The organism is Micromonospora sp. NPDC049004 (assembly GCF_040649315.1).
Taxonomy (GTDB): Bacteria; Actinomycetota; Actinomycetes; order Mycobacteriales; family Micromonosporaceae; genus Micromonospora.
The window spans coordinates 1-55,935 of the sequence record NZ_JBEZFG010000015.1; the positions used below are offsets into that span (position 1 = coordinate 1).

Consider the following 55,935-nt stretch of genomic DNA (forward strand, 5'->3'; position numbering starts at 1 on the left):
CCGGAAGCTAAGCCCTCCAGCGCCGATGGTACTGCACTCGTGAGGGTGTGGGAGAGTAGGACACCGCCGGACAATCTTCCAGAAAAGGCCACCCCAATGGGGTGGCCTTTTCTGCATTCCCCGATCCGGTGTCGGCCGCCGGTGAACGGGTGCCTGGCCGACAACTCCAACGTCAATTGGCCTCGGCGTGGACGCGGCTGGGGCGGATCGCGGTGCGATACGTGGTGACGGTGCAGTTGTGGACCGGACCCGACATCATGAGGAGCGTGGACTCTTCCCTCGGCACCCTGCCCAAGATCGGTGCACCAGCGACGCGGGCCTTGAACAACGTTGGTTACACGGCTCTGAGTGAGCTTGCCGGGGTGCCGCGTACTGAGCTGGCCAAGCTACATGGCATGGGGCCGAAAGCCCTCGAGATCATCCAGAGTGCGCTTGAGGAGCACAACCTGAGTCTGGGTTAGCAGTCCACCGTCACCTGGCTCCGGCGTCGGGCGTGGTGTGGGCGTGCAGACGGCCACTAGGCTCGGTCGCGTGGATGACCTCCTGATCCTCCTGGTCTTCGCCTGCTGCGTTGCCGCGGTACTGGGTGCGTTGGCGTGGCTGGGCGTCCGTGGTCGTCGCCGCGGTGTCGGTGGCGAGGTCATGGGGCCGTTCGAGGAGATGTGGCACCCGGCCGCGACCCGGTACCGGGCCGAGATCCGAGTACAGGAAGAGCGCTTGGTCCCGCTGCCGTCCGCCGATGCGAAGGGTCAGACCGCGTGACCGGAGATGTCGATGCGGGGACGCCCCCGAAGCGACCGATGCCCACTCAGGACGACGTGCTCGGATACTTCGACACGCTGTCGAACTGGGGACGGTGGGGTGACGACGACGAACTCGGCACCCTGAACCACATCACCGACGACGTCCGGCTGGCAGCGGCGCGGGCCGTACGCCATGGCCGGAGCGTGTCCTGCGCGTGGGAGGTCGCCGTACCGGAGGAGATGGAGCGGGCGACGATGTCGTGCCCGTGCGCCGCCGACATGCCGGGCGCGGAGAACATGCCGGTCGCCGCCTTCCACGCCGACCGGCGGTGGGGCTTCTCGTCCGAGCGACTCGGCATGACCTTCCACGGCAACACCATCACCCACCTCGACTCGCCGTGCCACCTCTTCTGGGACGGCACGATGTACAACGGTCGTTCGCACTCGCTGGTCGACGCCGCGACGGGATCGGCGTGGGCGGCCGTCACCGCCGCGGCGGACGGGATCGTCACGCGTGGCGTGCTGCTGGACGTCGCGGGGGCCCGCGGTGTGCGGTGGTTGGAGCCGGGCCAGGGCGTCGTTCCCGAGGACCTGGAGGAGGCCGAGCGCCGCCAGGGTGTCCAGGTGCGTCCCGGCGATGCGGTACTCCTGCGGACCGGCTACGGCCGCTTCCGGCACGAATCCGGTGCGGCCGGCGGTTTCACCCAGGCCGGCTGGCACGCGTCCTGTCTGCCGTGGCTGCACGAACGGCAGGTCGCGCTGATCGGCGCCGACAGTCCGCAGGACGTTCAGCCGTCGGGGTACGACGACGTGCTGATGCCGGTGCACGCCGTGAGTCTTGTCGCGATGGGTCTGTGGCTGCTCGACAACTGCGACCTTGAGGCGTGCACGGCGACGGCCGCCGAGCTGGGCCAGTGGGACTTCCAGCTCGCCGTCGCGCCGGTCCGCTTCGCCGGCACATCCGGCAGCCCGGTCAACCCGATCGCCACATTCTGACCACGGGGTGCGGACGGCCGCCCAGGCTCAGGAGGGCTTGGGACCGCAGACGTAGCGGGGCTCCGCGTCGTAGCGCCAGGTGAACTTCTCCCGCTTGACGACCACGCCGCCCTTCTTGATGACCCGGAAGGCGTCCTGGGCGAAACCGTTGATGCCGTTGCTCGGAATGCACGTCGGGCCGGGTTCGAGGTGGATGACCATCGGCGTGGTGATGTTGCGCCGAGGGCCGTACTCGGTCTTGACGCTGTCGTAGATCTTCGTGCTCCAGATCGAGACGGTCACCGAACTCGACGTGTACGAGGTGTCGATGAGCAGGCCGTACTCGGTGTTGTTGCGGAACTTGAAGTCCAGACTGGGCCAGAAGATTGTCGACTCGATGACGGCCGGGTACCTGTCGAACCAGTACGAGTGCGGCTTGTGCTCGACGTCCTCCAGGCCCGCGTAGTAGGTGGCGTTGAACAGGGTGGTGGTGAACTGCGAGGTGCCGCCGCCGACGCCCGGCACCAGCTTGCCGTCCAGGATGACCGGCGCGTCCCGGTAGCCCTGCTCGTAGCCGCGTTCGCCGGTGTGCCCGTTCAGGGAGAACGTCTTGCCCGGCAGCACGACAGTGCCGTCCACCTCCTTGGCGATGGTGGCGATGTTCTGGCTGCGGGACGACGCCATGCCGCCGGTGAACCGCGTGGTGAAGGTGGAGACCCGCTCCTTGATGCCCAGGCCGGCCAGCTTCTCCGCGGTCAGCTCCGGCGGGGTGGCCTTCAGCTCGCCGGTCACCTCGCGTCCGTTTGACTTCGGCAGCACTGCCAACAGGTCACGGCCCAGGGCCGCGCTGTCGAGCTGCTGGCCGGGACGACCGTCGGTGGCCTTGGGGCGGCCACCGGAGATGGTCATCGACGCGTTCTTCGGCGGCACCTCGATCGCGAGCAGGTCGTCGCCGAGGGCTGCGCGCAGCCGCTTGACGTCGACCGCCGGGGTGAGCTTGCCGGCCTTGTCGGCGGTGAACCGGAGGCTCTTCGCGATGGCCGCCGGTGGCACCCGCACGGAGCCCTTGCCGGTGCGCAGGGTGACCGGCGCGGCGACCGCCGGCCTGGCCAGCTCGGCGACGAGCCGGTCCAGCTCCTCGGCGGTGGTCGCCGGCTGGCTCTCCACGAGCGGCACGGTGACCGGGGTGCCGGCCAGCCATCCGGTGCGGACGGCGTCGGCGGAGCGCTGCGGGTCGAACGCCAGGCCCGGCTTGGGGCGTACGACCTTCGGGGTGGTGCCCTGGTAGGTGATCGCCGGCATCGTCATCGGGCGGACCTGGTCGCCGAGCACCTTGCGCAGGGCCGCGTCCAGCCGGGCGGTGTCGATGGTGACCACCGGGTCGACGGTTCGGGAGCCGACCAGCCGGCTGACCGGGTGCGCGTCGGCCTCGGCCGCTGCGGCCACGCTGGCCGCCACGTCGACGCCCAGCCCCACATCGGCCGGGTTGATCTCGGCGGTGCGCTCCCCGACGGTGACCCGCAGTGGCGCGGCGAGGGCTGCCGCCCGCCGGGCCAGCTCGGCCCGCAGCTCCCGGTCGGCGGCGCTGCGGCTGCGGCCGCCCAGCTCGGCGCCGAGCACGCTGGTGCCCCGGGGCACGTCCCCGGCGTACGCCCAGGCGCCGGCGCCCGCCACGGCGGCGAGGACGCCGCCGGTGACGCCGGCCGCGAGCAGCATCCGCACCCGGCGCGGACGGCGTCCACCGGTGTCCGGCTCGCCGGTGACCGTGGGCGGTGTGACCGCCTCCGGTCCGTCGTCCGGCCAGGTGACCGCGGTGACCTGCACGGTGGGTCGGTCGTCGGCGGGTGGACGTTTGTCGCCGTACAGCGTCACTGCAACCTCGATCGCCAGGTGCCACGGGAGGTCCCCCCTCCCGGAGGACACCACGGTAACCAATGCTCGGCCGTCCGTGCCGGCTGCGCCCGCTCTGCGCTGCCACCGCGTGTCGATCGGCGTGTCGCGTGGGTCGGGAGGGACCCGGAGCCGGGGTCGGTGCCGACGCCGGGTCGCCGCCGTGGCACGGTGGCGGGGTGGACGCTGCGGAGCGGGTGTTGGCGTACGGCGGCGGTTGGTTGGACCGGGCGGGCGCGGTGCGCACCGACGCGGCTCGACTGGACGCGTTGCTGACCGATCCGACGACTGTGGTGCTGCCGCTGTGGCGCGACCGCTGCCTGGTCGACGGGGTCGGGCCGGTCCGGTTGACGGCCGAGCGCGCGTCGCTCGTCCGGTCGGCCGCCGCCGAGACCGTCTTCCTGGGGCTCGACAACGACGTCGCGGTGTTCGCCGTGGACCTCTCCGGGCTCAGCGAGCCCGCCGCCGTCGAGATGGCCGGCGCGACGCGGGCGGTCGACGTACGGGCCCTGGTCGGGCGGCTCGACCCGGCCGGCGCGGCGGTCCAGGCGTACGCCCGGGGGTTGCTGCACTGGCACCGGCAGCAGCGGTACTGCGGCACCTGCGGCGCGGCGGCCGTCGCCGGCGGTGGCGGGCATGTGCGGACCTGTTCCGGCGCGGATTGTGGTCGGCTGCTGTTTCCCCGGATCGAGCCGGCGATCATCGTGCTGGTCGAGGCGCCCGGCTCGCCGGAGCGCTGCCTGCTGGCCCGGCACGCGGGCGCTGCCCAGGACTCCTACTCGACGCTGGCGGGCTTCGTCGAGGTCGGCGAGAGCCTGGAGGACGCGGTCCGCCGGGAGATGGCCGAGGAGGCCGGGATCACCGTCACGGACGTGACCTACCAGGGGTCGCAGGCATGGCCGTTCCCCGCCGGGCTGATGGTGGGCTTCCGGGCCACCGCGACGTCCGACGAGGTGCGCGTGGACGGCGTGGAGTTGCTGGAGGCGCGCTGGTTCACGCGGGCGGAGCTGCGGGAGCGGGTCGCGGCAGGTCGTCGGCTCGGCCGGGTGGACTCGATCGATCACCACCTGCTGGGCCGGTGGCTGACGGCAGGCTGAGGATCATCACCAGCGCCGTCGCCGCGGCGGTGCCGAGAGCGCACCACATGATCCCCTGGAACGTGCGGGGTGCGACGGCCATGGTCAGGACGGCCAGGACGACCGCCGCGACCCACAGTGGCGCGGACGGCCACCGCGCACCGGCCGCGATCTTCGCGTTGACGACCGCGAAGACCAGCGCGTAGAGCGCGCCGGTGGCGGCGAAGAACGGGGCGTACTCGCCCAGGGAGGCGTAGTTCTCGCCGCCCACCAGGCGGAACGCGAGGCCGCCGGCCAGGGCCGAGGCGGCGACGAGCACGGCGCCGCAGGCCGCGACGATCGCGAGCACAGCCGTGCGGACGCGGTTGTCCCCGACGGCCAGGCGGGGAAGGGCGAGCACCACGATCACCTGCGGCGCCCAGAGAGCCCCCTTGGTGAGCACGGTGCCGACGGCGTACGCGCCGGAGTCGGCCGGCGACAGCAGTTGGCGCGCGAAGATCAGGTCCGCGTACGACACCGCGAGCATCGCGAGCGCGGCCGTGCCGGCGCTGGTCACCTGCCGGATCCGTAGGGCGGCACCGATGGCGGCGGCCCCGTCCGGGCCGGCGGGGCGGGCCGGTCGGGCGATCCAGACCAGCGCGGGCAGCACCAGGTATGCGGTCACCATGCCGGCGACCAGGGTGTCGACGACATCGGCACCGAGGACCAGCGCGACGATCATGCCGCCGTACCGCCCGGCGGCGACCACGCCCATCGCCCACGCGAGACGGAGGAAGCGCTGCTCCCCCTGCAACTCGCCGAGCCACCGGGCGGACAGGACGACCGCGACCGTGGTGCCGGCGACCAGCGCCACGACCGTCAGCGACAGCCGCAGGGCGGTCATCATCAGCGGCGCGGCCACGACGACTGCGCCCGCGGCGACGGCGGTCGTGACGAGGGTGACCCGGTTGGTCGGTGCGCCGGGATGCCGGGCCCGGTGCACCGCGACCGCCATCTGCAGGCCGACACCCGCGACGCCGGCGATCGCGACGAGGGCCGCGACCGTGGCCAGGACGCTCAGGCCCTCGGCCGCCAGGTGCCGGGCACCGAGCATCGGGAGCAGGTAGGCCAGCCCGTTCGTCACCATCGCGGCACCGGCCACCGCCGCGCCCGCCGCGGAAAGGCGGCCCGCGCCGGGGCCGGCCGTCGTCTCTGTCATCGCGCCTCATGTCGGTTCCGCCGGGGACCGGTGCACGCCCCGAGCTTCGCGTCGTCGTCACGGAGTCGCGCGTCGACGTAGTCAGGCAAGCTACCGTCCGCGCCTGCCTGTGCCTAGAGTGCTGTCCGGAGCCCCGGGAGCGACGTCGGGCCCGCTTCCCGTCCAGGTCTGTGGGGGTCCGTGTGCGCCGAGGATCACCGGAGTTCCGTCCGGCGCCGCCACGGGCCGGGGTCGTGCTGCGTCGGTGGTGGCCGGAGGTGGCGCTCGGCGTCGGGGTGGTCCTCGCGATCCTCGCGCCGGTGCTGGGCCGGGGTTACGTGCTGCGGTACGACCTGGTGTTCGTGCCGGACCCGCCGTTCGGCGCGATGGTCTGGGGCAGCGGCACGGAGCTGCCCCGGGCGGTGCCCAGCGAACTGCTCGCGGTCGGTCTGGCCCAGCTGCTGCCCGCCGACGTGGCGGAGAAGGTGCTGCTGGCCGGTTGCCTGGCCCTGGCCGCGGTGGGCGCGGCCCGGCTGGCGCCCGTCAGCCACCCGTTGGCGCGGGTCGCGGCCGGGCTCGCGTACGTCTGGAATCCCTGGGTGTACGGGCGGCTGCATCTCGGTCAGTGGGCGGTGATCGCCGGGTACGCGGCCCTGCCGTGGGCGTACGCCTGGGTGCTCGGGGTGCTGCGGCCGCCGGGTGGCGGCATCGGTCCGGGTCGGCGGTGGTCCGTCGCCGGTGGGCTGGCGGTGGTGCTGGGCGGTCCGGCGCTGGTGCTGGCGGCGGTGGTCTCCTGCGCTCCGGCGTTGGCCCTGGCGCGGCGGTGGCGGGCGTTGGTCGCGGGGGCGGCGACGCTCGCCGGCCTCACCGCGCCGTGGCTGGTGGCGTTGACGAACCGGGGTGGTGTCGTCGATCTCGACGAGCGGGGCGTCGCCGCTTTCGCCGTCCGCGCGGACACACCGCTCGGTGTGCTCGGCAGCGTCGCCACCCTCGGTGGGGTCTGGAGCCGCCATGCCGCAGCCATCGGGCGGGACCGGTGGCCGGTCGCCCTGCTCGCGCTGGTGCTGGCCGCGGCGGCGGTCTGGGGGTACGCGCTGGTCCGTCGCCGGTGGCCGTCGGCCGCGTGGTGGGGCCTGCTCGTCGGAGCGGCCGTGGGCACCGCGATCGCCGTTCTGCCGGCCTGGCCGGTGAGCGCCCAGTGGATGGTCGCGCTGGTCGAGCACGTTCCGCTGGCCGGCGCCGTCCGGGACGGTGCCCGACTGCTCGCCCCGCTGGCGCTGGTGCAGGCGGTCGGCCTCGGCATGCTGGTGGAGTCGCTCGTGGCGGCTGGTGCCCGGCCGCTGGCCCCGCTGGTGATGATCGCTCCGGTGGCGTTGCTGCCCGGCCTGGCCTGGGGGCTCGGCGGCCAGCTCGACACGGTCCGGTACCCCGCCGAGTGGTCGGACGTCCGCGAGGTGGTGAACACCGATCCGGCCGGCGGCAGCCTGGTCTCACTGCCGTGGGCGTCGTTCCGCGCCTACCGCTGGGCGGGCAACGTCCCGATGCTCGACCCGGCGCCGCGGGCGTTCCGCCGGCCGGTCATCGGGGACCAGGACGTGCTGGTCGGCCGCGACCGGATCCGTGGGGAGAGCCGGGACGCCGACCGGGTGGCGCAGGCGCTGGCGGTGCCCGGTGACCCGGTCCCGGGCCTGCGTCGGCTCGGCGTGCGGTACGTCCTCATCCAGACCGATCAGCCCGGCGCGGCCGAGGTCGAGGGGCGTTTCGCAGGTGCCGAGGTGGTCCAGCGGGACGGGACGCTGATCCTGCTTCGCCTGCCTGGTGCCGGTTCTACCGGCTCGACGGGGAGTGTCGGTATTGGTCCGGCGTTGGGGTATTCGATACTCGGGGCCACCCTGTTGATCACCCTTTCGCACACGGCCGCACGCCGACGACGCATGTTACTGTGCGGTCACTTAAGACGAAGGGACCGTCAATGAAGGCAACCTTCAATCCCCTCCTGATCGCGGTCGTCGCCGCGGCGGTGGGTGCCGTGCTGGGCATTGCGGCCGTCTCGATCGGGACGTCCACCATTGCCAACACCAACACCAAGCCGGCGAACGTCGAACAGCCCATCATCGTGTACGGCGAGCGCTGACGGCCTTTCATGGAGGTCCTCCCTCCTGACGTGTCGTCAGATGCGGTAGTACTCGACGTCGTGGTGCCCGCGTACAACGAGGCACTGCGGCTGCCCGAAACCCTGGTCCTGCTCCGGGCGGCGCTGGCCGACCTCGGTGTGCCCTGCCGGGTCACCGTTGTCGACAACGCCAGCACCGACGGAACCGCCGAGGTGGTGACGGGCGCCCCTTGCGGCCCGGTCCCCGTCCGGCTGCTCTGGTGCGCGGAACCGGGCAAGGGCTTCGCGGTACGTACCGGTGTGCTGGCGAGCGACGCGCGCTTCGTCGGCTTCTGTGACGCGGACCTGGCCACCGCGCCGGACACCCTCGGCCAGGTGCTCAGCCTCCTGGTCGAGGGCGCCGACGCGGTGGTCGGTTCGCGGGCGCACCCCGAGTCGGTGGTGCAGGAGCGGCACAGCCTGCTCCGGCGCTGGGGAGCGGTGGCGTTCCGCGGTGCCGTGCGGCAGGTGGTGCGCGGCGTGGGCGAGACGCAGTGCGGGTTCAAGTTCTTCCGCAACGACGTCGCGCGGCGGTCGTTCGCACCCCTGCGGTGCGGCGGCTTCGCGTTCGACGTGGAGGTGCTGGGCCGTGCCGAGCGGGCGGGCGCCCGGTTGGTGGAGATCCCCGTCAACTGGGTGGACGTGCCCGGCTCGCGCTTCTCCCCGGCCCGCCACGGCTGGCAGAGCTTCGTGGACGTCGCGAAGATCAGTTGGCGGCTGCGCCGGGCGGAGGTCGCACCCGCGATGCCGCTGCCGGTCGTCGCCCTGCCGGTCGGCACGGACGTGACCGGGGGCGCTGCCGTTGGATTGCGGCCGTGAGTGTCGGACACTCTCCGGCGGCTGCGGCTCCCACCACCGACGCGGTGGTCGCGGGTCGACGGATCGCGGTGCTCAACTGGAAGGACCCGTGGCATCCGGACGCCGGCGGCGCCGAGGTCTACGCCTGGCAGGTCGCCCGCGACCTGGTGACCGCCGGCGCGGAGGTCACCTTCGTCACCGCGCGCCCGGACGGCCAGCCCGGCGACGAGACCCGCGACGGCATCCGGATCGTCCGGGTCGGTGGGCGGTGGAGCATCTACCCCCGGGTGCTGGGCTGGCTCGCGCGACGCCGCCGTCAGTTCGACGCCGTCGTGGACTGCCAGAACGGCATACCGTTCTTCAGCCCGGCGGTCCTGCCGGCTGACGTGCCGGTCGTCTGCGTGATCCACCACGTGCACGACCGCCAGTTCCGGCTCTACTTCGGCCCGCTCGTCGGTCGCTTCGGGGCGTGGTTGGAGGGGCCGGTCGCCCGACGGGTCTACCGCCGGGGGGTGACGCTCGCCGTCTCACCGTCGACGGCAGTGGCCGTACGGGACCGGCTCCGCTGGGCCGGCCCGGTGGTGGTCGTACCCAACGGCGCGGACGCGGCGACACCGCCGGTCGTCGGCAGTGGCGTTCGCGACCCGCGACCCCGGGTCGTCTGCGTCGGCCGGGTGACCCGGCACAAGCGGGTGGATCTGGTGCTCGACGCCGTCGACCAGCTCCGGGCGCAGCGGCCCGACCTGCGCCTGGACGTCGTCGGTGGCGGGCCGGACGTGGCGACGATCCGTCGGCAGGTCGCCGAGCGTGGGCTCGCCGACGTCGTCACGGTGCACGGTCACCTGCCCTCCACCGAGCGGGACGCGCTGCTGGCCAGCGCGTGGTTGCACGTCTCGGCCTCGTGGGGTGAGGGCTGGGGTCTGGTGGTCGTGGAGGCGGCCGCCGCCGGACTGCCCACCGTCGCGTTCGACGTCGACGGGCTGCGCGACGCCGTACGGCCGGGCCGGACCGGATGGCTGGTCGGTGAGGGCGACGACCGGGCGGGCAACCTCGCCGTCGGCCTCGACGAGGCGTTGGACTCCCTCGCGGCTCCGGGCGAGGCCGAGCGGATGGCCGCCGAGTGTCGACAGTGGAGCGGGGCGTTCCGCTGGGCGGACACCGGGCGGCGGGTCCGCGCGGTCCTCGGCGACCTGCTCGCGCCGCGCCGAATGCCGTGGGCGGCGCGCAGCGCGTCCCTCCTGGTCCGGACGGACGAGCCGGAGAGCCTCCTGGCCCGGGTGTCCCCCCTCCTTCCGTACACCCGACACGTGGCGACCGACGAGCACGGCCTGTGGATCCTGGTGCCGGCCGCCGCTCCGGCGGCGGTCCGACGGGTGCTGGTCGAGGCGGGCGTCGCGCCCGAGCACATCAGCGAGCGGGACGCCAGCGGCGACGAACTGCTCACCGGAGTTCCGGTACGGCAGTGCTGACCGCCTGGTCGACCGCTCGCCGCACCGCCGGTATACCGTCCGCGACGGTGTCCCTGGCGGTGTGGCGCCTCCGTGAGCTGCTGGTCTGCCTCGCGCTGATCGGTCTGTGCGTCACCCAGGAACCCGGGCTCATCGTGCCGGACACGAAGCTGGACATGGCCCTGGACCCGGGCGGCTTCCTCGCGCGGGCGGCGCACCTCTGGACGGCGGACTGGCAGTTCGGCACGCTCCAGAACCAGGCGGTCGGCTACTTCTTTCCGATGGGGCCGTTCTTTCTCCTCGGCGAGGCGATGGGCCTGCCGGCCTGGCTCGTGCAGCGGCTCTGGATGGCCACCCTGCTCTGCGTGGCGCTCACCGGTGTGGTGCGCCTGGCGCGGGCCCTGGACCTGGGCGGTCCGGCGTCACGGCTGATGGCCGGCGTGGTGTTCGCGCTCTCGCCCCGCGCGCTGTCCCTGGTCGGCACGGTCTCGCTGGAGCTGCTGCCGTACTGCGTCGCGCCGTGGGTGCTGCTGCCTCTGGTCAAGGGGGCGGCGGGTGGCTCGCTGCGGCGGGCGGCGGCGCTCAGCGGGCTGGCCGTGCTCTGCATGGGCGGGGCGAACGGGGCGGCCGCCGCGTGCGCCGTGCTGCCGGCGTTCCTCTTCGTGGTGACGCGTGCGCCCGGCTGGCGACGGATCCGCCTGCTGGCCGCGTGGACTGTCGCGGTGGTCGCGGCCACCTTCTGGTGGCTGGTGCCGTTGCTGCTCCTGCAGCGCTACGGGTTCCCGTTCCTGCCGTACACCGAGAGCGCGGCGGTCACGACGAGCGTGACGTCGCTCCCCTCGGCCGTGCGCGGCGCGACCCACTGGGTGGCTTACCTGGCCGTCGACGGTGTGCCCTGGTGGCGCTCCGGGTGGGCGCTGGTCACGACGTCCTGGATGGTCGTGCTCACCGGCCTGATCGCCTGCCTCGGGTTGGCCGGGCTGGCCCGTCGGGACCTGCCGGAGCGTCGCTTCCTGCTCGTCGGCGCACTGGTCGGGCTGCTGACCCTGACCGCCGGGAACCTGTCCGACGGCGGCGCGGCCTTCGCCACGACGGTCCGGGAGGCCCTCGACGGCCCGCTCGCCGCGCTGCGCAACCTGCACAAGTTCGACGTCGTGCTCCGCCTGCCGCTGGCCCTGGCCACCGCGCACATGCTGGACACCGTCGGCCGGATCGCGATCATCCGTCGGTTCACGCGACCCACCAACATGGCACCCCGGCGGGTGGCGCTGGGCGCCACCGCCGTCGCGCTCCTCGCGGTCACCAGCGGCGCGGCAAGCGCGGGCCTCCCGGCCGGTGGCGGCTTCTGGGGGTTGCCCGAGCACTGGCGGCAGGCGACCGGTTGGCTCGACCGGCACGCCGGGCCCGGCACGACGTTGCTCGTGCCCGGCAGCAACTTCGCCGAGTACGACTGGGGGCGCTCGCTGGACGAGCCGGTCCAGCCTCTGCTGGACTCGCCGTGGGCGGTGCGGTCACTGGTGCCGGCCGGATCGGCGGGCAACGCCCGTCTGCTCTCCGCGATCGACGAGCGGCTCGCCGCCGGTACCGCCTCCCCCGGGTTGGCGGACGTGCTCGGTCGGCTCGGTGTGCGGTACCTGCTCGTCCGCAACGACCTCCGCCAGCCGGTCGGAGGCTTCGCCTGGCCGGTCCTCGTCCACCGGACGCTGAACAGCGCCCCCGGACTGTTCCGGGTCGCCGCGTTCGGCCCGAGCAGCGGCGTGCGGCCGGACCTCGCCGGGGCGTGGGACTACGGGCTGCACGAGCCGTACCGGGCGGTGGAGATCTACCAGGTGGACCGGCCGACCCCCAGGGCCACGCTCGCCGACGCGGCGCAGCCGCTCAACCTGGTCGGCGCACCGGAGACCCTGCTGGACCTCAGCGACGCCGGCGTGCTCGGCGACCGGCCGGTGATCCTCGACGGGGACGCTCCGGAGGCCGAGACCGGAGGCACGGTCCTCGCCGACAGCCTGCGCAACCGGGAGGTCGACTTCGGGCTGGTCCGGGGCAACACCTCGCGGACGTTGACCACCGAGGAACGACCGGCCTCGGCCCGGACGGCCCACGACATCCTCGACCCGGCATGGCGCTCGGCGATCACCTCGTCGGGCTACGCCGGGATCGCCGACGTCCGGGCGTCCACAAGCGCGGCGGACGTCACCGGCCCGGCCGGGCTGCGCGACCCCTCCGCCACGCCGTTCGCGGCAGTGGACGGCGACAGCGGCACCTTCTGGCTCTCCGACGGCGCGCGCAAACCCGTGGGCCAGTGGATGGAGGTCCGCTTCGCCGAGAGGATCCAAGCCGGGTCGGTGGAGGTGCAGGTGGTCGACGACGAGGTCGTGGGCGCCCCGGTCACCAGGATCCAGGTCAGCACCGCGGGCGGGACGTACGTGCACTCGGTGGTCGACGCCGGGCGGACGCCGCTGCGGTTGGCGCTGCCGTCGGGGCGTACCAGCTGGGTTCGGGTGACCATCGACGGCGTCGCGGGTTTCGACGTTCCGGGACGCCGCGCGGGCATCCGGGAGTTGCGCGTGCCCGGGGTGAGTCCCCAGCGGTACCTGCGGCTGCCGGCGCTGCCCGACGCCACCGCGACCCCGGAGGTCGTCGCCCTCGCCCGCAAGGCCGTGGACCGGCCGGCCTGCGTCGTCGTCGACGACCACTACCTGTGCGCTCCCGACCTGATCCGTCAGGGCGAGGAGACCGGCCTGGTGCCCCGCCGCTTCGACCTGCCGGCCGCCTCCGCCCCCCGCCTCACCGGCCTGGCGCGCGCCACGCCCGCCACCGCACTCGCCGTGTACGACGAGACGGTGGGCGGCGAAACGGTCAGCACGTCGAGTTCGTGGTTCGCCGACCCGGTCGCCTCGTCGAGGGCGCTGTCGGATGGGAACGACGGCACGGCCTGGTGGGCGGACCCGAACGACCCGCAGCCCACGATACGACTGCGCTGGCCCGAGGTGCGGAACGTGAGCTGGGTGCGGCTGCGGTTCGCGCCGAGCCTCGTCGCGGCGCCACCCAGGACGGTCCGGATCACCGGCGACAACGGCATCCGGGAGGTGACTGTCGGCCTGGACGGCGTCGCCCGCTTCCCCGCCCTGCGGACCCGCAGCCTCGTCGTGGCCGTGACCTTGACGGTGCCGCGGGTCAGCCGGTCGACGGCGATGTTCGAGCCGCAGCCGCTGCCCGTCGGCCTCAGCGGGGTGGACGTGGAGGGTGGGCCCGAGGTCAACCAGCCGCGTGACCTCTCCCAGACGGTGACGTTGCCCTGCGGTGCGGGACCGAGGATCGTGATCAACGGCGCGACGGTGCCGACGACGGCCACCGGCACGTTGCGGGATCTGCGGGATCTGCGGCCGCTGCGCTACCGCGCCTGCGTCCCCGCCCCGAAGCCCGGGGCGAAGACCACGGCGAGGGCGGACGAGGACCGCGTCGCTCTGCGCGCCGGCCCGAACGAGGTCTCGGCTCCGTTGGACCGGTTCGTCGTCGACAGCGTGATCCTGACCGGTGAGCCGCCGCAGCGCCCCGCCGCCGCCGAGCCGCCCCGCCGGGCCCTGACCGTGCTCGGTTGGAACGACCAGCGCCGGTCGGTGGAGGTCGGGGCGGGCGGCGGCAGTTACCTGGTCGTACCGGAGAACGCCAACCCGGGCTGGCGGGCCACCCTCGACGGGGTCCGGCTCGTACCGACCCGGCTGGACGGGTGGAAGCAGGCGTGGTTCGTGCCGGCCGGCGCGGCTGGCCGGGTGGAGCTGGACTTCACCCCCGGGGAGCGGTACGCCCTCGTCCTGCGCGTCGGCGGGGGACTGCTGCTGCTGTTGGTCGTCGCAGCCCTGCTCCCCGCGCGTCGCCACCGACAGTCGTACCCGATCGTCCCGGCGACGATGCCTACCGCTCCGGTGCTCGCACTGGGGGTGCCGGCGCTGCTGGGGGGCCTGGTCGGGTTCTGCTGCGCCGCAGTGGTCGTGGTGCTGCACCGCCGCCGGATGCCCAGCCCCAGCTGGATCTGGGTGCCGGCAGCGGTGGGGCTGGCGGCCTACGGGACCCAGCGCTGGTGGCAGCCCCGGATCTCCTCGGACCGGCTGGCCGACCTACTGGTCACGGTTCCGACCGGCCTGCTCCTCGTCGCGATCGCCGCCCTGGTGCTGCGCTTCCGCCGGGTCCGCGGGCGCTACGAGTCGCGCCGGGAGGGCCGGGCGCTCGGCTGGACCCGCCGCCTGCAACGCCGGCACCGGCGTCTGGAGCGGGGTGTCGGCCGCGACGATTCCGGGCCTGCGTCGGTTGTGCCGCCGCGCAAGGAATCTGCGCAGGCGCTGCGTCGGCCGCTCGATGAGGTAGTAGGTGGCCGCCGCGGCGGGGATGGTGAGGGCCAGCGTGAGCACGAGGAGCACCCAGAACGAGCTGTTCATCCGGGTGAGCCCGATCAGGCGGAAGCAGACCTCGAGGGCGAGGAGGTGCCAGAGGAAGATGCCGTAGGAGATCCGACCGACGAACCTGATCACCGGCTGGTCGAGGAACGCCCGCGGCACCCCGCCCGCGCCCGGGCCGACGAGGGGGGCGATCAGGAACCAGGCGACGAGCAGGAACACCAGGTGCTCGATGGTCGACTCGATCGGCCTGGTGGGCTCGACCCCGCGTGGGCCGGCGATCGGCGTACTGGCGATCCACAGCAGCGCGCCGGCGATGAGCCACGACGTACCCGGGGCGAACGTGAAGACGCGCAGCCCGCGAGGCGTGGCGGACCACAGGTCCTCGTCGCCTCGCCCGGGCCCGCTCCCGGTCAGTCCGGCAAGGAGCACCGGGGAGGTCGTGCTCGGGGGCCAGGAGGCGAGCACGGCCAGCATGATGCCGATGCCGAACCAGTCGAGGAAGGCGGGTAGCCAGAGCACCGCGAGCCCCGGCAGTGGCGAGTCGGGGTTGTGCGCGTACGCGTTCCAGGTGAGGCCGGCGAGGACGAGCACGGCGCCGAGCGCCAGTTGGCGTCGGGCTCGCTGAAGCGGGGTCCGACCGCCCATTCGGCGACCGAGCACCGCTATCACCGGCAGCGCCAGGTAAAAAGTCGCCTCCGTAGCCAGGCTCCAGGTCTGTTCCATCCCGACCGGAAGTCGCAATGGCTGATAAATCTGTGCCAGAAGGAGGGGAACTGCCCAGTCCCAGACCGACCTGAGGTAATCGATGTTGAGCCACAGCAGTGCGACAACCGCCATTGCCCAGTAGCCGGGCAAAATACGCAGCGCGCGATGCCAGAGGTATCGCCGAACTGGCGGGTGCGCCTGCGAATGAATGGCGGCGTGCGCGAATGGCCGGTAGAGGAGGAAGCCGGACAGCGCGAAGAAGATCGCCACCCCGACATCCAGTCTGGCCAGCACACCTCCGAGGCGGGCGAACGAGTTGGTCAACCCGCTGAGAAAAGAGACGTGGTGGATGACGACGCACAGTACCGCTACCGCGCGAAGTCCTTCCAATGCCGGCAACCAACCATCCGAACGGACGGCATTTGACGCGGACTCGCCTACCTGTCCGTTGCTCGCGTCGGGTCTGACGGGTTGGCTCACAGTTCCTCAACATCCCATTTGGTGGGGTGGCCCCACGGCCACGTGCCACCGGAGTCGGTACGTCTTCCGAAGGCCGCGTCGGACCATATCCGAAATCGGCCCCGTCATGTACTGTCAGCCGCCAGTCGAGTCTTTACAAGGGGAGGAGTTACATGCGACCTACGTCGGGTGCCGTCTTGGTGGCGGCGGGCGCGTTCCTGATCGCCGGGGCGGTGGCGACGCCGTTGACCGTCGCGCCCGCTCTCGTCAAGGTGCCCCTTGATCAGAGTTCGGTGACGGTGTCGAAGGCCGAGAACGCGACAGTCTTCGACTTCCCCACCCTGTCGGAGCGCAGCGGGGTCAACCTCACAGCCCACCGCGCGGTGCGGGGCGATGTCGGGGCCGGCAACGATGACCGCGCGGTCTTCAACGTCGGCGTCCGGGTGATCGACGACGCCAGCAAGGCCGAGATCACTGTCAACACGGACCGGGTTGCCGTCGACCGGCGGACCGCCGAGGCGGTGGCCTGCTGCGCCGAGGACATCAACGGAACAGCCTTCAAGCACGAGGGGCTGACCTACACCTTCCCGTTCGGCACCGAGAAGAAGACCTACCAGTACTTCGACAACACCGCGCGCAAGGCGTACCCCGCCAAGTACGTGAGCACCGAGAAGTTGCAGGGCCTGACCGTCTACAAGTTCGAGATGACGGCCGAGCCGATCCAGATCAAGCAGATCGATGTCCCGGGCCGGCTGGTCGGCTCGACCGAGCCCACCGTGACCGCCGGTCTCTTCTACACCAACACCCGCACCCTGTGGGTGGAGCCGGCGAGCGGCGTCATCGTCAAGGGCCAGGAGAAGCAGGCCCAGACCCTGCGGGACGCGGCCGGCGCGGACAAGGTCAAGATGATCGACGCGACCCTCGCCTTCACCGAGGACACCCAGAAGCAGCAGGCCAAGGTTGCCAAGGATGCGCGTGACCAGATCAACCTGCTGACCACTGTGGTGCCGATCGTCCTCGGACTCGTCGGCCTCGCCCTGGTCCTGCTCGGTCTGTTCATCATCATCCGGGCTACCCGCCGCAGGTCCGACGCGTCGCCGGTGGCCGCCGACGACCGACCGACGACCGACCTGCCGGCGCAGGCGTCCTCGGAGCCGGTCGAGGAGACCACGGCGCCGACCGGGGGCCGGCACGCCGTGGAGCGCAGCGAGCCGTAACAACCACACCACCGCACCACCGCACGCCGACCTGAAGGGCCGGCCGACCTCCGGGTCGGCCGGCCCTCGCGTCTCAGGCCTGCTGGTCGCGCCGCACGGCGTAGCGGGTGCACACCCAGTCTTCGGTGTACGGCAGGTCGGGGCGCTGCCCGACGATGTGCCCACCGTGCGCCGCCACCAGCCGCACCATGTCGGCGTCCGGCACGGCGGTCATGCTCATCGGCGCCGGATAGCCCAGCAGCCGGCGCTGCGCCCAGCTGATCAGCCGGAACGGCACGACCTGCCAGATGAGGGCCTTGGCCGTACGCGCCGGCTCCGTCGGCAGCCCCACGACGGCGATCCCTCCGGGTCGCAGGACGCGCAGGAACTCGGCGAGGTAGCTGTCGATGGCGGGCCGCGGCAGGTGTTGCAGGACCAGGGCGCTGTAGACGAGATCGAAGTGGCCGTCGGGGAACTGGCTCAGGTCCGGTGCGTCGTTGAGGACGAAGCGGATGTTCCCGGCACTCCGGTCCAGTTGTCGGGCGGTCTCCAGCATGGGTGGCGCGATGTCGACGCCGACGACCTCGTCGGCGTGCGGGGCGAGCCCCTGCGACAGCCGCCCGGCGCCGCAGCCGAAGTCGAGTACCCGTTCCCAGCGGGTGGGCAGCCCGAGCTGGCCGAGCCAGGTGGCCGTCTCCTCGACGTCGGCGCGACCCGTGGCCAGGAACTCGTCCACGTCCCACCGGCCGCCCCGCTTGCCGGGTTGAACGAGCACGGCCCAGAGCGGATCCTCGGCGCCCAGCTTGGTCCAGTCGCGTCGTACGTCGTTCAGATTCACGCCGAAACCCTAGGGCATCCGGGCGTCCTGTCGGCGGGGATGTTCGGACCGGGAGGCCCCAGCCGAACGGCTCGCCTGACCTGGGAACTTTACATCCGTTACCTGATTGTAATCCGTCGATGCATTGCTCACTCTGGGTCGCGCTGACTAGTCCTTATGCGACATCTGACAGGCTTGTGGATATTTTGCGACGCCCTCGACGAGAACGCTTCGTGACATCGCTCTACCTCTGGGTCGCCCTCGTGTTACCACCGAGTAATCGGGGGGTTGTGAGCTGTGCCGCGCCGGGTGCACGATCAAGCTCGATCGTTACCCGCCGGTAATAGATGGCGGGCGCTGCGTGGGCCGCCGCGAACGGCCGCCGCGCCCATCCACCCGCAGGAGGAACCCGTGCAGGATCGGTTAGACAACCAGGGTCGTGTCCGGTGGCGTCGATTCGCCGCCATGATGGTGCCCGCCACGGCCGCTGCCGGAGCCATCCTCTTCGGCATGTCGACAGGCGCGATCGCGTCCGACATCACGGTCTCGGGTCAGACCTTCAAGATCGGCGCCGAGCGGCTGGAGGGCGACGGCTTCAAGCAGTACGGCGGCATCGTCCGGGAGAAGGGCGAGGACGGAAAGGCCGGCCAGGTCCGCCCCGTCGCCCTCTCCGAGATCAGCAGCGCCGAGCTGTACAAGCTCTGCCAGTCCGTCCGCGCCGACCTCCCCGGTCTGCCGGTGGTGCTCACCATCAACGCCGGCGACGGCAAGGAGCCCGCCCGGGCGAAGGACCTGCTCATCGCGATGGACTCGCTGGGCGGCAACGCAACCTTCACCAACATCAAGATCGGCCGGGACGCGACAGACCTGAACCCGACGGCGCAGGCCGGATCGTTCGGTCAGAACTCCGATCACGTCACCATCACCAACCTTGAGCAGGTGTCCCGCTACACCACGGCGGCCACCTTCAACCTGGTGGGGCTGAAGCTGAAGGTCAACGTGGGCGACGACGCCAAGGGCAAAGAGTGCTTCTGAGGTGAGGCCCGCGGTGGTCGACCACCGCGGGCCAGCCCGTGTCCCCGTCCCCGCTCCGCCAGGAGGAGTACGTGACAACCACCAACCCGGCTCACGCCCGGCCCGGCGGTACGACGGCTCAGGTCTGGCGGAGCTTTCGCCGCTGGCAACGGAGTCGCCCGTTCTGGGGTGGCCTTCTCACCGCCCTGGCCGGGGTGGAGATGTTCGCCTCCACCCGGATGACGCTCAACGGGCTGAGCTTTCACAGTGGCGCCACCGGTCTGCTCTCCCTGCTCATCCCGGTCATCCTGGTGGCCTGTGGTCTGCTGCTCTGGTTCACTCCGGCGCAGCGGCTGTTCTACTCGATCGTCGCGGCGGTCACCGCGGTCTACTCGCTGATCGGGCTCAACCTCGGCGGCTTCTTCGTCGGCCTGCTGCTCGGCATCGTCGGTAGCGCGCTGGCCTTCGCCTGGACGCCGACCAGCCCGCCCCCGCCGGCGACGGCCGTAAAAGACGAGCCCACCGCCGAGCAGGTCGATGCAGAGCAGGACGTCCCCGAGCAGGACGTCCCCGAGCCGGTCACTTCTGAGCCCGTCGCTTCCGAGCGCGCCGTCCCCGAGCAGGTCGCTCCTGAACAGGTCGTCCCCGAGCGGGTCGTCCGGGAGCGGCAGCCCATTCCGGAGAGGGGGTTGGCCGACGCGGGCCCGCCCCCGAAGTGGCCGGGACGGTCGACCGATCCGCGGGCGCTCGGCATCATCCTGGTGGTGCTGGGCCTCGCCGCCGTCGGTCTGGCCGTCCAGCCTCGAGCGGTGCAGGCCGCGCCGAGCCGCCCCACCACCACCGCCTGTCCCACGCCGTCCCGGACGCCCACCCCGTCGCCCAGCCGCAGCGCGGCCGGGCCGACACCCACGCCCAGTCCGGAGCAGCGTCGGGGCCTGATCGGCGACATCCTGCACGGGATCGGGGACCTGTTCACCGGCGGGGGCCGTCAGGAGAGCCCCTCGCCGTCGCCGAGCCCAAGCGTCCAGCCGAGCGGAACACCGACCACCCGCCCCGACCCCGGCACCTGCCCACCGTCGCCCCCTGCCAAGCCGGGTTTACCCGGCAAGCCGGGTAAACCCGGCACGCCGGACAAGCCGGGCAAGGCGGAACCTGGCAAACTGCTGCCGCGCATCGCCGCCGACCCGAGCCTGCCGAAGGTCGCGCAGACGCCGTCCAAGCTCACCGGGTCCTCGGTCAAGATGACCGGTCTACGGTTCGACGGGATCACCGAACTGCGCACCGAGAACGGCAACCTCAAGGTGCTGAAGTTCAGCATGAAGCAGGCGGTCACCAAGAAATTCGTCCTGCAAGCCGACGGCCCATCGGGGCGCACCCAGCGGTACGCGACCGACACGCTTACCGTCAGCGGTGACGTGGCCTTCTACTCCACCCGGTTCGTCGGCAAGCTGCTCGGCCTCAAGCTCACCTTGACTCCGGAGCTGCCGTTGCCGGACGGCATCCCTGTCACGTTGCCCTTCGAGGTCACGTTCACCGACCCGGTGATCGACCTGGCGTACGTCACGAGCAACACACTTACCGCCGAGCCGGCGTTGGCGCTGAGTCTGACCTGAGCGGCGCGGTGACAGGGCTCCGGACGCCGACGGCTGGTCGTACCGCCGGCACCCGGAGCCCTCGCAGCCTCAGAGCCGGGCCAGCGCCTTGCGCAGCGGGTCGAGGCCCAGCGCGCCGAGGTCCAACGCCTGCCGGTGGAACTCCCGCAGGTCGAAGTCGGCGCCCTTGCGGGCCTTGGCGTCCTCGCGGGCCTGCAACCAGATCCGCTCACCCACCTTGTACGACGGCGCCTGCCCCGGCCAGCCCAGGTAGCGGTTCAGCTCGAAGCGCAGGTTCTCGTCCGGCACCCGGCAGTGCGCCCGCATGAACTCCCAGCCCAGCTCGGGCGTCCACCGCTCGCCCGGGTGGAAGCCGAACGGGTTGTCCTTCGGGATCTCCAACTCCAGGTGCATGCCGATGTCGACGATCACCCGGGCGGCGCGCATCGCCTGGCCGTCGAGCATGCCCAGCTTGTCGCCCGGATCCTCCAGGTAACCCAGCTCGTCCATCAGCCGCTCCGAGTAGAGCGCCCAGCCCTCGCCGTGCCCGGAGACCCAGCAGAGCAGCCGCTGCCAGCGGTTGAGCAGGTCGGCCCGGACGGCGGTCTGCGCCACCTGAAGGTGGTGACCGGGCACGCCCTCGTGGTAGACCGTCGTCACCTCCCGCCAGGTGGAGAAGTCGGTGATGCCCTGCGGCACCGCCCACCACATCCGGCCCGGCCGGGAGAAGTCCTCGCTCGGGCCGGTGTAGTAGATGGCCCCGTCACTTGTGGGTGCGAGGCAGCACTCGATCCGGCGGACCTGCTCCGGGATGTCGAAGTGGGTGCCGTTCAGCTCGTCGATCGCCTTGTCGGCGAGCGTCTGCATCCAGTCGCGGAACGCCTCCTTGCCCTGGATCGTCCGCGCCGGGTCCGCGTCCAGCGTGGCCACGGCCTCGTCGACAGTCGCGCCCGAGCCGGCGATACGCCCGGCCACGACCCGCATCTCCGCCTCCAGGCGGGCCAGCTCGGCGAAGCCCCAGGCGTACGTCTCGTCCAGGTCGACCTTCGCGCCGAGGAAGTACTGCGAGGCGAGTTCGTAGCGCTCCCGGCCGGCGGCCTGCTTGTCCCGCCCGTGCGGGGCCAACTCGGCACGCAGGAACTGCCCGAACTCGGCGGTCGCCGCGGTGGCCGCCGCCGCGCCCCGGCGCAGCTCGGCGCCGAGCGTGCCGTCCGCGCCCAGCCGTTCGACGAGGCCGTGGAAGAAGTTGTCCCCGGTCGGGTCGGTCCAGGTGTCGCACTGCTTGGCCACCTCGGCGAGCTGCACCTTCGAGCTGACCCGCCCGTCGGCGAGCGCCTCGCGCAGCGTGGTCTTGTAACCCTCCAGCGCGCCGGCGAGGCCGTTGAGCCGGGCGGCGATGTTGGCCTGGTCGTCGGCCGTCGCGGTAGGCATCAGGTCGAACACCATGCGGACCTCGTGCAGCCCGCTTTCGATCACGCTGATCTCGCTCGTCGTCTCGCCGGCCTCGTAGCGGGCCAGGTCGAGGCCGAGTCGTTCCTGCATGGCCTCCTTGGCGGTGCGTTCCGCCTCGGTGTCCGGCTCGGTCACCTCAAGTTCGGAGAGTGTGCGGCGGGTGAGGTCCGCCTTGGCCCGGTAACCCTCGGGCGAGAGGTCGTCGAGCTTGTCGTCATGGCCGGCGATGCCGACGTAGGTCGCGCCGGTGGGGCTCAACGGCGCCCACTCGGCCACGTAGCGGTTGGCGAGTTCATCAATTCGTCCCACGGTGCGACACTACGTGACCATCCCACCTGGATGTCGACGACGTTTGTCGTGTTCAGGCAGCAGATCCAGAGTGCGGAAAGTCGCGGGACTTTGTCGTACCCGTCCGGCAGAGTGTCAGGGGTGACCACCGACATCGCTCCTGACAAGGCGCCGTTGCGTGCCTGGCTGCCGGGCTTCTTCGCCCTCGCCGCCATCTGGGGTTCCAGCTTCCTGTTCATCAAGGTCGGCGTGGCCGAGCTGCACCCCGTCCAGCTGACTCTCTACCGCGTCGTCGCCGGCGCGCTGACCCTGCTGGTCGTCCTCGCGGTGCTGCGCGACCGGCTGCCGCGCGAGCCCCGGGTGTGGGCGCACCTGTTCGTCGTCGCCGCGTTCGGCGTGGCCGTCCCGTTCACCCTCTTCGGTTACGGTGAGCAGCGGGTCGAGTCGATGCTGGCCGGCATCTGGAACGCGACGACGCCGTTGATCGTGCTGCCGCTCGCGGTGCTGGTGTTCCGCACCGAGCGGTTGACCGTGCGCCGCGCGATCGGCCTCGGGCTGGGCTTCCTCGGCGTGCTCGTGGTGCTCGGGGTCTGGGAGGGCATCGGCGGGGCGCACTTCGTCGGGCAGTTGATGTGCTTCGGCGCGGCCGCCTGCTACGGCGTCGCCATTCCGTACCAGAAGCGGTTCATCGCGGGCAGTTCGCACTCCGGCCTGTCGCTGTCCACGGCGCAGTTGCTGCTCGCCGCAGTCCAGCTCGCCGTGGTCACCCCGTTCGTCGCGGGTGCGCCGCCGCTGCCCACCGAGCTGTCGCCGAAGGTGGTGGCCAGTGTGCTGACCCTCGGGGCGCTCGGCACCGGGCTCGCCTTCGTCATCAACATGCGCAACATCCGGGTGGCCGGCGCGAGCACCGCCTCCACCGTCACGTACCTGATTCCGATCTTCGCGGTGCTGATCGGCGCGGTGGTGCTCGACGAGCGGCTCAACTGGCACCAGCCGGTCGGCGCGCTCATCGTGCTGCTGGGGGTCGCGGTCGCGCAGGGCCTGTTCGGCCGTCGCAAGCCGCGCCCGGTGGTCGGCGTCGGCGCACCAGCCACGCCCGCCGCCGAACCCGCCCGCAGGTGACTCCGACCGGGCCGCTGGTCAGGCCCGGTCGCGTGTCCACTTCACCAGTTGCTCGGCCGACCAGGTGTTGACCACCCGGTCGGCCGGGACGCCGCAGCGGGCCGCCCGCTCGCAGCCGAACCGCTGCCAGTCGAGCTGACCGGGCGCGTGCGCGTCCGTGTTGATCGCGAAGCGGCAGCCGGCCTCCAGGGCGCGGCGGATCAGCCGCTTCGGCGGGTCCTGCCGCTCCGGCCGAGAGTTGATCTCGACGGCGGTGTCGTGCTCGGCGCAGGCGGCGAAGACCGCGTCCGCGTCGAAGTCGCTCTCGTTCCTGGTCCGCGCCCGGTGCCCCCGATCACCCGGGCCGGTCACCCCCGCCGGCCGGGACGACACCATCCGCCCGGTGACGTGACCGAGAATGTCCAGGTGCGGGTTGGCGACCGCCGCCAGCATCCGGCGGGTCATCTTCGCCCGCTCGTCCTTGAGGCCGCTGTGCACCGAGCCGACCACCACGTCCAGCCGGGCCAGCAGGTCGTCGTCCTGATCGAGTGAGCCGTCGGCGAGGATGTCCACCTCGATCCCGGTCAGGATCCGGAAGCCCTCCGGCAGCGCCGCGTTGACCTGCGCCACGTGGTCGAGCTGCCGGCGCAGCCGCTCGGCGGTAAGCCCTCGTGCCACCGTGAGACGGGGCGAGTGGTCGGTGAGCACCAGATACTCGTGGCCCAGCTCCACCGCTGCCAGCGCCATCTCCTCGATCGGGGAGCCGCCGTCGGACCAGTCCGAGTGGGTGTGGCAGTCGCCGCGCAGGGCGGCGCGCAGCGCCGTGGCCTCGGCGTCCAGGTCGCTGCCCTCGGTCGCCACCAGCCGGCGCAGATACACCGGTTCCTCGCCGGCCAGGGATTCCGCCACACAGCGGGCCGTCACGTCCCCCACGCCCGCCAGCTCGGTGAGCGTGCCGTTGCCGGCCCGCTCGGCCACCTCGGCCGCCGGCAGGCCGGCCAGCGCCTTCGCCGCCGAACGGAACGCCCGCACCCGGTAGGTGGCCTCGTTCGCACGCTCCAGCAGGAACGCGATCCGGCGCAGGTCGGCAATGGGGTCCCGGGCGCTCATCCCACCGAACCTAGTGCGTACGAGCCGCGTCAGGGAGCCTTCGGACAGCCGTGTTCGCGCTGCCACGCGGTCACCTCGGCGGCGGGCTCCCGGTTGCCGCCGCGCCGCCACGAGTCCAGATAGCGCGCCGGCCAGAGCACACCGCGCCGGATCCACCACCCGTCCTTGCCCGTGCACGGCGGCGAGATGCCGAAGTGCACGTGACAGACGTTGTTGGCGTTGCCGGTGCGGCCCACCTTGCCGAGCTGCTGGCCGGCACGGACCCGAACCCCCGCCTCGACGCCGGCGCCGACCACACTCAGGTGCGAGCCGTAGTAGCGCACGCCGTCGTCGCCGAGCAGTGACACCGACAGGCCGCCGTTGTTCGGGCCCTGCGGCCCACTCTTGGAGTACCTGTCGACACGACTCACCTCCAGGACCTTGCCGTCGGTCACCGCCACGAACGGCTCACCGCAGTCGGCGAACACGTCAGTCGCCGGGTACGCCCCGTGCGTCGTGTGGTAATCCACGTTGTCGGCGCGTACCGGAAAGACGTGCCGGAGCCCGGCGCGGGGTGCGGTCGGCGACGGTCTGGCCGACGACGGCGTCGGGCTGGCCGGGCGTGTCGTCGGTGTGGCCGTCGGTGCCGCCGGCTGCTCACCGGTCTCCCAGACCGCCGACGACGACGGCGCGGCGCCGGTCGGCGGCACTCCCGGCCGGGTGGTCGCGCAGCCGGCGGCCAGCACCGGGGCGAGCAGCAACAGGATCGGGTACGCCGGACGCACGCGGCGACCGATCGTCGGCGAGGGCATTCGGTCATCCTGACAGACCGGTACCGTGGGCACGAGCGACGCGCGTGAGGGGAGGGCAGCCGATGACCATCGCCCGAGGAGACCCCGTCCCGGATCCCGGTCCCGCCCGCCCGGTGCCGCGTACCCCGTCCGGGCTCTTTCCGGCCGGGCCGCCGACCAGACCCACCTACCGCGAACCGCACCCGGTGACCGGCGGCGGTGTCGCCGCCGGAGGTGGCGCGGCGGCTGCCTGGCTGCTGCTGTTCGGGCTGCTGGGCACCGACGTCGCCAGGTACGCGTGGTGGACCGTGGTGGCCGGCCTGCTGGCGTGGCTGACGGCTCTGGTGCTGGTCCGCTACGGCGATCGCGGCGTGGCCACCGGGGTGGCCATCGTCACCGCTGGTGGTTGGAGCATCGCCGCCGCCGTGGTGGCGGTCCGCTGGGCGACCAGCGGTGACTGGCCGATGTGGTGAGCGTGTTCCGACCGGCCCGGATCCGGCGGCGGACGACTGCGGCGCGTGCCCGGTTGGCTGCGTAGCGAACGCCGTCTTGACGTGGCTGTCGATACTCGGCACCCTCGGCACTATGGCCTGGACCACCCCGCGGCAGGACCCGGATCGCAACCGCCGCCGCCTCCAGTTGCTCGCCGAGTTGGCGGGCGCTCGGGCGGTACGCCAGCGCAGCCGGCCGCAGCGGCAGCGCACCGAGCGTCTGCGCCAGCTCATCGCCACCCGCCGTCGGGTAGCCGGCTGATCCGACTTTGTCAGGTTTGGCCGGCGTCTCGGGGCGTTGACCGGTCGCCCGCCGACCCGACCGGCTAACGTGCACCCTTGACGAGTCGGCGCTGTGCCGAGGGCTTTTGGGGGAACCGTGTCGTACTTCGCTGCGGCCGTGGTGCGTGACGACAGTGGCTGGACCGCCGCCGAGGTCAGCCTGCGGGGCGCCACCGACATCGATGAGGTCGCCGACCGGCTGCGCGACGTCGACCAGGAAGCCGACGTGTCGCTGCTGTTCGTCGAGGCCGACGACGCGTACCTGGTGATCCTGCGTCTCGACGAGGGCGAGGATCTGCGGGTGTTCGGCTCGGACTCGGCGTTCGCCGAGGAGTCCCGGCTCGGTCAGCTGCTGGTCGGTGACCTGAAGACGTCCGTGACCGGGCTCGACGGCGACGACGAGCCCCGCCCGGCCGCCGGCGGCGACGACGAGAGCGAGCAGCCCGCCGTCGATCCGGAGGCCGATCCGGTGGGCGACGCCGACCTGCTGGCCAACCTGGGCATCTCCGCGCAGAAGCTGCTGACGCTCTGCGCCACCGAGGGGATGCTGCCGGCGGACGTCACCGCCGAGATCTGCGAGGTGCTCGGCTGCGCCGACGAGGTCGAGGAGCTGCGTGAGGTCTGACCCCGCCGGGTCGGCAGCACACGGTGGGATCGTCCCCGCGGGCGGCGCGGAGCCGGCCGACGCCACCGATCCGCTGTTGGAGACGATCCAGCCGGGGCAGCCGACGCCCGGCGCTGTGGGTCGAGCTGGCCCCGGCGCGCACGAGCAACTGGCCGACCCGGGTGACCTCGGGCGGCGGCAGCGGCACGAGCTGTGGATGCGCCGGGCCCTGGAGGTCGCCGTCACCGGCCCGACGGCCGACGACGACGCAGGCCCGGCCGACGTGGACGACGTGCCGGTGGGTGCGGTGCTCTACGGCCCGGACGGCACCGAGCTGGCGATCGGGCGCAACGAGCGGGAGTTGACCGGCGACCCCACCGCCCACGCCGAGGTGCTTGCCCTGCGCCGTGCGGCCGAGCGCACCGGCCGGTGGCGACTGGACGGCTGCACCCTGGTGGTCACCCTGGAGCCGTGCACCATGTGCGCCGGCGCGCTGGTGCTGGCCCGGATCTCCACAGTCGTCTTCGGCGCCTGGGAGCCCAAGACCGGTGCCGCCGGCTCCCTCTGGGACGTCCTGCGCGACCGCCGGCTCAACCACCGCCCCGAGGTCTACGGCGGCGTGTTGGAGACCGAGACCGCAGCCGTCCTGCGGGCCTTCTTCCGCTGAGGCCGCGCGGCCTCTCCCGGCCGCCGCTGGCGGTCGCGTGGCCGGGAGAGGCGGCTCACGCAGTCAGTGTCCCCGGCCGCCGAACCGCGGGCTGCCAGGCCACGCGCGGCTGTGTCGGGTGGTCACGGTGGGGGCAGGGTCACCGTGACGGTCAGGCCACCGCCCGCGCGGGGCTGCGCGTCGACGCTGCCGCCGTGGGCACGCGTCACGGCCCGGACGATCGACAACCCCAGGCCGAAACCCCTGGCGCCCGCGACCCGCTCCCGGGACAGCCTGCGGAACGGCTGGAACATGGTCTCCACGTCGTAGCCGGCGATCACCGGGCCGGTGTTCGTCACCGTGAGCGTGGGCCGGCCTCCGACGAGCCCGGTGCGCACCTCGACCCAGCCGTCGGTGGCCAGGTTGTGCCGCAGCGCGTTCTCCACCAGGTTGAACGTGAGCCGTTCCAACAGCACCGGGTCGCCGCTGGCCGGGGCCGGCGCGAGTGACAGGTGCACGGGCAGGTCGGGCGCCTGCCTGCCGGCCTGGTCGGTCACGTGCGCGCAGACCTCGGCCAGGTCGACAGGCGTACGGTCGGTCAGCTCGTTCTCCGAGTCGGCCAGGGTCAGCAGGCCGTCGATCAGCCGCTCGTGCCGCTCGTTGACCGCCAGCAGTGACTCGCCCAGCCGGCGGGTCTCCGCCGACGCGTCCGGACGGGTGATGGCCAGCTCCACCAGCGCGCGGTTGAGCGCCAACGGCGTACGCAACTCGTGCGACGCGTTCGCCACGAACCGCCGCTGCCCGTCGAACGAACGGTCCAACCGTTCCAGCATCTCGTCGAACGTGTCGGCGAGTTCGCGGACCTCGTCGCGGGGGCCGACGAGGGCGATCCGCTCGTGCAGGCCCCGACCGGCGGTGTCCGCGCCGGCGATCCGCCGCGCGGTGTCGGTGACCTGGTGCAGTGGCTGCAACGCCCGGCCCGCCAGCAGCCAGCCGAACGCGATCGCCGCCGCCGAGACCACGACCAGCGCGATGCCGCCCTGGGTGAGCAGCGACTCCAGCGCGCTGCGTTTCGCCTCGTCCTGCGCCTGTTCCACCAGGGACCGCAGCATCTCGATGTTCTGCCCGTTACCCGAGCTGGGAGTGGTCACCCCGACCTTCGGCAGGTCGCGCAGGCTCACCCCGAACGGCTGCGGCATCCGCTGGTCCACCAGCACGTACGTGACCGCGAGCAGGACGATGCCGGCCAGCAGGAACAGCCCGCCGTAGATGAGGGTGAGCCGGGCACGGATCGTGAGGCGTTTCATCGGATCCGGTACCCCGCTCCCGGCACCGTCTCGATCACCGGTGGGTCGCCGAGCTTGCGGCGCAGCTTCATCACCGTCACCCGGACCACATTGGTGAACGGGTCGATGTGCTCGTCCCAGGCACGTTCCAGCAGGTCCTCGGCGGAGACCACCGCGCCGTCGGCGCGCAGCAGCTCGACGAGTACGGCGAACTCCTTGCGGGACAGGGCCACGTGCCGGTCGTCGCGGCGTACCTCGTGGCGGGCCGGGTCGAGCTGGATGCCGGCGCGGCGCAGGGTCGGAGGCGCGGCCGGGCGGGCCCGGCGCGTCAGCGCGTGCACCCGTGCCGACAGCTCGACCAGGGCGAACGGCTTCGTCAGGTAGTCGTCCGCCCCGAGCGCGAGCCCCGCCACCCGCTCCCGTACCGCCGCCGCGGCGGTCAGCATCAACACCCGGGTCTCGCCGCCCGCATCCACGATCGCCCGGCACACGTCGTCGCCGTGCACCACCGGCAGGTCCCGGTCTAGGACCACGACGGCGTACTCGTTGACACCGAGCCGTTCCAACGCCGCGTCGCCGTCGTACGCCACGTCGACCGCGAACGACTCCCGGCGCAGCCACTCGGCGATGGCGTCCGCCAGCACGCTCTCGTCCTCGACCACCAGCACTCTCACGTGTCCATGGTCCCCGGGGCGCGGTAACTGCGGCATAACCGCGCACGGTTACGCCCGGGATACGCGCTCTGCCGTGCACTGGGTCCGACGTCCGGCGAGCCACGCCGGACACCAGCGGAGGTGAACACCATGCGACGACAGGTGCTCGTGGTGCCCGTCCTGCTCGCCCTGGCGCTGGCCGGGTGCCGTGCGGGAGGCGACGACGGTGGCGGGGTCGCGACGGCCGGCGGCGCGAAGACCGGCGCCTCGGCGAGCGCCGCCGGGGTCGGCGACTCGGAGCGGCAGCTCGACTTCGCCCGGTGCATGCGCGAGAACGGGGTGGACATGCCCGACCCGGAGCCGGGCGGTCGCCCGGGGTTCCGCTTCGGCGCGGACGTCGACCAGCAGAAGGTCCAGGCGGCCATGGAGAAGTGTCGCGACAAGCTGCCCAACGGTGGGCAGGGCCCACAGCTCAACCCGGAGCAGGCCGAGCAGATGCGCACCCTGGCCAAGTGCATGCGGGAGAACGGCGTACCGGACTTCCCGGACCCGGACGCCGACGGCCGGATCCAAATTCCGAAGGCCGGCAAGGCGTTCGACATCGGTGATCCGACGATGAAGGCCGCGCTGGAGAAGTGCCGGCAGTACGCGCCGCAGTTCGGAGGCGGACGGTGACCCGTGGCGTCCGGCGTTCCCGGCTGCGTGCCGCCGTCGCCGGCGGCGTCGTCCTGCTGGTCGCCGCCGTGGGCGCGGTCGCCGCGATCGGCTTCGGTGGCGGTTCCACCGGAGACGCCGCCGAGGCCAGCGCGCCGACGGCCACCGCCGTGATCACCCGACAGACCCTCGCCGACGCGCAGACCGCCGACGGCGAACTGGGGTACGGCACGACCCGCACCGCCACCAGTCGACTCGGCGGCACGATCACCGGGGTGCCGGCGACCGGGTCGACGGTGCGGCGCGGCAAGGCGCTCTACCTCGTCGACAACGAGGAGGTGGTGCTCCTCTACGGCGGGTTGCCCGCGTACCGGACGCTCACGCCCGGCGTGGAGGGTCCGGACGTCACCCAGTTCGAGCGGAACCTCAAGGCGCTGGGCTACACCGGGTTCACGGTCGACGACGAGTACACCGGCGACACCGCCGACGCGGTCCGTGACTGGCAGGAGGACCTCGGCCTGCCCGAGACCGGCCGGGTCGAGCCGGGGCGCGTCGTGTACGCCGACGGCGAGGTCCGGGTGGAGAGCCACCAGGCCGACGTCGGTGCCGTCGCTCAGCCCGGTCAGGCGGTGCTGACCTACACCGGCACCAGCCGGGTGGTCACCGTCGACCTGGACGTGGACGACCAGCGGCTGGCCAAGCCGAAGGCGAAGGTGACGGTGAAGCTGCCGGACGGCCGGTCGGTGGGCGGCACGGTCAGCACTGTCGAGACGGTCGTCCAGGCCGGTGCCACAGGTGCCGACGGGCAGTCCGGCGAGGCCGAGACGAAGATCGAGGTGACGGTCGCCGTCACCGACCCGAAGGCTCTCGCCGGCTTCGACCAGGCCAGCGCCGACGTGACGTTCACCGCCTCGGAGCGGCGTGACGTGCTCACCGTCCCGGTGGCGGCGCTGCTCGCGCTCGCCGAGGGCGGGTACGGCGTCGAGGTCGTCGACGGCGGGGCGAGCCGCATCGTCGCGGTGACCACCGGGCTGTTCGCCGACGGTCGTGTCGAGGTCAGCGGCTCGGAGATCGCCGAGGGCATGACCGTGGTGATGCCGAAATGAGCGGTGACGTGATCGTCCTCGACCGGGTCGGCAAGCGCTACGCCGGCGGTGTGGTGGCGTTGAACGACGTCTCGTTGCGGGTCGGCCACGGCGAGCTGGTGGCCATCGTCGGCCCGTCCGGCTCGGGCAAGTCGACGATGCTGCACCTGATCGGCACCCTGGACCGGCCGTCGTCGGGCAGCGTACTCATCGACGGGTACGACGCGGCGAAGCTGACCGACCGCGAGCTGTCGGCGCTGCGGGCCACCCGGATCGGCTTCGTGTTCCAGCAGTTTCACCTGGCCCCCGGCGTCCCGGTCGTGGACAACGTGGCCGACGGTCTGCTCTACGCCGGCGTACCCCTGCGGAGGCGGCGCGAACGCGCGGAGGCCGCGTTGGTCCGGGTCGGTCTGGGCCACCGGCTCGGGCACCGGCCGCACGAGCTGTCCGGCGGCGAACGGCAGCGGGTGGCGGTGGCCCGGGCGGTGGTCGGCGAGCCGGCGGTGCTGCTGGCCGACGAGCCGACCGGCAACCTGGACTCCGCCTCCGGAGCCGGGGTGCTGGACCTGCTGCACGAGCTGCACCGGGCCGGCACCACTGTGGTGGTCATCACGCACGACCGGGAGATCGCGGAGAGCCTGCCCCGGCAGGTACGGATGCGGGACGGCGCGGTACGGCACGATTCGGCCCTCGCGACGGCCCTCGCGACGGGCGGAGGCGTCCGATGACGACGACCACGCCGGCGCGGCTCGTCCCGGCCCGGATGGGTCCGGCGGACGTCCTACGGGTGGGCGGGGTCGGCCTGCGGACCCGCCCACTGCGGGCGTTCCTCTCCGCGCTGGGCATCGCGATCGGCATCGCCGCGATGATCGCTGTCGTCGGCATCTCCTCGTCGTCCCGGGCCGAGCTGGACCGCGCGCTCGACGCCCTCGGCACCAACCTGCTCACCGTCGAGCCGGGCAACACCCTGTTCGGCGCGGACGCGCAGCTGCCCGAGGAGTCGATCGCCATGATCGGCCGGATCGGCCCGGTCACGCAGGTGTCCGCCACCGGGCAGGTCTCCGACGCCAAGGTCTACCGCTCCGACCGGATCCCGGAGGCGGAGACCGGAGGCATCGCCACCAGGGCGGCACGACTGGACCTGCTCGGCACCGTCGGAGCCGAGCTGGCCAGCGGCACCTGGCTGAACGAGGCCACCGCCCGCTATCCGGCGGTGGTCCTGGGCGCCACCGCCGCGCAGCGGCTCGGCATCACCACTGCCGATCCGCAGGTGCAGGTGTGGCTGGGCGGACGGTGGTTCACCGTGGTCGGCGTGCTGGCGGCCGCACCGCTCGCCCCGGAGCTGGACACGGCGGCGCTGGTCGGCTGGTCCGCCGCGACCGGCTACCTGGGGTTCGACGGGCACCCCACCACCGTCTACACCCGGGCGCGGGAGTCGCAGGTCGAGGCGGTGCGGTCGGTGCTCGGCGCGACCGCCAACCCCGAGGCGCCGAACGAGGTGGAGGTGTCCCGTCCCTCCGACGCGCTGGCCGCCGCCGAGGCGACCGACGCCGCGTTCACCGGGCTGCTGCTGGGCCTCGGGGCGGTCGCCCTGTTGGTCGGAGGGGTCGGTGTGGCGAACACCATGGTGATCTCGGTGCTGGAGCGACGGGCCGAGGTCGGCCTCCGCCGGTCGCTCGGGGCGACCCGCGGTCAGGTACGCACCCAGTTCCTCGCCGAGTCGCTGCTGCTCTCCGCGCTCGGCGGGATCGGCGGGGTGCTGCTGGGCATCCTGGTCACCTCGGGATACGCCCTGTCGCAGGGCTGGCCGACAGTGGTGCCGGCGTGGGCGATGCTCGGCGGGGTGGCCGCGACCCTGGTCATCGGTGGCTTCGCCGGCCTCTACCCGGCGGTGCGCGCCGCCCGCCTCGCGCCGACCGAGGCACTCGCGGCCGTCTGACCGCTGTGGCGGGGTCTGGGCTGGCGTGGCGTGGCTCGGGATGGCGTGGCGCGGTTTGAGCTGGCGTGGCGGCTCGGCCCTGGCGTGATGCCGAAGAGCGGTATGACTCAGAGGAATAAATATTCCTCTGAGTCATACCGCTCTCGGCAGTGACACCGCCCGCCGGGACGGGTCAGGCGATGATCGTGTCGAGCGCGATCTCGACCATCTGGCTGAACGTCTGCTCCCGCTCCTCGGAGGTGGTCTTCTCGCCGGTCTTGATGTGGTCGCTGACGGTCAGCACGGTCAGCGCGCGGGCCTTGAAGCGGGCGGCGATCGTGTAGAGCGCCGCCGACTCCATCTCCACCGCCAGCACGCCGTAGTCGGCGAGCGTGTCGTAGAGGTCCGGCCGGTCGGTGTAGAAGGCGTCCGCCGCCAGGATCGGGCCGACGTGCATGCTGATGCCGCGCCGCTCGGCCACCTCGACCGAGGTACGCAGCAGACCGAAGTCGGCCACCGGGGCGTAGTCGATCAGCCCGTCGAAGCGCATCCGGTTCATGTTCGAGTCGGTGGACGACCCGATCGCCGCGACCACGTCGCGCAGTTGCAGGTCGGTGCTGAGGGCACCGCAGGAACCGACGCGGATCAGCGTCTTCACGCCGTACTCGTTGATCAGTTCGTGGGCGTAGATGGAGGCCGACGGCATGCCCATGCCGGAGCCCTGGACCGAGACCTCGACGCCGTTCCAGCGGCCGGTGAAGCCCAGCATGCCCCGAACCGTCGAGTAGCAGGTCGCGCCCTCGAGGTAGGTCTCCGCGATCCACTTGGCCCGCAGGGGGTCACCCGGCATCAGGACCCGCTCGGCGATCTCGCCCGGCTTCGCGCCGATGTGCGTACTCATGGCAAAGATCCTGCCAGGCCGGCCCGGGCGATACCGGTTCGGCGTCCGAACCGGCGGTCCTGTACCCTCGTCGGCGGTGGCGTGTCCGAGCGGCCTAAGGAGCACGCCTCGAAAGCGTGTGAGGGTTAACGCCCTCCGAGGGTTCAAATCCCTCCGCCACCGCTCTGTAGTGCAGAAACGCCCGGTCGATCCGCGAGGATCGACCGGGCGTTTTCGCGTCAGAGCTGCTGTTCGCCGCCGTCGACGAAGAGCTCGCCGCCGGTCATGAAGCTGCTCTGGTCGGAGGCGAGGAAGAGCGCGGCGTTGGCGATCTCGTCGGGGTGGGCCATGCGCTGCATGGGCACGCCCGAGGCGATGGCCTGGAGCAGCCCGGGAGCCTCCGCGGGGCTGGGCGCGAGGCCCGCGAGCCCCGGTGTCTCGGTCGAGCCGGGCACCAGGGTGTTGACCCGGATCTTCCGGCCGATCAGCTCGGCGGCCCAGGTCCGCCCGAACGAGCGGATGGCCGCCTTGGACGCGGCGTAGACGCTGAACGCCGGGGTGCCGTTGCTGGCGGCCGTCGAACCGGTGAGCACGATCGACGCACCCTCGTTGAGCAGGGGCAGGGCCTTCTGCACCGTGAAGATGGTGCCGTAGATGTTGGTGTCGAAGGTGGTGGCGACGTGCTCGACCGTGATCGCGTCGAGCGAACGGAACTCCCCACCGCCGGCGTTGGCGAACACCACGTCCAGCCCGGCACCCCGCTCCTCGATCGCCCGCATGACCCGGTCCAGGTCGTCGAGCTTGCTGACATCGCTGGCGATGCCGGTGACGTTGGCGCCGATGCTGGCCACGGCCTCGTCCACCGGGCCCTTACGGCGGCCGGTGATGAAGACGTACGCGCCTTCGGCGGCGAAGCGGCGGGCGGTGGCCAGGCCGATGCCCGTGGTGCCCCCGGTGACGAGGGCGGTCTTGCCGTCGAGCTGTCCCACGATTGATCTCCTTCACGAATTGTGTACCGAGCGGTACTGATCCGACCGTAGCAACCGCTGACCTGCGCCGCAAATTTCTGTACCGATCGGTTCAGGCGCGGGTAGGATGAGTCGCGGGAGGTGGTGGTTCGTGCCACAACGAGGGCGACCGCGCGGCTTCGACGCCGACGAGGCGCTGGAGCGCGCGCTGGAGGTGTTCTGGCGCCAGGGGTACGAGGGCGCCTCGATGAGCGACCTCACCGCCGCCATGGGCATCAACAAGCCCAGCCTCTACGCCGCCTTCGGCAGCAAGGAGGAGTTGTTCCGCAAGGCCGTGACCCGCTACGCCGAACAGGACATGGAGTACGCGCGGCACGCTTTCGCCCAACCCACCGCGTACGAGGTCGTCGCCACTCTGCTGCGCGAGAACGTGCTCGCCGTGACCCGACCCGACCGGCCGGCCGGGTGCCTGTCGATCCAGGGCGGCACCGCCTGCTCCAGCGAGAACGCGGCTGTCGCCGGGTTCCTCGCCAGCAGTCGCCTGGCCGGTGAGCTCGCTCTCGCCGACCGGTTCACCCGCGCCGTCGCCGAGGGCGACCTACCCGCCGACGCCGATCCGGCCGCGCTCGCCCGCTTCGTCATGAGCGTCACCGAGGGGCAGGCGATTCACGCCGCTGCCGGGGTGGCTCGGGAGGACCTGCGCCAGACGGCGGAGATCGCGCTCGCCGGGTTCGCCGCCGTGTCCGGGGCGCGGCGTCCCGCGTCCGCGGACAGCCCGGCCTGACCGCTCACGGTCGGACGAGCGCCGCGATCCCGTCGAGGAGCCGTTGCAGCCCGAACTCGAAGAGGCTGTCGACGGTGAGGTCGATCGCCGACCGGGAGAGCCGGGCCAGGTACGGAAACTCGCCAGCCGCGAGCAGCCGGCCGAACACGTCGGCCTGGGCCACCATCCATTCGTCATCGGTCAGGCCGGTGTCCTGTTCCGCCTCGGCCCCCTGCTGGAGGGTCACCGCCGCGCCCCGTACGTGGTTGGCCAGGGCGGCCACCAGGTGTAGCTGGGTGTGCGGGTCCAGGCCGCATCCGGCGAGGGCGCGCAGGGCGCATTCCGTGTGCGCGACGGCGTGCGGTGCCATCAGCGGGCGGGTCAGCGAGATGACCTGGGCCAGCCAGGGGTGTCGACAGTAGATCGACCACTGCAGCCGGCAGAGCAGCTCCAGTTGGGCCCGCCACCCGGGCGGGAGCGTGCCGGGCACCCGATGCGCGGCGAAGGCGGCGTCCGCCATCAGCAACAGCAGGTGCTCCTTGCCGCGGACCTGCCGGTACAGCGACATGGTCGGCACGTCCAGGTCGGTCGCGATGCGCCGCATGCTCAGCCCCGCCAGCCCCTCGGAGTCGGCGATGCCGATGGCCGTGCGCACCATCTGGTCCCGGGTCACCCCGTGGGCCGGCCCGCGGCGCACCTCGACCCGGCCGCCCCGGCCGGGCGGCGCGGGCTCCGAGCCGGCGACCACCATGCCCACACCGGGCACCGCCCGGAGCAGGCCTTCCTGCCGGAGCGCGGTGAGGGCGCGGCTCGCGGTCGCCATGGCGACACCCCACTCCCGGACCAGCTGGCGGGTGGACGGCACCCGGTCACCGGGACCCAGCTCACCGGACGCGATGCGCCGCCGTAGCTCCGCGACGATGCGCAGGTACGGAGGTGTGGTCCCGTCGATCTCCGGCACGGCCGTCCTTCCGTCGGCCGGAGCCTAGCGCACTAGAGCACCTGGTCCCGTCCGTCGACCCTTCCCGAGGGCTGCCCGTGGGTGCACTAGAGCTGTCTGGTCGACCCGTCACCGAGTCGCGATGCTCGACGCGTACGCCGTACAGCATTCGATGATGGGGGACTGTCATGACCAGCATCCCGTACCGCCGGTGGGTCGTCGCGACCGCGCTCTTCGCGGCGGCGACGGTGGGGACGGCGGCCGGTCCGGCCGCCGGGGCCGCCAACCGACAGGGCGCGGCCGTGGTGCGGACCGACCAGGGGGCCCTCCGGGGGACCGTCGCGGCGGACCACCTGACGTTCGAGGGCATCCCGTACGCGCGTCCGCCGCTGGGCGCGCTGCGCTGGGCCCCGCCGCGACCCGGCCCACAGTGGACAGGCGTACGCGACGCGACCCGGCCCGGCCCCGCCTGCGCGCAACTGGAGGGACTGCCGATGGACGACGCGTCGGCGTCCGAGGACTGCCTCTACCTCAACGTCACCACGCCCCGCACCTCCGCTCGAACGCCGCGACCGGTGCTGGTGTGGCTGCACGGCGGTGACTTCCGGTTCGGCCAGGGTGACGCCTACGGCGGCGCACGACTGGCCGCCGATGGGGATCTCATCGTCGTCACGGTGAACTACCGGCTCGGTGCGCTCGGCTTTCTGGCGCATCCGGCGCTGGCCGGCCCGGACGGGTCCACCGGCAACTACGGGTTGCAGGACCAGCAGGCGGCGCTGCGCTGGGTGCGGCGCAACGCGGCGGCCTTCGGCGGGGACCCGGGCAGCGTCACCCTCGCCGGCCAGTCGGCCGGCGCGACAAGTGTCTGCGCCCACCTCGCCGCGCCCGGCTCCGCCGGCCTGTTCCACCGCGCGATCATGCAGAGCAACTCGTGCGCCAACCCCGTTCAGACCCGGGCGGAGGCGGTCGAGGCGGCGCGGGAGTTCGCCCGGCGGGTGGGTTGCACCGATCCCGGTGTGCTCGCCGCCTGCCTCCGGGGGCGGGACACCGCCACGCTTGTCGACGCGGTCGGCTACCCGGGCGCGGGTGTCGACCTGGGCCCGGTGGTCGACGGTCGTACCCTGCCGGTGGATCCGGCGGACGCGCTGGTCAGCGGCCGGATGCATCCGGTGCCGGTGTTGATCGGTACGAACCGCGACGAGTCCACGCTCCAGGTGTGGGGGATGGAACGCAGCGGGATGAACTGCCCCCGGCCGCCCGCGCCCGGGCAGGAGCCCGAGTCGTGCCCGCTCACCGACGACAGGTACCGCGAGCAGGTACGCGCGATGTTCGGCGAGCGGGCCCAGGAGGTGCTGGCCCGCTATCCGAGCGACGACACACGCTCCGCCAGCGAGGCGTTGGGGGCCGTGTGGACCGATCAGGCGTACGCGGAGCCGATCTTCACGGCCGCGCTGGCGTTCACTCGGACGGTGCCGACGTACGTGTACGAGTTCGCCGACGAGGATGCGCCGTTCTTCGCCGAGGGACCGGAGCCGACCTTCCCGACCGGCGCGTACCACTGCGCCGAACTGCCGTACCTGTTCGACGTCGACTACGCCGAGGCGCTCACGCCCACCCAGCGGCGGCTCTCCGGCGAGATGGTCCGCGCCTGGAGCGACTTCGCCCGGACGGGTCGGCCCGGGTGGCCCCGGCTGCGCGACCGCGCCGGGTACGTGCGGGTCCTGGCCGGTGACGGCGGGTCGGGCACGACGGACTTCGCGGCTGGCCACTCGTACGACTTCTGGCGGTCGCTGCGCGGCTGACATCGTGCCGGGCGGCAGGTCCAACGTGGACCAGCCGCCCGGCACGACGGACGGGTCAGCAGGGAGCCGCGCCCTCGTCGAAGAGGCGGCGGGCCCAGTCGGCGTACCCGGCGATGGTCTTTCGGACCGTGCGCCCGTCGTGCAGGAACAGGTACGCGCGGTCGCCGCTGCGGGCGAGCAGCCCGTCGAGGCGGTGCGTCCCCTGTGGAGCGGGCAGTCGCGTGACGGACGGGTAGCGGGCCCAGACCTCGTCGATCGGCGAGCCGGCGGTGATGCCCTCCGGTGTGCGCATCGGGTCACCGACCCACAGCAGCACCAGCCTGTCCTCGATGAAGACCGGGCTGACCGTGTCGTGGCCGGTGAGCACCGGCCCACAGGCGTCCTGGACGGTACGCAGGACGCCCCGGCGGGTCAGCTCTGCCTCGGTGTCGCCGAACTCGATGTTGCGCAGGCCGTTCAGGTCAATGACCTCGACGTTGCCGGCGGGTCGGTTCGGTGGCATCGGGCCGGGCGGTGGCGGGCCGCTGCCCGCGATCGAGGCAGCCGTCAGCAGCATGGCAATAAACACGAATTGTCGCAATTTCATGGAATCCCCCAGTCCCCCAACGGGACGGGGCCGCTCAGGTTGCTGCCCGTCGCCGGATTACTGGTTTTCCCACTGCTCGACAAGCTCGTCCCAGTAGTCGGCGCTGAGTCGCCGCCGTCCGTGCGCCAGCCAGCCGTCGGTGTTGCGCTCCAGGTGCAACCCCACCTCGGCGAACGGGTCGATCCACGCTCCCCGCTCGACGCCGAGCTGGACCAACGCCGCGTTGATCGGCCACTCTTCGCGCGGCGCGTCGAGGACGTCGTCGAAGCGCGGTCCCCAGGACAGCGCGCCGCCCAGCCACACCGCGGCCGACTGGTGGCCGACGCCACCGCCGAACTCGGCCTCCACGTACGCCACCGGCCCCGACCGCGACCAGCGGGCCACCAGGTCGGCCAGTGCCGGCGACAGCACCAGCTCGAACGGGTGCGCGGCGCTGCGGTCCTCGGTCGCGTAATCCGGCAGCGAACCGGTCAGCTCCACCACCAACTGCGGCGTGATCGGCAGCAGCGCGAAATCCTGCCGCAGCTCGCCGAGGACCGCGTGATCCAGCTCGGCGGTGTGCTCGCGGAGCAGGTCCGCGTCCGCGACCACCGCGCTGAGCTGGTAACCCATCGAACCCTCCGCCGTCCACAGCCTGTGGATAGAACATGTGTACGACGGGCTCCGGGTGCCGCCGGTCTGTGGAACGGTACCGGTGTAGCTTCCTATGGCATGGCTGATCAACTGACCGTGCCGGGTATGCCGACGCCACTCGTGCCCTCGTCCGCAGCGCTGTGGCGGGTCGATGAGGCGACCGGTGCGGTCACGGTGTCGGCGCAGCCACGCACGGACCTCTTCATCGACCCGAGCGGCGGCGGTGCGGGCGACAGTACCGCGCCGAGCCCGGCACCCGTGCTCAACGCGGCAACGCTGCTCGGCGACCTGCCGCCGGAGGGCGACTTCCAGTTCAGCGCCCGGGTCAGCGTGGCCTTCGGAGCGACCTTCGACGCCGGGGTGCTCCTGCTCTGGCGCGACGAACGGTGCTGGGGAAAGTTGTGCTTCGAGTTCTCACCCGAGGCTGAGCCCATGATCGTGTCGGTCATCTGTCGGGGCGTTGCCGACGACGCGAACGCCTTCGTCGTTCCCGACCGGTCGGTGTGGCTGCGGGTCTCCCGGATCGGCCGGGTCTACGCGTACCACGCCGCACTCGACGGCCGGACCTGGCAGTTGATCCGCGTGTTCGGTTTCGACGGAGACACGTCCCGCGACCGGATCGGGTTCGCGGGCCAGTCACCGACCGGCGAGGGGTGCAGCGTGACCTTCGACGAGATCCAGTTCCGGCCCGAACGTCTCGCCGATCTCCGCGACGGTTCCTGACGCCTTCACGCCTCCCGGGCGAGCTGGGTGACGAACGCCCGCCAGGCCGTCGGCGCGAAGGTGAGCGCCGGACCGCTCGGGTCCTTGGAATCCCGTACGCCGATCACGCCGGGCAGGTTGTCGGCGACCTCGACACAGTTGCCGCCGTTGCCGCTGCTGCGACTGCTCTTGCGCCACCGGGCGCCGTTCAGCTCCATGTCTCCGCCACTTCCGTCATCAGATCGACCGACTGCCAGTGCGACAGCGCCTCGCCGCGCACGTTCTCCCATGCCGCCATCATGGCCGCGATGTCGTCGGGGTCGCTAGCCACTTGTCCCTGGAGTTGGTTGTCCAGGTAGCCGGCGACCCGGTGGTCGTGGCTGTGCGCGATCACGAACGGCCCGTTGAGGCCGGCGTACGCGCCGACCGCGCTGGGCACCACGTGCACCCGGATGTGCGGCTCCGTGCAGGCGGCGACCACGGCCAGCAGTTGCTCGCGCATTGTCGCCCGGCCGCCCACCGGCCGGCGGAGGATCGCCTCGTCGATGACGGCCGTGAACTGCGGCGGGTCGTCCCGCTTCAGCACGCCCTGCCGGTTCAACCGCACGGTGAGGTGCCGCTCGATCTCGCCGCGCGGGATCAGGCCCGCGCCGCCGAGAACCGCGCGGGCGTACGCCTCGGTCTGGAGCAGGCCCGGCAGGACTGTCGACTCGTATGACCGCAGCGACACCGCCTCACGCTCGATTTCCTGCCACGGACGAAACCAGATGGGGTCACGACGTCTTGAAGTGTCCGGCCAGATGTCCGACACGTCCTTGTGGAGGGCTTCCGCTGCCGCGAACCGATGCCGAGGATGCGGGATGCGGCCCTCGGTCAGCCAACGCGCCACGGTCTTCGGGTCGACGCCGACGGTCTCGGCGAGGGATTCGGTGGTGTGCCCGGTGTCGTTCAGTGCCACCCGCAGCGCGTCGTTCACGGCCCCTCCATCGGATGTCTCGAATATCTGGAAACCATATCGCTACGCGGTGTACTTGTCCGATTACGCGGCCGAGGGTGGTCCACAGAAGACGGCGTGGCCGGTGGAGGTGTGAGAGCCCGGCGGCCTGCGTCAGTCAGGGGGTCGCCCCGGCGGGGAGGGCGGGGCGACTCCCTTCCACCGCCAAGGAGGCTCGACCATGCCCCGCCGCCGGGACCACCTACCGACCCGACCCACCTGGCGCTGCGCGGCGTGCGGCATCGCCTGGCCCTGCTCGGCGGCGAAGCTGCGGCTGCTCGGCGAGTACCGCAACGACCGGTTGGCGCTGGCCGTCTACCTCGCGACGCTCCAGGCCGAGGCCGGTGAACAACTCCGGGACGTGGAACCGGCCCGGCTCACCGAACGCTTCCTCTCCTGGGCCCGCGCCCGCGGGTGACCGACGGCCTTCACCTGGCCTCAGGGTCGCCAGATGGCAATGCCCACGTCCTGGCGGCGCTCGGCGAAGAGGCCATCTCGCGCCGTCGTCGTCAGAAGGTCGCGCAGATCGGCCTCGAAGGTGGGGAGCCGGTCGCCGAACAGGTGCGGCGCCGAACTGGACAGCGAGAACACCGCCGAGGCCACCTCGGCCACCGACCGTTCCACGACCATCCCCTGCTCGATGGTCAGTCGGGTGGGGCCGGCGAAGCCCGCCGCCAGCATGATCTCCGCTTCGCCCCCGGGGGTGCCGGCGGGCAGTGCTCCCTGACCGGCCCGGCGGATCGGCCCCAGGTAACGCGCGACCAGCTCGGTGATCTGCGGCCAGGGCGGTCGCGGGTAGGGCAACCCGTCGTCGCCGTTCACGCCCTGGTGGGTGTTGGCGCTGACATGGACCCAGGCCCCGTCGGGCGCGAGCATGTCGCGGACCCGCCGGGCCACCAACGGCCGGTCCATCCAGTGGTACGACTGGGCGAACGTGGCCACCCGGAACGTACCCAGGTCGGCCGGCAGGTCCTCGGCGCGCAGGTGCCGCCACTCGACGGTGGTGACCCCGGCCTCGCCGGCCCGCCGCTGCGCCTCGGTGAGCATGTCCCGGTCGGCGTCCACCCCGACCGCCGCCTCGAACAGGGGCGCCAGCAGCAACGTCAACGACCCCGGGCCGCAACCGACGTCCAGGAGGCGGCCGGTGCAGTCCAGGTCGAGCGCGCTGCCGATGGTCTCGGCGAGTTCCGGCGGGTACGGCCACCGGCCCACGCTGTAGTGGCGGGCGCTGCCCGCGTACAACGTCTCGTCCCACTCCCACGCGGTCTCCGCCATGGCGTCGATGACACCACAACAAAAACGCCCAGCCGACCGGTTATCGGTCTGCTGGGCGTTGCTGCTGCTCAGGCGAGCGGAGGATACGAGATTCGAACTCGTGAGGGTGTAAACCCAACACGCTTTCCAAGCGTGCGCCCTAGGCCTCTAGGCGAATCCTCCGCGAGCCAGGATACAGGCCCCCGTCGGTCGGGCCACCCCACCACCCCCTGAAGATCGACGGGCCGTCGGGTAGGGTTGGCGTCACCTCCCGTGCGGCGGTATCTCGTGAACCTCCCCAGGGCCGGAAGGCAGCAAGGATAAGCGAGCTCTGCCGGGTGCACGGGAGGCCTTTTTGTTTCCGGGGCCTTGATCCACTCCAGGTCGCCGATGTGGGGCTGTTCTGGGCCGTGGATACCGCCACGTCGCCGAGATGGAGTCGATCAAGCGCGGCAACCCGGGGTAACCCAAGCTGCCCGGCGGGGTGGGTGGTCACCCGCGCCCGACCGGCGCAGAATGGCTCGGTCGAGAGGAGGCGGGACGAGTGACGCTGGCGCTCTACCGCAAGTACCGGCCACGTACCTTCGCCGAGGTTATCGGGCAGGAACACGTCACCGAACCGTTGTCGCAGGCGCTGCGCAGCGGCCGGCTCAACCACGCCTACCTCTTCTCCGGCCCCCGTGGCTGCGGCAAGACCTCCAGCGCCCGGATTCTGGCGCGCTCGCTCAACTGTGAGCAGGGCCCCACCCCCGAGCCGTGCGGCAAGTGTGAGTCGTGCCGCTCGCTGGCCATCGACGGTGCCGGCTCCATCGACGTGATCGAGATCGACGCGGCCAGCCACGGTGGTGTCGACGACGCCCGTGAGCTGCGCGAGCGTGCGTTCTTCGCGCCAGCCAGCAGCCGCTTCAAGATCTACGTGATCGACGAGGCGCACATGGTCTCGACCCAGGGCTTCAACGCCCTGCTCAAGCTCGTCGAGGAGCCCCCGGAGTACGTCAAGTTCATCTTCGCCACCACCGAGCCGGAGAAGGTCCTCGGCACGATCCGGTCGCGGACCCACCACTACCCGTTCCGGCTGATCCCGCCGAAGATCCTCCGCCCGTACCTGGAGCAGCTCACCCAGGCCGAGGGCGTCGCCGTCGAACCGGCGGTCTTCCCGCTTGTGGTTCGCGCCGGTGGGGGCAGCGCCCGGGACAGCCTCTCCGTGCTCGACCAGCTCATCGCCGGCGCCGGTCCCGAGGGCGTCAGCTACGCCCGCGCCGCCGCGCTGCTCGGGGTCACCGACGCCGCGCTGATCGACGAGATGTGCGACGCGCTGGCCGCCGGTGACGGCGCCGCCGCGTACGCCACCGTCGACCGGGTCGCCGAGGCCGGCCACGACCCGCGCCGGTTCGCCTCCGACCTGCTGGAACGGCTGCGCGACCTCATCGTGCTCCAGCAGGTGCCGGACGCCGCCGCGAAGGGCCTCATCGACGGCCCCGCCGACCAGATCGAGCGGATGGCCGCCCAGGCGTCCCAGCTCGGCCCGGCCACGCTCTCCCGCTGCGCCGACATCGTGCACGACGGCCTGGTGGAGATGCGCGGCACCACCGCGCCCCGCCTGCTGCTGGAGCTGATCTGCGCCCGGATGCTGCTGCCCGGCGTGGACGACTCCGCAGGCGGCCTCCTCCAGCGCCTCGAGCGGATGGAACGCCGGCTCACCCTGGGCGGCACCGACGCGCCATCGGCCACCGCCGGCTCCGCGTCAGCAGCCCCCCAAGGAGTACGCCCACAGCACGCCCCTCCGGTCCCGGCTGCCGCCACCCCGGCGCCAGTGAACGCCCCGACCTCCGCACCGCCGTGGGACGTCGACCCGACCGCGTCCCCGACCCCTGGCGCTCGGGCTGCCGACGTCGCCGGCTCGGGCGTGGTGGGTTCGGGTACCGCCGCCTCGGGCGCTCGCGTTTCCGGCGCACCGGCCTCGTACACGCCCTCGGGCGCCGACTCACCGATTCCGGCCTCACCCGGTGCGTCGGCCGTCGCCGCATCGACCTCCGCTGACCCGGCCACCGCACCCGTCTCGCCCGCCGGACCGGGCACCGCCCCGCGTCGTGTGGTGCCGCCGTCGGCCGTGCTGCCCGACCCGGCGACACCCGTGCCGCCTCGCCCCGGTGCGCCGGCCGCCGCACTGGACGCCGTTGCCGTCCGCCGGGTCTGGCCCGACGTGGTCGGCAAGGTCAACCGGACCAACAAGCGGATCGCCGCCCTCATGCGCGACGCGGTGGTACGGGAACTCGACGGCGACATGCTGGTGCTGACGGTGAAGTCCACAGTGCTGGCCAAGATGATGGCCGACCACGCGGCGGTGCTCACCGACGCGCTCTACGAGGAGCTGGGCGGACGCTGGCAGATCCGCTGCGAGGTGGCCGGCGAGCGGGGTGGCGTGTCGCTGTCCGGCCCGCCGCGCTCCCAGCCGGCCGCGCCACCCCGCCCGACCGCTACCACGCAGCCAACCGCGCCGACCGCTGCCGCGCAGCCAACCGCGCCGATGGCTGCCCCGCAGCCGAACGCGCCGACCTCGAACGCGCCGATGGCTGCCCCGCAGCCGACTGCGCCGACCTCGACCGTGCCGACCGCTGCCGCGCAGCCGTCCATGCCGACCCCGGGCACGCCGACCCAGACCCCGGCCGCGCCGACTGCCGCCGCGCCGACTGCTCCGGCGGATGTCCGATCTGCCCCCACGAACACGTCTCCGGCCTCGGCGAACACGGCCGCCCCGGCTGGCTCGACGAACGCCCCGGCTGGTGACGACGAGGACGACTGGCCGGAGGCTGCGCGCCCCGGTGGCAGTGCTCCTGCCGCCCCGGCGACCGATGACGACGACTGGCCGGAGGCCGCCCGACCGGGCGGCACCGCCGTGGACAACCGCGACTCCGCCTCGGGCGGCGCATCCGCACCCGTGTCGACAAGCGTGAACGGTGCCGACGCGGCCCACACCCGATCGAACGGCGCCGCGAACGGTTCCGGCCCGGGGGCGAACGGTGGCGGCCCCGGCGGCTCCGGCGCGGTGACCGGCAAGCCGGACGCGCGGGCGGGCAACCCGACGCCGGGGGCCCGGCAGCCGGCGTCAGCCGGTGGCGCACCGGTGAGCAGCGCCATCGCCGCCGCACGAGCGGCGGCGGCGGGGCGCGGTACGCGTACCGCATCGGCGGCCCGGCCCGTCGCGGACGCCGAATGGGCCGGCGAACCGCCTTACGACCCGGACTTCGACGGCCCGCAGCGCGGTAGGCGCCCGGGTGGCGGCGGGGCGCCGGCGGCGGTACCGACCTATGAGGGGTTCGACCCGGGCGACGAACCGTTGGACGAGGTCATCGACGAGAAGACGGCCCGGGAGTCCAGCGAGGAACAGGCGGTACGGCTGCTCCGGGAGACCTTCGGCGCCGAGAAGATCGACGAGGTGGACGCCCGCTGACACCCGGCCCGCCGATCATGAAGCGATGTGGCTCGCGGGTTCCTGGGCGACGTTGACGGGCGGGGTTTCCGCGAGCAGGGCACCCAGGCAGCAGGCCCACACGGGAAAGGGCAGCACCGCCACGCGTTCCATGCCGCCCACGCCGATCCCGAGGCCCTGCTGGGCGAAGAACAGCACGGTCCCCGCCAGCGCGGTCAGCCCGGCGGCAAGGGTGAGCGCTCGCCACCGGCCGAGCATCGTGGTGTGCGGGGCGAAGCCGGCGAGGAGCAGCCCGATGTTGCCCAGGCCCATGATCAGGAACGCGCCGAGGACGTGCCGGTTCTCGTCGACGTCCGCCGGATAGAGGGCCACCAGGGCGTACCCACCGGCAGACAGCAGCAGCAGCGTCTGCGCCGAGCGCACCACCGCGCCGCGACCGAGTAACCGCCAGGTCAGCAGGAGCCCGGCGGCGAGCAGCACGGCGGTGGCCAGGATCGCGGCGTTCATCAACGGGTGCCAGGGGGAGCAGACGTACCGGGGCCGGGTGGTGTCCCAGCTGCCGCAGTGGACGTTGCCGAGGTCGCTGATGTTGTGGCTGGCCCAGCTGTAGGCCGGCTCGCGCCAGCGCAGGCCGGTGACCAGGCTGGCGACGAGGAAGACAGGTGCGGCGATCACCCAGCACAGCGCGCCGACCCGGCCCGTGGGGTTGAGGTTCATGCTGTCGAGCAGACCAGCGCGGGGGGTGCCGACGCACTACCCGCAGATGGCCGGTTCCCGGTGGTGCCAGCCATACCTCGCAGGTCGTCCGAGCGGGCGGCGATAAAGCCCCGGCACGGCCCGGCGTGGGCGGACGCACCGGGCGGGGCGGGGTCGGTCCCAGCGGTTAGGCTGGTCGGCGGCCGAGCAGACGAGTGCGAGAAGGAGCCATCCGTGCGCCCAGGTGGACAGCCGAACATGCAGCAGATGCTGAAGCAGGCGCAGAAGATGCAGCAGCAGATCGCCGCCGCCCAGGCCGAGCTGGCCGAGGCCGAGCTGACCGGCACCGCCGGCGGAGGGCTGGTCACCGCTACCGTCTCCGGCTCCGGTGATCTGAAGTCCATCAAGATCGACCCGAAGGCCGTCGACCCGGACGACGTGGAGACGCTTGAGGACCTGGTGGTCGCGGCCGTGCACAACGCCGCCGAGGCCGCGCGCGAGTTGACCGAGCGCAAGATGGGTCCGGTCGCCGGCGGCATGGGCGGCCTCGGCCTGCCCGGTTTCTGAGCCGGCAGATGTACGAAGGCGCCATCCAGGATCTGATCGACGAACTGGGACGACTGCCGGGCGTGGGCCCGAAGAGCGCCCAGCGGATCGCGTTCCACGTCCTGTCGGCCGACCCGGCCGACGTCAACCGGCTGGCCGGCGCGCTGCGCAAGGTCAAGGAGCTGGTGCGCTTCTGCACGACCTGTTACAACGTGGCCGAGTCCGAGCAGTGCCGGATCTGCCGCGATCAGCGCCGCACCGACGAGGTGCTGTGCGTGGTGGAGGAGCCCAAGGACGTGGTGGCCATCGAGCGGACCGGTGAGTTCCGCGGTCGCTACCACGTGCTCGGCGGCGCGATCAATCCGCTGGAGGGGATCGGCCCGGACAATCTGCGCATCCGGGAGCTGATGACCCGGCTGAGCGGCGGGGCGGTCCGGGAGTTGATCCTGGCCACCGACCCGAACACGGAGGGCGAGGCGACCGCCACCTATCTGGCGCTGATGGTGAAGCCGATGGGGATCGCGGTGACCCGGCTGGCCAGCGGGCTGCCCGTCGGCGGCGATCTGGAGTACGCCGACGAGATCACCCTGGGCCGGGCCTTCGAGGGGCGCCGAGCCGTCTGACGCCGTACGCCGTCGGGGTTGTCGGCGGCCGGTACAACTGAGGTGACTCCGGTGGGTCCGTGCGACGAGCGCGGGCCCACCGGCGTACCTCAGGGAGGTGGCGAGTGGCGAGGCAGCGGCCGGCCCGGCGGTCCTGGACCCCGGCGGTGCTGGTGGCCGTGCTGGCGCTGGCCTTCGCCGGCGTCCTCGTGGCGATCGAGGTGGGGAGCCGGCGAACCGCCGCGGACACCCGTGCCGGGGAAGCCGAGGCCGAAGCCGCGGTGACCCGGAACGCCCAGGCGTACGGCGCGGCGGTGGTCGCCACCGGTGATCCGGCGCCGACCGACGAACGGTTGGCGGCGGTCGCGGAGGGCACCCAGGTCGAGGTGCAGGAGGTCCGCCGGGCGCCTGACCTGGTGGTGACCGTGTACGGTTCCGCCCCTTTCGGCGTGGTGTTCGGAGTGAGTCACGTGAACGCCTGCCACCGCGTGACCTTCCACGACCTGGGCACGGCCACGGCGGGTTCGGCCGTCGAGCGGTTGGCCGACTGCCCACCGCCGGTGGCCTGGCCGTCGCCCTCCTGACGCACCCCGGGGTCGTCGACGACAGGCGTCGGCGGCTGGCGTCGTGGCGTCGGATTCATGTGTCGCTCGATGTATTCCCCGTGCCGTCGACTGTCAGACGTCCGCGCAAGGTGTCGGCTTGGTAGCGATTGCCTGACGGCCGTTCCGCTTCCGGTGTTACATGTCATAGCCTCCCGCACACGGACCGAGCCACAGCTCGGCGTGGTCATGCGCATGACAGAGGTGAGAGATGCAGGCGAGAAGGCTTAAATCGGCCATGGCCATCGCGGCCGTTGCCGCTCTGGCGGTCGGCGCGGCCGGCTGCGCGAAGAGCGATCGCGACGGCGACAGTGGCGAGGCCAAGACTGGCGGCACCTTCATCTTCGCGGGTGCCGGTGACCCGAAGAACTTCGATCCGATCTTCAACGATGACGGTGAGTCGTTCCGGCCGGTCCGGCAGATGTTCGACACCCTGGTGAGCCACAAGCCGGGCACCGCGGAGCTGCAGGGCGGCCTGGCCGAGAGCTGGGAGCACGACCCCGACGGCAAGGTCTGGACGTTCAAGCTCCGCCAGGGTGTGAAGTTCCACGACGGCACCCCGTTCGACGCCGCGGCGGTCTGCTTCAACTTCGACCGCTGGTACAACATGAAGGGCGCTGCCGCCCAGTCCCAGATGATCTACTACATGGACGTCTTCGGGGGCTTCGCCAACAACGAGAGCCCGGACGCCGGCAAGCCGATCTACAACAAGTGCGAGGCGAAGGACGGCGGCACCGCCGTCGTCACCCTCAACCAGTACAAGGGTGCGTTCCCCGGCGCGTTCGCGCTGACCTCGCTCTCGATCGCCAGCCCCGAGGCGCTGAAGAAGTACGACGCCAATACGGTGAAGCAGAACGGCGACTCGTTCGAGTACAGCGCGTTCGCCACCACCAACCCCGTCGGCACCGGTCCGTTCACCTTCGGTGGCTGGGACAAGGCCAAGAACGAGATCACCCTGAACCGCAACGCGGACTACTGGGGTGACAAGGCCAAGGTCGACAAGGTGATCATCAAGGTCATCAAGGACGAGAGCACCCGCAAGCAGGAGCTCCGCGCCGGCACCGTCCAGGGCATCGACTTCCCGGCCCCGGCCGACCGTAAGGCGCTGGAGGGTGAGGGCTTCCAGGTCATCAACCGTCCGGCGTTCAACGTCCTCTACCTGGGCCTCAACCAGAAGAACCCGAAGCTCAAGGACCTGCGGGTGCGCCAGGCGATCGCCTACGCCCTCAACCGCCAGCAGCTGGTGCAGACCAAGGGCCCGGGTGGCGCCAAGGTCGCCGACGAGTTCATGCCGGACACCGTGCTCGGCTACGCCCCGGACGTGCAGAAGTACGAGTACAACCCGGACAAGGCCAAGCAGCTGCTCAAGGAGGCCGGCGCCGAGGGTCTGACGCTGAACTTCTACTACCCGCCGGACGTCTCCCGGCCGTACATGCCGAACCCGCAGGAGATCTTCACCGTCCTCGCCAACGACCTCCAGGCCGTGGGCATCAAGGTCAACGGTGTGCCTCGCCCGTGGAACGGTGGCTTCAAGGACGACGTGCAGCAGTTCGGTAAGCAGGACCTGCACATCCTCGGCTGGACCGGTGACTACAACGACCCGGGCAACTTCGTCGGCACGTTCTTCGGACGGGCCAAGGTCGAGTTCGGCGACCAGTCGATGACCGAGATGTTCGACGCGATCGCCAAGGCCGACGGCACCGTCGACGAGGCCGGCAAGAAGGCGGCCTGGGAGCAGGTCAACCGGGACATCGCCACCAAGTGGCTGCCGGCCGTGCCGCTCTGGCACGCCCCGCCGGCCATCGTCGTCACCAAGGACGTCAAGGGCATGGTGGCCAGCCCGTTGACCGACGAGCGATTCAACACGGTCAGCGTCAGCAAGTGACGTCCCTCGGCTGAGGCCGTAGGCGTGATCGGCCCGGGTCCGGGGTTCCTCCCGGCCCGGGCCGATCCGCGATTCATCGAGAGTCTGGTGTGTGAGAGATGTTGCGAGTCATAGTCCGCCGCCTGTTGCAGCTGGTGGTGACCCTCATAGCGCTGTCGGCGCTGATCTTCATCTGGCTGCGGAACCTGCCCGGTGGCCCGGTCGAGGCGCTGCTCGGCGAGCGGGCCACACCCGAGCGCCGCGTGCTGCTGACCAAGGCGCTCGGCTACGACCAGCCGATCCTGGTGCAGTACGGCAAGTTCATGCAGCGAGTCGTCACCGGCGACTTCGGCAACTCGATCCGGACCGGTGACCCGGTCACCGAGGTCATCAGCCGCGCCTTCCCGGCCACCGTCGAACTGGCCCTCGCCGCGATGATCATCGCGGTCGGACTCGGCGTGCCGCTCGGCTACCTCGCCGCTCGCTGGCGCGGACGATCGCTGGACAACCTCACCATCGCCGGCACCCTGCTCGGCATCTCGATCCCGATCTTCTTCCTGGGCTACCTGCTCAAGGACGTCTTCACCCAGAACATCCACTGGTTCCCGCCGTCCGGACGGCTCACCACGGGTCTGGACAACACCCACGTCACCGGCTTCTTCGTGCTCGACGGCCTGTTGACCCGGGAGTTCGACGCCAGCGCGGACGCGCTGTGGCACCTGATCCTGCCGGCGATCACGCTCGCCACCATCCCGCTGGCGGTGATCGTGCGGATCACCCGGGCCAGCGTGCTCGACGTCCTCAACGAGGACTACGTGCGGACCGCCGAGGCCAAGGGCCTGCGGCACCGCACCATCCGCGGCCGGCACATCCTGCGCAACGCGCTGCTCCCGGTGGTCACCACCATCGGCCTGCAGACCGGCGCGCTCCTCTCCGGCGCGGTGCTCACCGAGAAGGTCTACAACTGGGGCGGCATCGGCACGCTGATCACCGACTCGATCAGCGGCGGCCGGGACTACCCGGTGCTCCAGGCGATCATCCTGCTCGCGGCGCTGGTCTTCGTGGTGGTCAACCTGCTGGTCGACCTCTCCTACGCCTTCATCGACCCCAGGGTGCGTGTGCGATGAGTGACCCCATCACCCAGGCCGGAGCGCCGACGCCCCGCAGCGGGGACGACAAGCCCCGCCCCGGCATGAGCGAGCGCAGCATCGGCGTGCTCGGCGACCGCAAGAAGGCACGACTGGACGAGTTGGCCCGGGCCAGCGCGTCCGACCGGGGCGGCATCAGCCTCGTCCGCGACGCCGTACGCCGGCTGCGACGCAACCCCGTCGCCATCGTCGGCGCCAGCATCGTCGGCCTGTTCGTCCTGGTGGCGATCTTCGCCCCGCTCATCGCGCCGCACGACCCGGTGCAGCGCTTTGAGGAGCTGACGAAGAACCTCACGGTGGACAGCATCCCGGGCGCCAGCGGTGACTTCCCGTTCGGCTCCGACCCGCTCGGCCGGGACTTCCTGTCCCGGATGATCTACGGTGCCCGGCAGACGCTGTTCGTGGGTGTGCTCGCCACCCTCATCGGTCTGGCGCTCGGCGTGCTGATCGGCGCGATCGCCGGCGCCTTCGGCGGCTGGGTCGACGTCGTCCTGATGCGACTCACCGACGTGATGCTGGCCCTGCCGAGCCTGCTGCTCGCGATCACCCTGGTCGCGATGGCCAGCCGGTCGAGCCAGTGGACTGTCATCTTCGCGGTGGCCATCGTCAACGTGCCGATCTTCGCCCGGCTGCTGCGCGGCTCGATGCTGGCCCAGCGGGAGAGCGACCACGTGCTCGCCGCCCGCGCGCTCGGCGTCAAGCAGCGCAACATCGTGCTGCGGCACATGCTGCCCAACTCGCTGACCGCCGTGATCGTGCAGGCCACCCTGACCTTCGCGGTGGCCATCCTGGACGCCGCGGCGCTCTCGTTCCTGGGCCTCGGTGACCCGGACATCAACCGGGCCGAGTGGGGCCTGATGCTCGGCGTGGACGGTCAGCGCTACTTCGAGGTCCGTCCGGAGCTGGCGTACTACCCGGCGCTCGCGATCATCGTGGTCGCGCTCGGCTTCACCCTGCTGGGTGAGGCGATGCGCGAGGCGATCGACCCGAAGAACCGGCGGTGACCGCGGTGCGCGCAATCAGCACGGCCGGCCCGTGCCTCGGGCGAGCGCGAGGAGTGAGCTTGCGAGCCCCGCAGTCGCGAGTGAAGGACCACAGCAGTGAGGAAGTGACCCGATGAGCCTGCTCGACGTCCGTGACCTGAGCGTCGTGTTCCAGCGGCGGGGCGAGCGGCCCTTCACCGCTGTCGACAAGGTCAGCTTCACCGTGGAGCCGGGGCAGACCGTCGGCCTGGTCGGCGAATCCGGCTGCGGCAAGAGCGTGACCAGCCTGGCCATCATGGGCCTGCTGCCCAAGCGGGGCAACAAGGTGAGCGGCGAGGTGCACTTCGACGGCACCGACCTGCTGAAGCTGCGTCCCGACGACATGCGCGACCGGCGCGGCCGGGAGATCAGCATGATCTTCCAGGACCCGCTGTCGTCGTTGAACCCGGTCATCCCGATCGGCATCCAGGTGGCCGAGGTGCTCGAACGCCACCAGGGCCGGGACCGCAAGCAGGCGCTGCGGGAGGCACGGGACCTGCTCGACGCCGTCGGGATTCCCGACCCGCAACGGCGACTCAGCGAGTACCCGCACCAGATCTCCGGCGGGATGCGCCAGCGCGCGCTCATCGCCATCGCCCTGGCCTGCAAGCCGCGGCTGCTGATCGCCGACGAGCCGACCACCGCGCTCGACGTGACAATCCAGGCGCAGATCCTCACCCTGCTCAAGCAGTTGGTCGACGAGACCGGCACCGCGCTCGTGATGATCACGCACGACCTCGGCGTGGTGGCCGGGCTCTGCGACACCGTCAACGTGCTCTACGGCGGCAAGGTCGTGGAGCGGGCCCGCCGGCACGAGCTGTTCGCGCACGCCCGGCACCCGTACACCCACGGGCTGCTCAACTCGGTGCCGCGGCTGGACTCCCCGCGCGGTGAGCGGCTGCACGCCATCCGCGGGTCGGTCTCCGACAACATCCCGTGGACCGAGGGGTGCGCTTTCGCCCCGCGCTGCGACAACGTCGTGGACGCCTGCCTGGAGGGGCCTCCGCCGCTCGAACCCACCGCCACCGGCGGCGACCTGCGCTGCAACAACCCCGTCTCCGAGGAGGTGGCGGCCCGATGACCGAAGAGACCACCCCGCTGATCGAGCTGCGCGACGTCAAGGTCCACTTTCCGATCAAGAGCGGCCTGCTCTTCGACCGGACCGTCGGCTACGTCTACGCCGTCGACGGCGTGTCACTGAGCATCCGCAAGGGCGAGACGTACGGCCTGGTCGGCGAGTCGGGCTGCGGCAAGTCGACGCTGGGTCGTGGCCTGCTGCGGCTCGTCGAGCCCACCGACGGCGAGATCGTCTTCGACGGCACCGACGTCCGGGCCCTCAAGGGCGAGGCGATGCGGCACGCCCGCCGCCGCATGCAGATGATCTTCCAGGATCCGCTGTCCAGTCTCGACCCTCGACAGTCGGTGGAGTCGCTGCTGGTGGAGGGCCTGAAGGCGCACGGGCTGGCCGGCGACAAGGCCGAGACCAACCGGCGGTTGCGCGAGACGCTGGAGGCGGTGGGCCTGCCCGCGTCCGCCCTCAGCAAGTACCCGCACGAGTTCTCCGGCGGTCAGCGCCAGCGCATCGGCATCGCCCGGGCCCTGGTGCTCAACCCGGACCTGATCGTCGCCGACGAGCCGGTCTCCGCGCTCGACGTGTCGATCCAGGCGCAGGTGCTCAACCTGCTCGAGGACCTGCAGAACGAGCGCGGTCTGACGTACCTGATCATCGCGCACGACCTGGCTGTGGTCCGGCACATCGCCGACACGGTGGGCGTCATGTACCTCGGTGGTCTCGTCGAGGAGGCGTCCAGCGACGACCTGTACCGCGAGCCGATGCACCCGTACACCCGGGCGCTGATGTCCGCCGTGCCGGTGCCCGACCCGGTCGTCGAGGACCGCCGCGAGCGCATCCTGCTCGCCGGCGACCTGCCGTCGCCCAGCAACCCGCCGTCGGGCTGCCGGTTCCACACCCGGTGCCCGTGGGCGCAGCCGACCCGCTGCGCGAGCGAGCGACCGGAGTTGCGGGACGTCGTCGGTGGGCACCGGGTGGCCTGCCACTTCGCCGAGGACATCGCCGCCGGTCGGATCCGGCCGCACGAGGTCGAGGTGGAGCTGGTGCGCCCGACCGATGGCACCGGTCCCGTCGACCCGCCGGGCGAACTGATCCCCACCCCGTGACGCGGTCCGGGGCCGTCCGCGACGGACGGCCCCGGATCTGCGTACGGGGCCTCAGCCCTCGGGACGGTTCAGCAGCGCCACCGCGACGGCGTGCACGGCGTCCAGCCCCGCCGGATCGGCCAGCGCGACCGATCCGCCGGTCACCGCGTACCACTCGTCCGCGTCCTTGTACTGCACCCGCAGCGTGACCTTGCCGTCCGCGTACTCGGTGCGCAGGGTCAGCTCACCGGTGACGACGCCGACCTCGTCGGTCATCACCCCGCCCGGTCCGGGCACGATGTCGGCGGTCCGGCTCTGCGGCGCGCTCGCGCCGGTCGAGTCCGCGACCATGCCGGCGCCCGGCACCGCGGCCGGCGTGTCGCCGGTGCCGTCGGCGGTCATCCCGGCGGCGGACGGGGCCGTGTCCGCCGCCGTCTTGGCGTCTGTCGCCGGTTCCTCGCTCATCAACAGCCCTCCAGCATGTCGGTCAGGGCGCTCTTCTCGGCGCTCGTCACCGTCAGCTTCCAGTAGTGCTTCACCGTCACCCAGTCCTTGGCGTACTGACACCAGTACGACCGGTTTGCCGGCTTCCACTGGGACGGATCCTGGTCACCCTTTGCCCGATTGGAGGACGCGGAAACCGCGATGAGCTGCGGACGTGTCGTGTCGTTGGCGAAGTCACCCCGCTTGGCGTTGTCCCACTCGTCGGCGCCCGAGCGCCACGCGTTGGCCAACGGCACCGTGTGGTCGATGTCCACGTCGGAGGGATCGGTCGCGCTGCGGCCGTCGTACACGCTCTCCCAGCGGCCGCCGACGACGTTGCAGCCGGACAGCTTCACGTCCTTGCCGTCGCGTTGCAGGATGCTGTCCCGCACGTCGCAGTTCTTGCCGGTGTCCCGCCAGTGCGGGAAGCGCTCCCGGCTGTAACCCTTCATCGAGCCGGCGGTGGCGACGGTCAGCTGGCCCAACTGCTCGACGGCGTTGCCGCCGCCACCCGGTGCCGGCGTTCCCTCCGGCTCCTCGGGCGGGACGCAACCGGCTACGCCGAGCGCCAGCGCCGCGACGAGCGCGGTCACCGCCGCGCGCTGTCCTGATCTGGTACGCACAGACGACACCTCTCCAGCTTGCGGGCTCCCGGCGATTGCGCACAGTACCCGGGCATGGTTTCGGCGTTTCGTGGCGTCTCCCACATCCTGCAAGGCAGATTGGTGAGATGACCACTGCCGTACCATCGCCCGCTCTGCGGATGGGCACCGCCGCCGGCCGGGGGACGCTGCTCGCCGCGGTGCTCGCCTCCGGCATGGTCTTCCTCGACAGCACCGTCGTCAACGTCGCGCTGCCGAAACTCGGTCAGGATCTCGGGGCCAACGTGGCCGATCTCCAGTGGACCGTGAACGGCTACCTGCTGATGCTGGCGGCGTTCGTGCTGCTCGGTGGGGCTCTCGGGGACCGCTTCGGTCGGCGACGGGTCTTCCTGATCGGGGTGGTGTGGTTCACCGTGGCCTCGGTGCTGTGCGGGCTGTCCCAGGGCACCGGCACCCTGATCGCCGCCCGGTTCCTCCAGGGC

At 71.9% G+C, this 55,935-nt stretch carries 54 protein-coding genes, 2 tRNA genes, 1 other RNA gene and 1 pseudogene (1 of these 58 only partly in view); 37 read left to right on the forward strand and 21 right to left on the reverse strand.

Annotation, left to right across the window (positions count from 1 at the left end):
• Nucleotides 1–101: 101 nt before the first annotated feature.
• The 3 genes from AB0B97_RS30815 (at nt 102) to AB0B97_RS30825 (ending at nt 1,739) form a co-directional block, all read left to right on the forward strand.
• Nucleotides 102–461, forward strand: coding sequence for a hypothetical protein (locus AB0B97_RS30815; RefSeq protein ID WP_357498646.1), 360 nt, complete (start codon nt 102–104; stop codon nt 459–461).
• Nucleotides 462–531: 70 nt separating this feature from the next.
• On the forward strand, nt 532–762 hold the full coding sequence (locus AB0B97_RS30820; RefSeq protein WP_357498648.1) for a hypothetical protein: 231 nt from the start codon (nt 532–534) through the stop codon (nt 760–762).
• Between the two features lie 38 nt (nt 763–800).
• A complete protein-coding gene (locus tag AB0B97_RS30825) occupies nt 801–1,739 on the forward strand; it encodes a cyclase family protein (RefSeq protein WP_357498650.1) in 939 nt (312 codons plus the stop codon).
• Nucleotides 1,740–1,766: 27 nt separating this feature from the next.
• Here the strand turns inward: AB0B97_RS30825 and AB0B97_RS30830 are convergent, their stop codons facing one another.
• On the reverse strand, nt 1,767–3,590 hold the full coding sequence (locus tag AB0B97_RS30830) for a VanW family protein (RefSeq protein WP_357498652.1): 1,824 nt from the start codon (nt 3,588–3,590) through the stop codon (nt 1,767–1,769).
• A 197-nt stretch (nt 3,591–3,787) separates the two neighbouring features.
• Here AB0B97_RS30830 and nudC point away from each other — a divergent pair, with 197 nt between their 5' ends.
• Nucleotides 3,788–4,705 (forward strand): NAD(+) diphosphatase, encoded by a 918-nt coding sequence (gene nudC / locus AB0B97_RS30835; RefSeq protein WP_357498654.1) that lies wholly within the window; start codon nt 3,788–3,790, stop codon nt 4,703–4,705.
• Here nudC and AB0B97_RS30840 read toward each other — a convergent pair.
• Nucleotides 4,602–5,882, reverse strand: a complete 1,281-nt coding sequence (locus AB0B97_RS30840) for a polysaccharide biosynthesis protein (RefSeq protein ID WP_357498656.1) — start codon at nt 5,880–5,882, stop codon at nt 4,602–4,604. The two genes, nudC and AB0B97_RS30840, sit on opposite strands and share 104 nt — an antisense overlap.
• Before the next feature lie 182 nt (nt 5,883–6,064).
• Here AB0B97_RS30840 and AB0B97_RS30845 point away from each other — a divergent pair, with 182 nt between their 5' ends.
• From AB0B97_RS30845 to AB0B97_RS30865, 5 genes and pseudogenes are all read left to right on the forward strand, one after another.
• Nucleotides 6,065–7,837, forward strand: coding sequence for a hypothetical protein (locus tag AB0B97_RS30845; protein ID WP_357498658.1), 1,773 nt, complete (start codon nt 6,065–6,067; stop codon nt 7,835–7,837).
• Nucleotides 7,834–7,995: a hypothetical protein gene (locus tag AB0B97_RS30850; RefSeq protein ID WP_234583219.1), complete on the forward strand. Its 162-nt coding sequence runs from the start codon at nt 7,834–7,836 to the stop codon at nt 7,993–7,995. The genes AB0B97_RS30845 and AB0B97_RS30850 overlap by 4 nt, the downstream gene beginning before the upstream one ends.
• Nucleotides 7,996–8,025: 30 nt before the next feature.
• Nucleotides 8,026–8,832 carry a glycosyltransferase gene (locus AB0B97_RS30855; RefSeq protein WP_357498660.1) on the forward strand — a complete coding sequence of 269 codons (807 nt, stop codon included), beginning with the start codon at nt 8,026–8,028 and terminating at the stop codon, nt 8,830–8,832.
• Nucleotides 8,829–10,280 (forward strand): glycosyltransferase family 4 protein, encoded by a 1,452-nt coding sequence (locus AB0B97_RS30860; protein ID WP_357498662.1) that lies wholly within the window; start codon nt 8,829–8,831, stop codon nt 10,278–10,280. The genes AB0B97_RS30855 and AB0B97_RS30860 overlap by 4 nt, the downstream gene beginning before the upstream one ends.
• A gap of 59 nt (nt 10,281–10,339) precedes the next feature.
• Nucleotides 10,340–12,343: pseudogene (locus AB0B97_RS30865) on the forward strand (alpha-(1->3)-arabinofuranosyltransferase family protein); the annotation flags it as partial.
• 2,034 nt (nt 12,344–14,377) lie between these two features.
• Here the strand turns inward: AB0B97_RS30865 and AB0B97_RS30870 are convergent.
• Complete coding sequence (locus AB0B97_RS30870) at nt 14,378–15,841, reverse strand: acyltransferase (protein WP_357498753.1); 1,464 nt, start codon at nt 15,839–15,841, stop codon at nt 14,378–14,380.
• A gap of 152 nt (nt 15,842–15,993) precedes the next feature.
• On the opposite strand from AB0B97_RS30870, the gene AB0B97_RS30875 reads away from it, so the two are divergent.
• The gene (locus AB0B97_RS30875; RefSeq protein WP_357498664.1) at nt 15,994–17,037 is read left to right on the forward strand and encodes a DUF3068 domain-containing protein; all 1,044 of its coding nucleotides are present in this window, start codon (nt 15,994–15,996) and stop codon (nt 17,035–17,037) included.
• A 73-nt stretch (nt 17,038–17,110) separates the two neighbouring features.
• On the opposite strand, the gene AB0B97_RS30880 is transcribed toward AB0B97_RS30875, so the two are convergent.
• Complete coding sequence (locus tag AB0B97_RS30880) at nt 17,111–17,854, reverse strand: class I SAM-dependent methyltransferase (protein ID WP_234583225.1); 744 nt, start codon at nt 17,852–17,854, stop codon at nt 17,111–17,113.
• A gap of 390 nt (nt 17,855–18,244) precedes the next feature.
• On the opposite strand from AB0B97_RS30880, the gene AB0B97_RS30885 reads away from it, so the two are divergent.
• Complete coding sequence (locus tag AB0B97_RS30885; protein ID WP_357498666.1) at nt 18,245–18,868, forward strand: DUF6230 family protein; 624 nt, start codon at nt 18,245–18,247, stop codon at nt 18,866–18,868.
• Nucleotides 18,869–18,939: 71 nt separating this feature from the next.
• Nucleotides 18,940–20,460, forward strand: coding sequence for a DUF6114 domain-containing protein (locus AB0B97_RS30890; protein WP_357498668.1), 1,521 nt, complete (start codon nt 18,940–18,942; stop codon nt 20,458–20,460).
• A 69-nt stretch (nt 20,461–20,529) separates the two neighbouring features.
• Here AB0B97_RS30890 and AB0B97_RS30895 read toward each other — a convergent pair whose 3' ends face one another.
• Entirely contained in the window at nt 20,530–22,200 is a 1,671-nt protein-coding gene (locus AB0B97_RS30895; protein ID WP_357498670.1) for a DUF885 domain-containing protein, read from the reverse strand.
• Nucleotides 22,201–22,320: 120 nt separating this feature from the next.
• Here AB0B97_RS30895 and AB0B97_RS30900 point away from each other — a divergent pair, with 120 nt between their 5' ends.
• Nucleotides 22,321–23,301, forward strand: a complete 981-nt coding sequence (locus AB0B97_RS30900; protein ID WP_234583229.1) for a DMT family transporter — start codon at nt 22,321–22,323, stop codon at nt 23,299–23,301.
• Between the two features lie 18 nt (nt 23,302–23,319).
• Here AB0B97_RS30900 and AB0B97_RS30905 read toward each other — a convergent pair whose 3' ends face one another.
• Both AB0B97_RS30905 and AB0B97_RS30910 read right to left on the reverse strand, forming a co-directional pair.
• Nucleotides 23,320–24,390, reverse strand: coding sequence for a PHP domain-containing protein (locus AB0B97_RS30905; protein ID WP_234583230.1), 1,071 nt, complete (start codon nt 24,388–24,390; stop codon nt 23,320–23,322).
• 29 nt (nt 24,391–24,419) lie between these two features.
• Nucleotides 24,420–25,181: a M23 family metallopeptidase gene (locus tag AB0B97_RS30910; protein WP_357498673.1), complete on the reverse strand. Its 762-nt coding sequence runs from the start codon at nt 25,179–25,181 to the stop codon at nt 24,420–24,422.
• 62 nt (nt 25,182–25,243) lie between these two features.
• On the opposite strand from AB0B97_RS30910, the gene AB0B97_RS30915 reads away from it, so the two are divergent.
• From AB0B97_RS30915 to AB0B97_RS30930, 4 genes are all read left to right on the forward strand, one after another.
• Nucleotides 25,244–25,633: a hypothetical protein gene (locus tag AB0B97_RS30915; RefSeq protein ID WP_357498675.1), complete on the forward strand. Its 390-nt coding sequence runs from the start codon at nt 25,244–25,246 to the stop codon at nt 25,631–25,633.
• Between the two features lie 112 nt (nt 25,634–25,745).
• Nucleotides 25,746–25,913 carry a hypothetical protein gene (locus AB0B97_RS30920; protein WP_167626078.1) on the forward strand — a complete coding sequence of 56 codons (168 nt, stop codon included), beginning with the start codon at nt 25,746–25,748 and terminating at the stop codon, nt 25,911–25,913.
• A gap of 117 nt (nt 25,914–26,030) precedes the next feature.
• The gene (locus tag AB0B97_RS30925; RefSeq protein ID WP_234583233.1) at nt 26,031–26,558 is read left to right on the forward strand and encodes a tRNA adenosine deaminase-associated protein; all 528 of its coding nucleotides are present in this window, start codon (nt 26,031–26,033) and stop codon (nt 26,556–26,558) included.
• 196 nt (nt 26,559–26,754) lie between these two features.
• The gene (locus tag AB0B97_RS30930) at nt 26,755–27,204 is read left to right on the forward strand and encodes a nucleoside deaminase (protein ID WP_357498755.1); all 450 of its coding nucleotides are present in this window, start codon (nt 26,755–26,757) and stop codon (nt 27,202–27,204) included.
• A gap of 122 nt (nt 27,205–27,326) precedes the next feature.
• Here the strand turns inward: AB0B97_RS30930 and AB0B97_RS30935 are convergent, their stop codons facing one another.
• Together AB0B97_RS30935 and AB0B97_RS30940 are read right to left on the reverse strand one after the other, a co-directional pair.
• Nucleotides 27,327–28,490, reverse strand: a complete 1,164-nt coding sequence (locus AB0B97_RS30935) for a HAMP domain-containing sensor histidine kinase (RefSeq protein ID WP_357498678.1) — start codon at nt 28,488–28,490, stop codon at nt 27,327–27,329.
• A complete protein-coding gene (locus AB0B97_RS30940) occupies nt 28,487–29,143 on the reverse strand; it encodes a response regulator transcription factor (protein ID WP_357498680.1) in 657 nt (218 codons plus the stop codon). Before AB0B97_RS30940 ends, AB0B97_RS30935 begins: the two co-directional genes overlap by 4 nt.
• Before the next feature lie 129 nt (nt 29,144–29,272).
• Between AB0B97_RS30940 and AB0B97_RS30945 the strand changes: the two genes are divergently transcribed.
• From AB0B97_RS30945 to AB0B97_RS30960, 4 genes are read left to right on the forward strand one after another with little or no spacing between them, the layout of a single operon-like run.
• Entirely contained in the window at nt 29,273–29,797 is a 525-nt protein-coding gene (locus AB0B97_RS30945; RefSeq protein WP_357498682.1) for a hypothetical protein, read from the forward strand.
• The gene (locus tag AB0B97_RS30950) at nt 29,794–30,882 is read left to right on the forward strand and encodes a peptidoglycan-binding protein (RefSeq protein WP_357498684.1); all 1,089 of its coding nucleotides are present in this window, start codon (nt 29,794–29,796) and stop codon (nt 30,880–30,882) included. Before AB0B97_RS30945 ends, AB0B97_RS30950 begins: the two co-directional genes overlap by 4 nt.
• Nucleotides 30,879–31,589, forward strand: a complete 711-nt coding sequence (locus tag AB0B97_RS30955) for an ABC transporter ATP-binding protein (protein WP_357498686.1) — start codon at nt 30,879–30,881, stop codon at nt 31,587–31,589. Before AB0B97_RS30950 ends, AB0B97_RS30955 begins: the two co-directional genes overlap by 4 nt.
• Complete coding sequence (locus tag AB0B97_RS30960; protein ID WP_357498688.1) at nt 31,586–32,800, forward strand: ABC transporter permease; 1,215 nt, start codon at nt 31,586–31,588, stop codon at nt 32,798–32,800. Before AB0B97_RS30955 ends, AB0B97_RS30960 begins: the two co-directional genes overlap by 4 nt.
• Before the next feature lie 172 nt (nt 32,801–32,972).
• Here AB0B97_RS30960 and deoD read toward each other — a convergent pair whose 3' ends face one another.
• Entirely contained in the window at nt 32,973–33,680 is a 708-nt protein-coding gene (gene deoD / locus AB0B97_RS30965) for a purine-nucleoside phosphorylase (protein ID WP_030328147.1), read from the reverse strand.
• A gap of 75 nt (nt 33,681–33,755) precedes the next feature.
• Here deoD and AB0B97_RS30970 point away from each other — a divergent pair.
• Nucleotides 33,756–33,842 (forward strand) — tRNA-Ser (locus tag AB0B97_RS30970).
• A 56-nt stretch (nt 33,843–33,898) separates the two neighbouring features.
• Here the strand turns inward: AB0B97_RS30970 and AB0B97_RS30975 are convergent.
• Nucleotides 33,899–34,648 carry an SDR family oxidoreductase gene (locus AB0B97_RS30975; RefSeq protein WP_357498690.1) on the reverse strand — a complete coding sequence of 250 codons (750 nt, stop codon included), beginning with the start codon at nt 34,646–34,648 and terminating at the stop codon, nt 33,899–33,901.
• 130 nt (nt 34,649–34,778) lie between these two features.
• On the opposite strand from AB0B97_RS30975, the gene AB0B97_RS30980 reads away from it, so the two are divergent.
• A complete protein-coding gene (locus tag AB0B97_RS30980) occupies nt 34,779–35,411 on the forward strand; it encodes a TetR/AcrR family transcriptional regulator (RefSeq protein ID WP_357498692.1) in 633 nt (210 codons plus the stop codon).
• Nucleotides 35,412–35,415: 4 nt separating this feature from the next.
• Here AB0B97_RS30980 and AB0B97_RS30985 read toward each other — a convergent pair whose 3' ends face one another.
• Nucleotides 35,416–36,351 carry a TetR/AcrR family transcriptional regulator C-terminal domain-containing protein gene (locus AB0B97_RS30985; protein WP_357498694.1) on the reverse strand — a complete coding sequence of 312 codons (936 nt, stop codon included), beginning with the start codon at nt 36,349–36,351 and terminating at the stop codon, nt 35,416–35,418.
• Between the two features lie 167 nt (nt 36,352–36,518).
• Between AB0B97_RS30985 and AB0B97_RS30990 the strand changes: the two genes are divergently transcribed.
• A complete protein-coding gene (locus AB0B97_RS30990) occupies nt 36,519–38,132 on the forward strand; it encodes a carboxylesterase/lipase family protein (RefSeq protein ID WP_357498696.1) in 1,614 nt (537 codons plus the stop codon).
• A gap of 55 nt (nt 38,133–38,187) precedes the next feature.
• On the opposite strand, the gene AB0B97_RS30995 is transcribed toward AB0B97_RS30990, so the two are convergent.
• Both AB0B97_RS30995 and AB0B97_RS31000 read right to left on the reverse strand, forming a co-directional pair.
• A complete protein-coding gene (locus AB0B97_RS30995; RefSeq protein ID WP_357498757.1) occupies nt 38,188–38,682 on the reverse strand; it encodes a hypothetical protein in 495 nt (164 codons plus the stop codon).
• Between the two features lie 93 nt (nt 38,683–38,775).
• Nucleotides 38,776–39,330, reverse strand: a complete 555-nt coding sequence (locus AB0B97_RS31000; protein ID WP_357498698.1) for a hypothetical protein — start codon at nt 39,328–39,330, stop codon at nt 38,776–38,778.
• A 99-nt stretch (nt 39,331–39,429) separates the two neighbouring features.
• Between AB0B97_RS31000 and AB0B97_RS31005 the strand changes: the two genes are divergently transcribed.
• Nucleotides 39,430–40,074: a DUF1349 domain-containing protein gene (locus tag AB0B97_RS31005; protein ID WP_357498700.1), complete on the forward strand. Its 645-nt coding sequence runs from the start codon at nt 39,430–39,432 to the stop codon at nt 40,072–40,074.
• A 5-nt stretch (nt 40,075–40,079) separates the two neighbouring features.
• On the opposite strand, the gene AB0B97_RS31010 is transcribed toward AB0B97_RS31005, so the two are convergent.
• Nucleotides 40,080–40,271 (reverse strand): DUF397 domain-containing protein, encoded by a 192-nt coding sequence (locus tag AB0B97_RS31010; protein WP_357498702.1) that lies wholly within the window; start codon nt 40,269–40,271, stop codon nt 40,080–40,082.
• Nucleotides 40,262–41,029: a helix-turn-helix transcriptional regulator gene (locus AB0B97_RS31015; protein WP_357498704.1), complete on the reverse strand. Its 768-nt coding sequence runs from the start codon at nt 41,027–41,029 to the stop codon at nt 40,262–40,264. Before AB0B97_RS31015 ends, AB0B97_RS31010 begins: the two co-directional genes overlap by 10 nt.
• A 199-nt stretch (nt 41,030–41,228) precedes the next feature.
• Between AB0B97_RS31015 and AB0B97_RS31020 the strand changes: the two genes are divergently transcribed.
• Complete coding sequence (locus tag AB0B97_RS31020; RefSeq protein ID WP_357498706.1) at nt 41,229–41,465, forward strand: flavin reductase; 237 nt, start codon at nt 41,229–41,231, stop codon at nt 41,463–41,465.
• Between the two features lie 20 nt (nt 41,466–41,485).
• Here AB0B97_RS31020 and AB0B97_RS31025 read toward each other — a convergent pair whose 3' ends face one another.
• The gene (locus tag AB0B97_RS31025; protein ID WP_357498708.1) at nt 41,486–42,322 is read right to left on the reverse strand and encodes a class I SAM-dependent methyltransferase; all 837 of its coding nucleotides are present in this window, start codon (nt 42,320–42,322) and stop codon (nt 41,486–41,488) included.
• Between the two features lie 77 nt (nt 42,323–42,399).
• A tRNA-Ser gene (locus AB0B97_RS31030) sits at nt 42,400–42,484 on the reverse strand.
• 82 nt (nt 42,485–42,566) lie between these two features.
• On the opposite strand from AB0B97_RS31030, the gene ffs reads away from it, so the two are divergent.
• Together ffs and AB0B97_RS31040 are read left to right on the forward strand one after the other, a co-directional pair.
• An RNA gene (gene ffs / locus AB0B97_RS31035) (signal recognition particle sRNA small type) lies at nt 42,567–42,656 on the forward strand.
• 189 nt (nt 42,657–42,845) lie between these two features.
• On the forward strand, nt 42,846–45,752 hold the full coding sequence (locus AB0B97_RS31040) for a DNA polymerase III subunit gamma and tau (RefSeq protein ID WP_357498710.1): 2,907 nt from the start codon (nt 42,846–42,848) through the stop codon (nt 45,750–45,752).
• Between the two features lie 15 nt (nt 45,753–45,767).
• Here the strand turns inward: AB0B97_RS31040 and AB0B97_RS31045 are convergent, their stop codons facing one another.
• Nucleotides 45,768–46,448: a DUF998 domain-containing protein gene (locus tag AB0B97_RS31045; RefSeq protein ID WP_357498712.1), complete on the reverse strand. Its 681-nt coding sequence runs from the start codon at nt 46,446–46,448 to the stop codon at nt 45,768–45,770.
• Nucleotides 46,449–46,685: 237 nt separating this feature from the next.
• On the opposite strand from AB0B97_RS31045, the gene AB0B97_RS31050 reads away from it, so the two are divergent.
• The 8 genes from AB0B97_RS31050 to AB0B97_RS31085 all read left to right on the forward strand — a co-directional run bounded on the left by AB0B97_RS31050 (nt 46,686) and on the right by AB0B97_RS31085 (nt 54,389).
• Nucleotides 46,686–46,994, forward strand: a complete 309-nt coding sequence (locus tag AB0B97_RS31050; protein ID WP_234583305.1) for a YbaB/EbfC family nucleoid-associated protein — start codon at nt 46,686–46,688, stop codon at nt 46,992–46,994.
• Nucleotides 46,995–47,002: 8 nt separating this feature from the next.
• A complete protein-coding gene (gene recR, locus AB0B97_RS31055; protein ID WP_234583245.1) occupies nt 47,003–47,596 on the forward strand; it encodes a recombination mediator RecR in 594 nt (197 codons plus the stop codon).
• A gap of 104 nt (nt 47,597–47,700) precedes the next feature.
• Nucleotides 47,701–48,159 carry a hypothetical protein gene (locus AB0B97_RS31060; protein ID WP_357498714.1) on the forward strand — a complete coding sequence of 153 codons (459 nt, stop codon included), beginning with the start codon at nt 47,701–47,703 and terminating at the stop codon, nt 48,157–48,159.
• Between the two features lie 229 nt (nt 48,160–48,388).
• Nucleotides 48,389–50,062, forward strand: coding sequence for an ABC transporter substrate-binding protein (locus AB0B97_RS31065; protein ID WP_357498716.1), 1,674 nt, complete (start codon nt 48,389–48,391; stop codon nt 50,060–50,062).
• A gap of 98 nt (nt 50,063–50,160) precedes the next feature.
• Nucleotides 50,161–51,168, forward strand: a complete 1,008-nt coding sequence (locus AB0B97_RS31070) for an ABC transporter permease (RefSeq protein WP_357498718.1) — start codon at nt 50,161–50,163, stop codon at nt 51,166–51,168.
• A gap of 65 nt (nt 51,169–51,233) precedes the next feature.
• The gene (locus tag AB0B97_RS31075) at nt 51,234–52,193 is read left to right on the forward strand and encodes an ABC transporter permease (RefSeq protein WP_357498759.1); all 960 of its coding nucleotides are present in this window, start codon (nt 51,234–51,236) and stop codon (nt 52,191–52,193) included.
• Nucleotides 52,194–52,305: 112 nt separating this feature from the next.
• Nucleotides 52,306–53,292 (forward strand): ABC transporter ATP-binding protein, encoded by a 987-nt coding sequence (locus tag AB0B97_RS31080; RefSeq protein ID WP_357498720.1) that lies wholly within the window; start codon nt 52,306–52,308, stop codon nt 53,290–53,292.
• Complete coding sequence (locus tag AB0B97_RS31085) at nt 53,289–54,389, forward strand: oligopeptide/dipeptide ABC transporter ATP-binding protein (RefSeq protein WP_234583251.1); 1,101 nt, start codon at nt 53,289–53,291, stop codon at nt 54,387–54,389. Before AB0B97_RS31080 ends, AB0B97_RS31085 begins: the two co-directional genes overlap by 4 nt.
• A gap of 51 nt (nt 54,390–54,440) precedes the next feature.
• On the opposite strand, the gene AB0B97_RS31090 is transcribed toward AB0B97_RS31085, so the two are convergent.
• Both AB0B97_RS31090 and AB0B97_RS31095 read right to left on the reverse strand, forming a co-directional pair.
• The gene (locus tag AB0B97_RS31090) at nt 54,441–54,833 is read right to left on the reverse strand and encodes a hypothetical protein (protein WP_234583252.1); all 393 of its coding nucleotides are present in this window, start codon (nt 54,831–54,833) and stop codon (nt 54,441–54,443) included.
• Entirely contained in the window at nt 54,833–55,474 is a 642-nt protein-coding gene (locus AB0B97_RS31095; protein WP_234583253.1) for an HNH endonuclease family protein, read from the reverse strand. The genes AB0B97_RS31090 and AB0B97_RS31095 overlap by 1 nt, the downstream gene beginning before the upstream one ends.
• A gap of 107 nt (nt 55,475–55,581) precedes the next feature.
• Between AB0B97_RS31095 and AB0B97_RS31100 the strand changes: the two genes are divergently transcribed.
• Nucleotides 55,582–55,935, forward strand: the 5' end (the start) of a protein-coding gene (locus AB0B97_RS31100; RefSeq protein ID WP_357498723.1) for an MFS transporter. The gene runs 1,140 nt beyond the window's last position; 354 of the gene's 1,494 nt are visible here — the first part of the coding sequence; it begins with the start codon at nt 55,582–55,584; its stop codon lies off the right edge, out of view.

Bases quoted from the DNA above. Each gene is read 5' to 3' on its own strand.
- AB0B97_RS31065 (WP_357498716.1), top strand. From the start codon at position 48,389: ATGCAGGCGAGAAGGCTTAAATCGGCCATGGCCATCGCGGCCGTTGCC.
- AB0B97_RS31010 (WP_357498702.1), bottom strand. From the start codon at position 40,271: ATGGAGCTGAACGGCGCCCGGTGGCGCAAGAGCAGTCGCAGCAGCGGC.
- AB0B97_RS30990 (WP_357498696.1), top strand. From the start codon at position 36,519: ATGACCAGCATCCCGTACCGCCGGTGGGTCGTCGCGACCGCGCTCTTC.
- AB0B97_RS31085 (WP_234583251.1), top strand. From the start codon at position 53,289: ATGACCGAAGAGACCACCCCGCTGATCGAGCTGCGCGACGTCAAGGTC.
- AB0B97_RS31050 (WP_234583305.1), top strand. From the start codon at position 46,686: ATGCAGCAGATGCTGAAGCAGGCGCAGAAGATGCAGCAGCAGATCGCC.
- AB0B97_RS30915 (WP_357498675.1), top strand. From the start codon at position 25,244: ATGACCATCGCCCGAGGAGACCCCGTCCCGGATCCCGGTCCCGCCCGC.
- deoD (WP_030328147.1), bottom strand. From the start codon at position 33,680: ATGAGTACGCACATCGGCGCGAAGCCGGGCGAGATCGCCGAGCGGGTC.
- AB0B97_RS31045 (WP_357498712.1), bottom strand. From the start codon at position 46,448: ATGAACCTCAACCCCACGGGCCGGGTCGGCGCGCTGTGCTGGGTGATC.
- AB0B97_RS30825 (WP_357498650.1), top strand. From the start codon at position 801: ATGCCCACTCAGGACGACGTGCTCGGATACTTCGACACGCTGTCGAAC.
- AB0B97_RS30875 (WP_357498664.1), top strand. From the start codon at position 15,994: ATGCGACCTACGTCGGGTGCCGTCTTGGTGGCGGCGGGCGCGTTCCTG.
- AB0B97_RS31005 (WP_357498700.1), top strand. From the start codon at position 39,430: ATGGCTGATCAACTGACCGTGCCGGGTATGCCGACGCCACTCGTGCCC.
- AB0B97_RS30850 (WP_234583219.1), top strand. From the start codon at position 7,834: ATGAAGGCAACCTTCAATCCCCTCCTGATCGCGGTCGTCGCCGCGGCG.
- recR (WP_234583245.1), top strand. From the start codon at position 47,003: ATGTACGAAGGCGCCATCCAGGATCTGATCGACGAACTGGGACGACTG.
- AB0B97_RS31075 (WP_357498759.1), top strand. From the start codon at position 51,234: ATGAGCGAGCGCAGCATCGGCGTGCTCGGCGACCGCAAGAAGGCACGA.
- AB0B97_RS30905 (WP_234583230.1), bottom strand. From the start codon at position 24,390: ATGAGCGCCCGGGACCCCATTGCCGACCTGCGCCGGATCGCGTTCCTG.
- AB0B97_RS30935 (WP_357498678.1), bottom strand. From the start codon at position 28,490: ATGAAACGCCTCACGATCCGTGCCCGGCTCACCCTCATCTACGGCGGG.
- AB0B97_RS30955 (WP_357498686.1), top strand. From the start codon at position 30,879: ATGAGCGGTGACGTGATCGTCCTCGACCGGGTCGGCAAGCGCTACGCC.
- AB0B97_RS30840 (WP_357498656.1), bottom strand. From the start codon at position 5,882: ATGACAGAGACGACGGCCGGCCCCGGCGCGGGCCGCCTTTCCGCGGCG.
- AB0B97_RS31020 (WP_357498706.1), top strand. From the start codon at position 41,229: ATGCCCCGCCGCCGGGACCACCTACCGACCCGACCCACCTGGCGCTGC.
- AB0B97_RS30920 (WP_167626078.1), top strand. From the start codon at position 25,746: ATGGCCTGGACCACCCCGCGGCAGGACCCGGATCGCAACCGCCGCCGC.
- AB0B97_RS30910 (WP_357498673.1), bottom strand. From the start codon at position 25,181: ATGCCCTCGCCGACGATCGGTCGCCGCGTGCGTCCGGCGTACCCGATC.
- AB0B97_RS31090 (WP_234583252.1), bottom strand. From the start codon at position 54,833: ATGAGCGAGGAACCGGCGACAGACGCCAAGACGGCGGCGGACACGGCC.
- AB0B97_RS31025 (WP_357498708.1), bottom strand. From the start codon at position 42,322: ATGGCGGAGACCGCGTGGGAGTGGGACGAGACGTTGTACGCGGGCAGC.
- AB0B97_RS30945 (WP_357498682.1), top strand. From the start codon at position 29,273: ATGCGACGACAGGTGCTCGTGGTGCCCGTCCTGCTCGCCCTGGCGCTG.
- AB0B97_RS31070 (WP_357498718.1), top strand. From the start codon at position 50,161: ATGTTGCGAGTCATAGTCCGCCGCCTGTTGCAGCTGGTGGTGACCCTC.
- AB0B97_RS30960 (WP_357498688.1), top strand. From the start codon at position 31,586: ATGACGACGACCACGCCGGCGCGGCTCGTCCCGGCCCGGATGGGTCCG.
- AB0B97_RS31000 (WP_357498698.1), bottom strand. From the start codon at position 39,330: ATGGGTTACCAGCTCAGCGCGGTGGTCGCGGACGCGGACCTGCTCCGC.
- AB0B97_RS30930 (WP_357498755.1), top strand. From the start codon at position 26,755: ATGCGCCGGGCCCTGGAGGTCGCCGTCACCGGCCCGACGGCCGACGAC.
- AB0B97_RS31080 (WP_357498720.1), top strand. From the start codon at position 52,306: ATGAGCCTGCTCGACGTCCGTGACCTGAGCGTCGTGTTCCAGCGGCGG.